This window comes from Pseudomonas sp. 57B-090624, from assembly GCF_003234055.1.
GTDB lineage: Bacteria > Pseudomonadota > Gammaproteobacteria > Pseudomonadales > Pseudomonadaceae > Metapseudomonas > Metapseudomonas tohonis.
Window position 1 is genome coordinate 1 of sequence record NZ_QKRU01000044.1, and the last position, 56,523, is coordinate 56,523.

Below are 56,523 nucleotides of genomic sequence, written 5' to 3' on the forward strand. Positions count from 1 at the left end.
TGGGGCGGCGCTGTGATATAACACTGGGCATTCTGTCCTACAACTGGAAGCCTGCCATGAACCACAAGGCCGAGGCGGTGTTCGTGCCGCTCGATATCGCCGTCCTCACCGTCAGCGACACCCGCAGCCTGGAGACCGACACCTCCGGCCAGCTCTTCGTCGACCGCCTCACCGCCGCCGGCCATCGCCTCGCCGCCCGTGTGCTGCTCAAGGACGACCTGTACAAGATCCGCGCCCAGGTGGCGACCTGGATCGCCGAGGATCAAGTCCAGGTGGTACTGATCACCGGCGGCACCGGTTTCACCGGTCGCGACAGCACCCCCGAGGCCATCGCCTGCCTGCTGGACAAGCAGGTGGATGGCTTCGGCGAGTACTTCCGGCAGATCTCGGTAGCCGACATCGGCACCTCCACCATGCAGTCCCGCGCCCTGGCCGGCCTCGCCAACCGCACCCTGGTGTGCAGCATCCCGGGGTCGACCAACGCCTGCCGCACCGCCTGGGACGGCATCCTCGCCGAGCAGCTGGACAACCGTCACCGCCCCTGCAACTTCGTGCCGCACCTGACCCGCGCCGACGCCTGCGAGAGCCGCGGATGAGTGGCTGCGACCACCCCGGCCTGATGCCGGTGGAGGAGGCCCAGGCGCGGCTGCTGAAGCTCGCCGGGGAGGCCACGATCCGCGAGCAGGAGGAAGTCGCCCTGGCCGATGCCGATGGGCGCGTGCTGGCCGAGCCCTTGGTGGCAGGGCTCGACCTGCCGCCGTGGGACAACAGCGCGATGGATGGCTACGCGCTGCGCCTGGCCGACTGGAACGGCGAGGCGCTGGTGGTCAGCCAGCGCATCCAGGCGGGCAGTGCCCCCGGCCCGCTGCAACCGGGTACCTGTGCGCGCATCTTCACCGGCGCGCCGTTGCCCGAAGGTGCCGACACGGTGGAGATGCAGGAGAACGCCGAGGTGCTCGACGATGGCCGCGTGCGCTTCCTCGAAGCCCTCAAGGCGGGGCAGAACGTACGCCCCAAGGGCCAGGAGACCCGCACCGGCGAAACCGTGCTGGACGCCGGCACCCTGATGGGTCCCATCGAGATGGGCCTGGCCGCCACCCTGGGCGTTGCGCGCCTGCAGGTGCGCAGGCGGCCCCGCGTGGCGGTGCTCTCCACCGGTGATGAACTGGTGGCGCCGGGCCAGCCGCTCGGCCCGGGGCAGATCTACAACAGCAACCGCACCCTGCTGATCGCCTGGCTGCGTCGCCTGGGCTGCGATGTGGTCGATGGCGGCATCCTCGCCGACGACCTGGAACTGACCCGCCAGGCCCTGGGCGAACTGACCGGTGTCGACCTGATCCTCTCCACCGGTGGCGTCTCCGTCGGCGAGGCGGATTTCCTCGGCGTGGCCCTGCGTGAGGCGGGCGAGCTGGCACTGTGGAAACTGGCGATCAAGCCGGGCAAGCCGCTGACCTTCGGCCATTTCCAGGGGGTGCCGGTGATCGGCCTGCCGGGCAACCCGGCGTCCACCCTGGTGACCTTCGGCCTCTTGACCCGGCCCTACCTGCTGCGCCGCCTCGGCGTGGACAAGGTCGCGCCCCTGGGCTTCCCGGTACCGGCCGGCTTCACCTGGAGCAAGCCGGGCAACCGCCGCGAATACCTGCGCGCCCGTCTCGAAAACGGCCGCGCGGTGATCTACCGCAACCAGAGCTCCGGCGTATTGCGCAGCGCCGCCTGGGCCGAAGGCCTGGTGGAGGTGCTCGAAGGCACCACCCTCGCCGAAGGCGACAGCCTGCGCTTCATTCCGCTGAGCGAACTGCACGCCTGACCTGCTGTGAACGGGGTCTCGCCAGGCATTGGGCCGTAGCTCGGGTGCAACCCGAAAGCGCCCTCGCAGGTTTCATCCGCCCGACATGCCGCAAGGCCACGGTGCCGCCTGATCACCCCTGCCGCTTGGCCTCGCGGTATTCACCGGGCGTCTGGCCGGTCCAGGTCTTGAAGCTGCGGTGGAAGGAGCGTGACTCGGTGAAGCCGAGGTAGCTGGCGATGTCCTGGATGGCCAGGTCGCTGCGCAGCAGGTAGTGCTCGGCCAGTTCCTGGCGCAGCTCGTCGAGGATCTGCTGGTAGCTGGTGCCGGCCTGCTGCAGGTGGCGCTGCAGGGTGCGCACCGTCATGTGGAATTTCTCCGCGACCCGCTCCTTGCGTGGCAGGCCGTCCTTGAGCAGCAGGCGCAGGGCGTTCTTCACCCGTTGCGGCAGCGGCTCGTCCTGGTCCAGCCCGGCCATCAGTGCCAGGGCGTGCTCCTCCAGGGTGCGCAGCAGGTTGGCGTCGGCCTGGCGCAGGGGCACGCCGAGGTATTCCAGCGGCACCAGCAGGGCGTTGCAGGGCTGGCCGAAGCGGACCGGGCAGCCGAAGACCGCCTCGTAATCCTCCAGGCGGGTGCCGGCGGGCTGGGCGTGCTCGAACCAGACCTCGCGGGGCGAGCGCTCCATGTCGGCGATCCAGCGGGCGTAGAGCAGCCAGGAGGCGAGCACGTTCTCCACCATGTGGCGGCGGATCTCCGGGGCTTCGTGGCGGCAGTTCCAGATCAGACGGATGTGGTCGCCTGCAGCCTCGATGCGGCTGGTGCCCATGTCGCCCACCAGTTTCTCGTAGGGGACGATGCGGCTCATCGCCTCGCCCAGGGTGGCGCAGTTCATGGTGATGTAGCCGAGCACGCTCCACGAGCCCGGCTGCACGAAGCGCGCGGAATGCAGGCCGAACAGCGGGTCGCCGGAGACCGCCATCAGGTGCTCCAGCAGGCGCTCGTGGGCCTCGCTGGGCATGCGCTTGCCGTTGTCGGCCAGCTCCTCGGCGCGGATGCCGGCGGCGTCGAGCGCAGCGGCCACGTCCAGGCCGAGGTGCTCGGCATGGCGCAGGTACTTGAGCAGGGCGGGGACGGATGTGTAGCCGAGGGAATCCATGGTTTCTTCTTGTTCTGAAATGTCTTGATTGGCGATAGCCACTGTCCCGATCCGACAGTGACGCCCTTGCGCGGCTGGCTAGTATAGGCACCCATTGAAAACCTCCGAAACAACTCGAACAAGGAGATGGGCATGCGACGCTGGAACGGCTGGGGCGACGAGTCGACCGTGGTGGAACTGCCGGCCAATGGCACGGATTTTCTCGCTCAGCGCGTCGGCGCCGGCCAGCGCCTGGACGATGCCACCCTCGCGCAGGTGCTGGCCCAGGTGCCGCCCTCGCGACTGCCACCCCACGTGCTGGTCAGCCAGGATGCCGAGGAGCGCGTGCGTCATGCCCGTGGCCAGAGCCTGCCGGACTGGCTGGCGATGCGCGAAGGCCGCTTCGAGGTGTTCCCCGACGGCGTCGCCTACCCGGAAACCGCCGAGGACATCCGCCAGCTGATGGCCTGGGCGAAGAAGCACGATGTGGTGCTCATCCCCTACGGTGGCGGCACCTCGGTGGCCGGCCACATCAACCCGCAGGCCGGCGAACGCCCGGTGCTGACGCTTTCCCTGGAGCGCATGAGCCGCCTGCTGGACCTGGACGAGCAAAGCCTGATCGCCACCTTCGGCCCTGGTGCCAACGGCCCGCAGGTGGAAAGCCAGCTGCGTGCCAGGGGCTACACCCTCGGCCACTTCCCGCAGTCCTGGGAGCTTTCGACCATCGGCGGCTGGGTCGCCAGCCGCTCCAGCGGGCAGCAGTCCCTGCGCTACGGGCGCATCGAGCAGCTGTTCGCCGGCGGCACCCTGGAAACCTTCGACGGCCCGCTGGAGCTGCCGACCTTCCCGGCCTCGGCTGCGGGGCCGGACCTGCGCGAGGTGGTGCTGGGCTCCGAAGGCCGCTTCGGGGTGATCTCCGAGGTGCGCGTGCGGGTCACCCGCCTGGCCGACCAGGAAAATTTCTACGCCGTGTTCCTGCCGAGCTGGGAGCAGGCCCTGGCAGGTATCCGCGCGCTGGCCCAGGCCCGCGTGCCGTTGTCGATGCTGCGCCTGTCCAATGCCATCGAGACCGAGACCCAGCTGGCCCTGGCCGGCCACCCCGAGCAGATCGCCCTGCTGGAGAAGTACCTGGCCTTGCGCGGTGCGCGCACCGGCAAGTGCATGCTCACCTTCGGCGTCACCGGCAACCGCCGGCAGAACGCCGTGTCGCTGCGCCAGGCGAAGAAGCTGCTCAAGGGCTTCGGCGGGGTGTTCACCGGCACCCTGCTGGGCAAGAAGTGGGCGGAGAACCGCTTCCGCTTCCCCTACCTGCGCCATGGCCTGTGGGATGCCGGCTACGTGGTCGACACCCTGGAGACCGCCACCGACTGGATCAACGTCGACACCCTGCTGAACAAGGTGGAGGCCAGCCTGCGCGAGGGGCTGGCGGAGGAGGGCGAGCGCGTCCACGTGTTCACCCACCTGTCCCACGTCTATGGCGAGGGCTCCAGCATCTACACCACCTATGTGTTCCGCCCCGGCGCCAGCTACGAGCAGGCGCTGCAGCGCTGGAGCCGGCTCAAGCGCGCGGCCAGCGAGGTGATCGCGCACAACCGCGGCACCATCAGCCACCAGCACGGCGTGGGTCGTGACCACGCGCCCTGGCTGCCGGTGGAGAAGGGCGAGCGCGGCATGGCGGTGCTCAAGGCGCTGGCCGGGCATTTCGACCCCGAGGGCCGCCTGGCCCCCGGCGTGCTGATCCAGGATTGACCATGCAGCCCTGGAACGCGGCCTGGCGTGAGCGCGCACTGCCGGAGCTGGTGGCGCGGGACTGGGACCTGATCGTCGTCGGCGGCGGCATCACCGGCGCCGGCATCCTCCGCGAGGCGGCCAGGCGGGGCTGGAAGTGCCTGCTGCTGGAACAGCGCGACTTCGCCTGGGGCACCTCCAGTCGCTCATCGAAGATGGTCCATGGCGGCCTGCGCTACATCGCCAAGGGCCAGTTCGGCCTGACCCGTGACTCGGTGCGCGAGCGCCAGCGCCTGCTGGCCGAGGCGCCGGGGCTGGTGGATCCGCTGAGCTTCGTCATGCCCCATCGCGGCGGCTTTCCCGGCCCGCGCGTGTTCGGCAGCCTGCTGGCGGTCTATGACGCCCTGGCCGGCAAGCGCAACCACCTCTATCACTCGCTGCAGCAACTGCGCTTCCTCACTCCCGGGCTGGACGAGGCGAAGCTGCAGGGTGGCACGCAGTTCTTCGACGCGGTCACCGACGACGCGCGCCTGGTGATGCGCGTGCTGGCCGAGGCCCGCCGCGACGGCGGCGAGGCGCTCAACGGTATGCGTGTGGTGGAGCTGACCCGCGAGCAAGGCCAGGTCACCGGCCTGGTGGCGGAAGACATCGAGAGCGGCCAGCGCTACGCCCTGCGGACCCGTGCCGTGGCCCAGGCCACCGGCGCCTGGGCGGATCGCCTGCGCCGTCGCGAGGGCAGCGAGCACATCCGCCCGTTGCGGGGCAGCCACCTGCTGCTGCCCGGCTGGCGCCTGCCGCTGGCCCACGCCATCAGCTTCATGCACCCGGACGATGGCCGGCCGGTGTTCGTCTTCCCCTGGGAAGGCGCGACCGTGCTCGGCACCACCGATCTGGACCACCGCGAAGAGCTGGACCTGGACGCGCGCATCAGCACCGGGGAAGTCGACTACCTGCTGGCCGCCTGCCGCGCGCAGTTCCCGGCCGCCGCCATCGGGCGCGCGGACGTGCTCTCCACCTGGGCCGGCGTGCGTCCGGTGGTGAGCGATGGCGAAGGCTCGCTGAAGCCTTCCGACGAGAAGCGTGAACACGCGCTGTGGGTCGAACCCGGCTGCGTGACCCTGGCCGGCGGCAAGCTGACGACCTTCCGCCTGCTGGCGCTGGAGGTGCTGCGTGCCTGTGCGGCCTTCACCGGCCGCGCGGTGGACGATCTCGGCGCGACGGTGTTCACCCCGGCGCCGGGAGCGGACCTGGCAGGCCTGGGGCCCCTGGCGCATCGGCGCCTGGCGGGACGGCACGGCCCCGAGCTAGCCATCATCGCGCGGTTGGTCGAGGAGCTGGGCAGCGATCGCGTCGGCGCCACCGATACGCTCTGGGCGGAACTCGCCTGGGCGGCCGAGGGCGAAATGGTGCTGCACCTGGACGACCTGCTGCTGCGTCGCACCCGCCTGGGCCTGCTGCTGCCTGGCGGCGGCGCGGCGCTGATGCCGCGCATCCGTGCGTTGTGCCAGGCCCGCCTGGGCTGGAGCGATGGGCGCTGGGAAGACGAGGAACGGGCCTATGCTGCGCTCTGGCAGCGCAGCTACAGCCTGCCCGCAGAATAAGAACAAGGAATCCACCGTGAGCGAGAAGAGCTACCTGCTGGCGATAGACAATGGCACCCAGAGCGTGCGCGCGCTGCTGTTCGACCTGGACGGCAACCTGGTGGGCAAGGGCAAGGTGCCGCTGGAGGCCTATTACTCCAGGCAGCCCGGCTGGGCCGAGCAGGATGCGGAGTACTACTGGTCGAGCCTTGCCGAAGCCTGCCACCTGCTGTGGGCGTCCGTGGACATCGACCGCAGCCTGATCCGTGGCGTCTCGGTCACCACCCAGCGCGGCACGGTGATCAACGTCGACGAGCAGGGCCAGCCACTGCGCCCGGCGATCATCTGGCTGGACCAGCGCCGCGCCGAGGTCGAAGGGCGCATCAGGGGGCCCTGGGGCTGGCTGTTCCGCCTGCTGCGCATCGAAGGCACGGTGGACTATTTCCGCGCCCAGGCCGAGGTGAACTGGGTGTCGCAGCACCAGCCGGACATCTGGCAGCGGACCCACAAGGTGCTGCTGCTGTCGGGCTTCCTCACCCATCGCCTGTGCGGCCGCTACGTCGACTCGGTGGCCTGCCAGGTGGCCTACCTGCCGTTCGACTACAAGCGCCTGGACTGGGCCTCGCCCAAGGACTGGAAGTGGCAGGCGATGCCGGTGCGCCGGGAGCAACTGCCGGACCTGTTCAAGCCCGGCGAGCGCCTGGGCAGCATCAGCGCCGAGGCCAGCCGCCTGACCGGCATTCCCGAGGGGCTGCCGCTGATCGCCGCTGGCGCCGACAAGGCCTGCGAAGTGATGGGCTCGGGCGGGGTGGAGCCGGATACGGCCTGCCTGTCCTACGGCACCACGGCGACCATCAATACCACCCGGCGCAGCTACCTGGAGACGATTCCGCTGATCCCGCCCTACCCGGCGGCGATCCCCGATCACTTCAACACCGAGGTGATGATCTACCGCGGTTTCTGGATGGTCAGCTGGTTCAAGCAGGAGTTCGGCCTGCGCGAGATGCAGCGGGCCAAGGAGCTGGGCGTCGAGCCCGAGGCGCTGTTCGACGAACTGGTCGACAGCGTGCCGCCGGGCTCCATGGGCCTGATGCTGCAGCCCTACTGGACGCCGGGCATCCGCGAACCGGGGCTGGAGGCCAAGGGCTCGATCATCGGCTTCGGTGACGTGCACACCCGCGCGCACATCTACCGCGCCATCCTCGAGGGCCTGGCCTATGCGCTGCGCCAGGGCAAGGAGCGCATCGAGAAGCGCTCGGGCAAGCCGATCAAGCGCCTGCGCGTCTCCGGTGGTGGCTCGCAAAGCGATGCGGCCATGCAGCTGACGGCCGATATCTTCGGCCTGCCGGCGGAGCGTCCGCATGTCTACGAAACCTCGGGGCTGGGGGCGGCCATCGATTGCGCGGTGGGGTTGGGGCTGCACCCGGACTTCCCTACGGCGATCCGCGCCATGACCCGTGTCGGCCAGGTGTTCCACCCGGACCCGCAGGCGCAGCGCACCTACGAGCGGCTCTACCAGGGCGTTTACCAGCGCATGTACCGGCAGTTGAAGCCGCTGTACCAGAAGATCCGCGAGATCACCGGGTATCCGGCCTGATGCGGTTGACGCCCTGGGTCGGGTTCGACCCGGCGTCGCGGTGATGGGTTGATCGCGAGTAAAAATCCATGTTCATAGAACATGGCTTTGCTTTTGGCCCTCTAGAAGGGGGCGCAATCAGACTTCGGAACATGCAGCCGCCGCTCACTTCGGGCGTAGGGTGTGCTGCGCGCACCTTGGACTTGCCGGAGGCACCGTGCGGCGGTGCGCACGGCACACCCTACGGCACGAGTCCATCCTCAGGGGTATCAATTCAAATCGTCACAGGCAGAGCCGATGACTCATGGCCGCGCCCTAAGGACGTGGTTTCCCAGGTTCAAATGAAAAACGCCCCCGGAGCGGAACCCCGGGGGCGTTTTCGTTGCGGGCCTGAATCAGGCGACGTCGACCAGCACGATCTCGGTGTCTTCGCTGGCGGTGAAGCTCAGAACCTCGACATCGCGTATCGCCACGCCATCGCGCGCCTCGGCGGCCACTCCGTTGACTTCATAACGGCCCTGGGCCGCCACCAGGTAGGCCTTGCGGCCGTTCTCCAGGCGGTATTCCGCCTGCTGGCCGGCCTTCAGGGTGGCGGCTACCAAGCGGGCATTGGCGCGGATGGGCAGGGCGTCGCTGCCCTCGTCGATACCGCTGGCCAGGGTTACGAAGCTGCCGGCACGCTCGCCTTTCGGGAAGGGCTTGGCACCCCAGGACGGCGCGGCGCCGAACTCGGTGGGCATGATCCAGATCTGGAAGATCTTGGTCGTCTCGCCTTCCAGGTTGTACTCGCTGTGGGCGATGCCGGTGCCCGCGCTCATCACCTGCACGTCGCCGGCCTCGGTGCGGCCCTTGTTGCCGAGGTTGTCCTGGTGGGTGATCGCGCCTTCACGGACATAGGTGATGATTTCCATGTCCCGGTGCGGGTGCGGCGGGAAGCCACTGTTGGCGGCGATCTCGTCATCGTTCCAGACGCGCAACTGGCCCCAGTTCATCCGCGCCGGATCGTGGTACTCGGCGAAGGAGAAGTGGTGACGGGCATTGAGCCAGCCGTGATGGGCACCGCCGAGCTGGTTGAAGGGGCGTACTTCGATCATGGGAATCTCCTCGTGGCTCGCAGGGGGTTGGGCTCTGCGGCGTGTTGGAGGCCATTTTTCATCAAGTTCGTATCGACAAAAAGCGTAAATACTTCAACAAACAGATCGACATATTAGATATTTGTGTAATCCGTCTCTGATGCTTGTCTGAAGTTGTTCCTACGGTACGAGGCATATACTCGACCGATTCCCCGGTGAATGGAGTGGTTCATGAGCGAGCGCAAGGCGTTGCTGATCCTGCATGGAAAACAGGCACTGAACGAGGAGGTGCGCGCAGCCGTGCAGGCGCGTCGCGATGCGGGATGGGAACTGGCGGTGCGCGTCACCTGGGAAGGCGGTGACGCCCGGCGCATCGTCGGGGAGGCGCTGGATGCCGGCTACCGCACCCTGATCGCCGGCGGCGGCGACGGCACCTTGCGCGATGTCGCCGAGGCCATGGCGCTTTCCGGGGAGGACGCGAGCCTGGCGTTGCTGCCCCTGGGCACCGCCAACGACTTCGCCCGTGCGGCCGGCGTGCCGTTGCTGCCTGGCGAGGCGCTGGCGCTGCTGGACGTGGCACCCCGGTCGATCGACCTGGGCGAGGCGGATGGGCGGCTGTTCCTCAACATGGCCACCGGCGGCTTCGGGTCGAAGATCACGGCCAACACTTCCGAGGACCTGAAGAAGGTGTTGGGCGGCGCGGCCTACTTTCTCACCGGGCTGACGCGCTTTTCCGAAGTGCACTCGGCCTTTGGGCGCTTCAAGGGGCCTGACTTCGAATGGGAGGGTGAATTCCTCGCCGTGGGCATCGGCAATGGCTGCCAGGCCGGCGGTGGCCACGTGCTGTGCCCCAATGCGCGGGTGGACGACGGGCTGCTGGAGTTGTGCATCGTGCCGGCCCCGCAGGACGTGGTGGGCACGCTCGGCACCCTGCTTTCAGGCGGCATCGGCGGGGTGGACGCGGTGTCGGTTAGCGCGCGCCTGCCCTGGGTCGAGGTGGAGGCGCCTGAGGGGCTGGACATGAATCTCGACGGAGAACCCATGGAATGCAGGCAGGTTCGCTTCAATGCGCGCCGCGACGCACTACGCTTACATCTGCCGGACGGTTCTCCGTTGTTGCAGGACGGACGGCAGTAAGCGGCTTCTGGTGCCGTCGACCCGCCTGGTGCATGATGGCGCCAGGCCATGATCGCTACAGTTATACGGCCCTTTGCCGATAACGCAGGTGCAGCCGCAGTCTGGCTCGAACATTCAACAGGAGCACGCAATGGCCGGTATCCTCGACACAGTCGATCAACGCACCCAGCTGGTTGGCGAGAACCGCCTGGAAATCCTCATGTTCCGCCTGGCCGGCCGCCAGCTGTTCGCCATCAACGTGTTCAAGGTGCAGGAAGTCCTGCAGTTGCCGAAGCTGACCCTGATCCCCCAGCGCCACCCCTTCGTCTGCGGTGTGGTCAACCTGCGCGGCCAGACCCTTCCGGTGATCGACCTGTCCCGCGCCATCGGCATGCGCGCGCTGGTGCCGGATGAGCGCAGCACCATCATCGTCACCGAGTACAACCGCTCGGTGCAGGCCTTCCTGGTGGGGGGCGTGGACCGCATCCTCAACCTCAACTGGGAGTCCATCCAGCCGCCGCCTGGTGGCGCTGGTCGCCAGCACTACCTGACGGCGATCACCAAGGTGGAGGACCAGATCGTCGAGATCATCGATGTGGAGAAGGTCCTCGCCGAGATCGTGCCCATGAGCACCCGGGTGTCCGAGGAGCGCCTGAGCAACCCGTTGCTGGACAAGGCCCGTGGCCGCGAAGTGCTGCTGGTGGACGACTCCAACGTCGCCCTGACCCAGCTGCGCGAGACCCTGTCGCAGCTGGGTATCCGCACTCATTCGGCCAGCGACGGCCTCAAGGCGCTGAACCTGCTGAAGAAGTGGGCCGACACCGGCGAGGTGATGACCGACAAGCTGCTGATGATCTTCACCGATGCCGAGATGCCGGAGATGGACGGCTACCGCCTGACCACCGAGATTCGCAACGACCCGCGCCTGCGCGACCTCTACGTGGTGATGCACACCTCGCTCTCCGGCAGCTTCAACGACGCCATGGTGAAGAAGGTCGGCTGCGACAACTTCCTCTCCAAGTTCCAGCCCGACAAGCTGGTGGACGTGGTGGCGGACCGCCTGAAGAAGGACGAGTGACCTTATTTGCGAGCCGGGGTTGAGGCCCCGGCCCGCGATTCCGTATAACGGGGCCTTCGCTGACCGCCCAAGGATGCCGGCCCCATGTTGCGTCTCTCCGCTCTCTATCGTTTTCCCATGAAATCCGCTATCGGCGAACGCCTGGAGCGTGCCGAGCTCGATGGCCTCGGGCTGGCCGGCGATCGGCGCTGGATGCTGGTGGACGCGAGCAATGGCCGCTTCCTCACCCAGCGCGCACTGCCGCAGATGTCGCAGCTGAGCGCATTGTGGAATGCCGAGGGCGGCCTGACCCTGGCAACCGCCGGTCGGCCGTCGCTCGATGTGAAGCTGCCCCATCCCGACAGCGACCTGCGCGGGACCTTCATCTGGAAGGATTCCATGCGGGTACCCGATGCCGGCGATGAGGCCGCCGATTGGCTCAGTGCCTTCATCGGCAAGCCCACTCGCCTGGTGCACGTGCCCGAGAAACGCGCCCGGGATATCCCCGGTAGCCTGCTGCCGGAGGAGAAGGTCGGTTTCGCCGACGGCTTCCCGCTGCTGCTGATCGGCCAGGCCTCGCTGGACGATCTTTCCAGCCGCGTTGGCCGCCCGCTGGAGATGCTGCGCTTCCGTCCCAACCTGGTGGTGGAGGGCGGCGCGCCCTTCGCCGAGGACGAGTGGAAGCGCATCCGCATCGGTGGCGTCGAGTTCAGCGTGGCCAAGGGCTGCACCCGTTGCATCCTCACCACCATCGACCCTGCCACCGGTGAGCGCAGCCCGGACCGCGAGCCCCTCACTACCCTCAAGACCTACCGTGAGCGCGAGGGCGAGATCTATTTCGGCCAGAACCTGATCAACCGTTCCAACGGCACGCTGGAAGTGGGGATGGAAGTCGAAGTGCTGGAGTAATCCCCGCAGCGGATTTCATCCAGGAAACGAAACGGGCGCCACGTGGGCGCCCGTTTGCATTCCGGCGAAGGCGTCACTGGTCGTCGAAGAAACGCTCGTGCCAGTCCACCAGGGGCTGCGGGGCGTTGAGCTTCTGGCCGTAGATCACCGAGTAGGACAGTACGTTCTGCACGTACTGGCGGGTCTCGTCGAAGGGGATGCTTTCCACCCAGACGTCGAAGGCCAGGTGGTTGGCTCCCTTGAGCCACTGGCGCACGCGACCGGGGCCGGCGTTGTAGGCGGCGGAGGCGAGCACGCGGTTGCCGTTGAACTGGCCGTGCACCTGGCTGAGGTAGGCGGCACCGAGCTGGATGTTGACGTCCGGATTCAGCGCCTGTTGCGGCGAGGCCAGGGGGATGCCGAACTTGCGTGCGGTCTCCTTGGCGGTGCCGGGCATCAGCTGCATCAGGCCCATGGCGCCGACGCCCGAGCGCGCATCGGCCATGAAGGCGCTTTCCTGGCGGGTGATGGCGAATACCCAGCTGGAGTGCAGCCCGCGCACCTTGGCCTGCTGGGTCAGGGCGCTGCGGTGGGCCATGGGGAAGCGGATGTCCAGGTCGTCCCAGTACTGGGCCTGGCTGATGGTGCGGATGGCCGGGAAATACCACTGCATGTCGTAGGCGAGCTTGGCCTGGGCGACCAGTTCGTCGCGGCTGAACAGGCGGCTTACGTAGTACCACTCGCGGCGCCCATCGACGATCTGGCCGCGATCGTGGAATTCCAGTGCGCGGCGGATGCCGGCGGTGTTGCGCACCTTCTGCACCAGGCGCGGATCGAGGGCCAGCGGCTTGTTGTTGAGCTGGTAGGGCGCCTGGATGCGGTCGGCTGCGAGGAAGCCGTAGAAGTCGCGCTCCTTGGCCAGGGGCTGGTAGAGGCGGGCGGCTTCGGCGCTCTGCGGCTGTGCCAGCTGCAGGCTGCGGGCCTGCCAGTAGCGCCAGCGGTTGGTGTTGGCCAGCTCGGCGGGCATCTGCTTGGTCAGCTTGTAGGCGTCGTCCCACTGGCCCAGGCGCAGCAGCAGGCGCGCGCGCCACTCGCTGACGGTGTTGTCGCGCAGCTTGGGGTCGTACTGGGTCATGACCTTGAGGGCGCGCGAGTCGTAGCTCTTGGCCAGGGTCAGCCCGATCTCGCGGGCGATGGCGACCTTCTCGCTGCTGGAGAATTTCATCCGTGCGGCGTAGCCATCGAGGAGGGACATGGCCTTTTCCGGGTCCTGGCGGGCCAGGCGGCGCAGGCCCAGGCCGACCACATCGGCCATGGCCTTGTCGGCCGGTGCGAAGCGGGCGGTCTGGCTCAGCATCTGCGGGTTCTGTGCGACATCCAGCAGCAACTTGCCCTGCGCCTGCAGGGTCGGCAGGCCCTTGACCAGGAAGCTGGCCAGGCCGTAGTTGCGCGCCTCGGCGGCGAGCTTGGCGCGGCGCCAGCGCATCTGTTCGGTCATCTGGCCTTCGGCGCGCCAGAGGTCGAAGAGCACGTCGCAGGCTTCCGGCTGGGACTTGCCCACCAGCCAGAGCTTCTCGGCGCTCTTGTAGCCCTCGGCCTTGAGGCCGCTCTTGATCTGGTACTGGCCATAGAGGCAGTCCAGTTCGGTGAAGTTCATCTTCGGGTCGTAGTAGTTGACGAAGGTCTTCCACTCGCCGCGTTCGGCCAGCCAGCGCAGCCAGCGCAGCTTCATCCAGTTGGCCTGGGGCAGGTCGCCATGCTCGGCGAGGAACTTCTCGATCTCGTCGTTGCTGGCCCATTTCAGGCGCGCGGTCAGCTCGTCGTAGGCGAGATAAGGCTCCAGCGGGTAGTCGGCCAGGGCAGTGGCATAGCGCTTGTAGGGGCCGCTGTCGCCCTTGGCGAGGGCACGCTTGGCCTCGTCGTACATCTGACGTTGCTGGGCAAGAGGGACCGCGTGGGCTGCATCGAGGGTGACGGTGGTGAGAAGCAGGCAGGAGAACAGGCTGAGCAGACGACCGCGCATGACACTTCCGGGTAGAGAAATCGTATGGGGCAACGGCCTGGCCGCCACCGGACCTGCGTAGCTTAGCCTGTTGCCCGGCCGGGGTGAAATCCGATCCGGCGGAGGAAACATGATGAAAAAATGGCGGATATGCCGGGGCGCAAACCGGGTAGAATGCGCCCCCTGTTTTCGGAGGCGCCCATGACCCTGCTCAAGTTCAGCGATGTATCCCTTGCCTACGGCGCCATGCCGCTGCTGGACAAGGTGTCATGGCAGATAGCCCGTGGCGAGCGGGTGTGCATCATCGGCCGCAACGGCACCGGCAAGTCGAGCATGCTGCGCCTGGTCAAGGGCGACCAGCATGGCGATGACGGCGAGATCTGGCGCGCCCCGGGCCTGAAGATCGGCGAGCTGCCGCAGGAGCTGCCGCGTGCCGACGATCGCACGGTGTTCGACGTGGTGGCCGAGGGGCTGGCCGGCGTCGGCGCGCTGCTGGCCGAGTACCACCACCTCAGCCAGAACATCCATAACGACGAAGACCTGAACAAGCTGATGCACGTGCAGCAGGAGCTCGAGGCGAAGGATGGCTGGCGCCTGCAGCAACTGGTGGACAGCACCCTGAGCCGCCTGCAACTGCCGGCCGACAAGACCCTGGCCGAGTTGTCCGGTGGCTGGCGTCGCCGCGTGCTGCTGGCCCAGGCGCTGGTTTCCGAGCCGGACCTGCTGCTGCTGGACGAACCCACCAACCACCTGGACATCGGGGCCATCGCCTGGCTGGAAGAGGCGCTGATGGGCTTTGGCGGCGCTGTGCTGTTCATCACCCACGACCGTTCCTTCCTGCAGAACCTGGCGACGCGCATCCTCGAACTGGACCGTGGCCACCTGATCGACTGGAACGGCGACTACGCCAGTTTCCTGGTGCACAAGGAACAGCAACTGGCGGCGGAAGAGACCGCCAATGCGCTGTTCGACAAGCGCCTGGCCCAGGAGGAGGTGTGGATCCGCCAGGGCATCAAGGCCCGCCGTACCCGTAACGAGGGGCGTGTGCGCGCGCTGAAGGCCATGCGTGCCGAGCGTGCCGATCGCCGTGAGCGCCAGGGCAAGGCCACCATCCAGCTGGAGTCCGCGGAGAAGTCGGGCAAGCAGGTGATGGTCGCCGAGGGCGTGAGCTTCGCCCATCCGGGCGGCGCGCCGCTGATCCGCGATTTCTCCCTGGTGCTGCAGCGCTCCGACCGCATCGGCCTGCTGGGCGCCAACGGCACCGGCAAGACCACGCTGCTCAAGTTGCTGCTGGGCGACCTGGAACCGACCAGTGGCAAGATCGAGGTCGGCACCAAGCTGGAGGTGGCCTATTTCGACCAGTTGCGTCACCAGCTCGAGCCCGAGAAGACGGTGATCGACAATATTTCCGAGGGCCGCGACTTCATTTCCATCGATGGCCAGAACCGCCATGTGCTGAGCTACCTTGGCGACTTCCTGTTCAGCCCGCAGCGCGCCCGCACGCCGGTCAAGGCGCTGTCGGGCGGTGAGCGCGCGCGCCTGCTGCTGGCCAAACTGTTCAGCAAGCCGGCCAACCTGCTGGTGCTGGACGAACCGACCAACGACCTGGACGTGGAAACCCTGGAGCTGCTGGAGGAAGTGCTGCTGAACTTCCCGGGCACCGTACTGATGGTCAGCCACGACCGGGCCTTCCTCGACAACGTGGTGACCAGCACCCTGGTGTTCGAGGGGGAAGGGCGCGTGCGCGAGTACGTCGGTGGCTACCAGGACTGGCTGCGCCAGGGCGGTTCGCCGCGCCTGCTGGGCGTGGGCGAGACCAAGTCCGGCAAGGCCGAGCCCACCGCTACGGTCGCGCCGGCCCCCGTCGAGCCCGCACCGGTGGCGACCGCCAGCGAGGCGCCGAAGAAGAAACTCAGCTACAAATTGCAGCGTGAGCTGGAAGCGCTTCCCGGCCAGATCGAGACCCTGGAAGCGGAGATGGCGGCGGTACAGCAGGAAATTTCCGACCCGGCGTTCTACCAGCGGCCTGCGGAGCAGACCCGCGCCGTACTGGAGCGTTTCGAGCGGCAACAGCAGGAGCTGGATCGCCTGCTGGAGCGCTGGGCCGAACTGGACGACTGAAGAATCACCGAGCTGGAGAGCCCATGGCTGTCGAGTACCGCATCACCCTGGATGACGAACACGAGTTCAGCTATCGCATCGAGCTGGATCGCCAATACGATCAGGAGCGCGCACTGGCCGCGCCGAAATGGACGCGCCTGGAGTTCCAGCAGTGCAGCAACTGCCCGCTCTCCAGGGACAAGTTCAGCCATTGCCCGGCGGCGGTCGACCTGCACCGGGTGATCGAGGACTTCCACGGGCTGCCGGCCTTCAAGAAGGCGGTGTTCCTGGTGCGCACCCCGGAGCGGGAGTACACCAAGCAGGTGGGGCTGGAAGAAGGGTTGCGGGCGTTGCTCGGCGTGATCATGGCGACCAGTGCCTGCCCGGTGCTGGGCCGCCTCAAGCCGATGGCCCAGCAGCACCTGCCGTTCGCCAGCAACCAGGAGTTCATCCTGCGCGCCGTATCGCTCTATCTCGCGCGGCAGTACTTCAATTTACGCGAAGGACGGCACGCGGACTGGGAGCTGAAGGGGCTGGTGCGTCTGTTCCAGCAATTGCAGCTGGTCAACCAGGCGTTCTGGCAGCGCATCCACGATGTGTGCGATGGCGATTCGAACCTGAAGGCCTTCCTGACCTTCTTCTCGATGGCATCGAGCATGACCTACTCGCTGGAAACCCAGCTGCAGAAGATCCGTCCGCTGGTCATGAGCGCCGACGAAGGCTTCTTCTGAGGCCTCCGCCGGCGGATGGGGTCAGTCGTTTTTCTTAAGGCGGACGGCGATCACGTCGCAGGGTGCCCCATGCAGGACGTCATTGGCGGTGGAGCCCAGCAACAGGGCGAGACCGTGGCGGCCGTGGCTGCCGACGACGATGAGGTCACAGCCCTGTTCCTCGGCGAGTCGGTGGATTTCCTGGCGCGGCTGGCCATAGGCCAGGTGGCGCTGTTCGGCGAGCAGTTCCGGGTAGAGGCCGGCGAAGCCATCCAGGCGTTCCCGGGCCTGTTCGAACTGCTGCTGCTGGAGCATCGAGAGGTCCATGGGGACGTCACCGCCAAAGGCCATGGCCATGGGTTCGACGATATGCACCAGCGACAGCTTGGCCTGGGTCGCCAGGGCGAGAGCCTGGGCGCGGCGCACCACCGGGTGGCACTCGTCGGTGAGGTCGACGGCGACCAGAATGTGCTTGTAGGGCATGGGTGACTCCTCCTTAAGGTTTGCGCTTGGACTCAGTATGGCCGCCATGGGTGCCTGGCGGCATGATTTTCATCATGGGATGACGTTATGACCCTCTGGTTGGTGGTATTTCTCCTGCTTGCCGTGCTCAGCCCGCTGGTATGGCTGGTGCCTTCCAAGGGGCAGCGAGGGCGCATGGAGTTGCGCATGCAGGCGAGGCGGATGGGGCTGGCCATGCAGCTGTCGCGCCAGGAGTGGCCCCATTGGTTGCCGGTGGAGCCACCTGCCTCCTGTGCTCAATATCACCGGCCGCGCCCTCGCGGGGCACCCGGCGCCTGGTGCTACTGGCAGGTTGCGCCCGGGCAGTGGCAGAACCAGTGGCGCGAACCGCTGGAGGACCCGGCGATGCTGGCGCGTTTTGCGGGGCTGCCGGCTGATGTCTACAAGATCGAGGCAAATTCGCAGATGATCGCTCTGTGCTGGGGGGAGCGGGGCACGCCCGAGGACCTGCAGCGCATCGCCGACGTGCTGCGCGCAGTGGTCTGATGCAGGCGTCGCCCGGGCCGCGCAATGGGCCCGGGTGGGCGTGGGGGCCTTCAGAGTTGCGTCGCGGCGTACTGGGCTGAAACGCCTTCGAGCCCCTCGATGATGCTGTCGGAATACTTGTTGATCAGGAACGGCACGCTGTTTTCGTTGTAGTTCTGCAGCGATTTCTCAATGTAGCGCCACTTCGTGCCGATGCTGGTGAGCGCCTGCTTGATCTGCGGGGTGTTCTTCGGCTGCTGCTCAAGGGCTGCCAGCTGGCCGGCGAAGTCGCGCGCCAGTTCGTCGATGGGCTTGCCTTCGCCACCACCGAAGAAGGACGCGCCGACCGAGGCGCTGCGAGACGCGTAGTCGACGGCAATGGTCTGCATCAGCAGGCTCTGCTCGCGGCTTTGCTGGGTCAGCGGGGGGACGTTGACGCCGCTTTCCTGCTGGATCTTCCCGTAGAGCTCCTTGGCCATGGCCAGCAGCTTCTGGTTGCGGGCGGTCATGTCGGCGATGGGTTGCAGGTCGGTGAAACCCTTGGTCTTGAGCGCGACGACCAGGTTGGTGAGCTCGCCGGAATAATCCTTCCATTGCTCGCCCAGTTGCGCGCGCAGGGCCTTGGAGCCGTCGCCCGGCATTTCGGTAAGTTCCTTCAGGCGTGCATCCGCTTCCTGGACGGACTCGTCGATCATTCGCGCGTAGCGCTGGTCGCCCTCCATGCCGTTGTACATATAGAAGTCGCCCAGGCTCTTCTGCGCGGCGAGGCGCATCTGGTGCAGCTTGAGCAGGCTGGTGGCGGGGTCTGCGGCTTGAGCGGGGGTGGATAGGATGGAAAGGGTGAGCAGGGTGCCCAGCAGAATGGCAAGCGTACGGCTCGTCATGTCGCTACTCCGTGTGCCTCTAAGGGCGTCATCTAGTTGTTTTTGTTATTCGGCCCGTCCCGGCCGTAACGCGCGACTCTACCCGCCGCGCTGGCGTTTGGCTAGCGTGCGGCACGTCACGTTATCGAGCCTTGCGTCGCCTGCCTGATGGCTTGTCATAACCATCCTGCATGTTGCTTTCCAGAGGGCTGCCGGGCCTGCGCAAAGGCTGGTGGCAGAGCGGATTGAGCGTGGCTGTACGGTCACGAAGCGCAATTGACAACAGCGGACTTTTCCGTGAATGTGTGCGCACCCAAATCAAACGGGCGTATGAATTGAGCGTTTGTCTTACAGAAACGTCCAATAACTACCCGATATCGCGTCGGCGGGTGTGCCGGACCGAATCGGACTAAGCTCGACGGCAATGCCTCGAGCCGGTTCGCCGGTTGGCTCCGATGTGTACTGTTCAGCTTCCATACCGTGGAGATCAGTTGATGATTTACGAAGGTAAAGCCATCACGGTTAAGGCTCTTGAGGGCGGCATCGTCGAACTGAAGTTCGACCTCAAGGGTGAGTCCGTCAACAAGTTCAACCGTCTTACCCTCAATGAGCTGCGTCAGGCGGTTGATGCCATCAAGGCCGATGCGTCGGTCAAGGGCGTTATCGTCAGCAGTGGCAAGGACGTGTTCATCGTCGGTGCGGACATCACCGAATTCGTCGACAACTTCAAGTTGCCCGACGAGGAGCTGGTGGCAGGCAACCTCGAAGCCAACAAGATCTTCAGCGATTTCGAAGACCTGCAGGTTCCGACCGTGGTTGCGATCAATGGCATCGCCCTCGGCGGCGGCCTGGAAATGTGCCTGGCCGGTGACTACCGCGTCATGAGCGAGACCGCCAAGATCGGCCTGCCTGAAGTCAAGCTGGGCATCTACCCGGGCTTCGGCGGCACCGTGCGCCTGCCGCGCGTGATCGGTACCGACAACGCCATCGAGTGGATCGCATCCGGCAAGGAAAACAAGGCTGCCGACGCCCTGAAAGTGGGTGCCGTCGACGCCGTCGTCGCCCCTGCGAAACTCCAGGAAGCCGCCCTGGACCTGGTCAAGCGCGCCATCTCCGGCGAGCTGGACTTCAAGGCCAAGCGTCAGCCCAAGCTGGAAAAGATCAAGCTCAATGCCATCGAGCAGATGATGGCCTTCGAAACCGCCAAGGGTTTCGTGGCTGGCCAGGCCGGTCCGAACTACCCGGCTCCGGTCGAAGCAATCAAGACCATCCAGAAGGCCGCCAACTTCGGTCGTGACAAGGCGCTGGAAGTCGAGGCCGCCGGCTTCGTCAAGCTGGCCAAGACCCCGGTCGCTGCCAGCCTGATCGGCCTGTTCCTGAATGACCAGGAGCTGAAGAAGAAAGCCAAGCAGCACGACGAGATCGCTCGCGACGTGAAACTGGCCGCCGTGCTCGGCGCCGGCATCATGGGCGGCGGCATCGCCTACCAGTCGGCTTCCAAAGGCACTCCGATCCTGATGAAGGATATCCGCGAAGAGGGTATCCAGATGGGGCTGTCCGAGGCGTCCAAGTTGCTCGGCAAGCGCGTCGAGAAAGGCCGCATGACCCCGGCCAAGATGGCCGAGGCCCTGACCGCCATCCGCCCGACCATGTCCTACGGCGACTTCGGTGCCGTCGACATCGTCGTCGAAGCCGTGGTCGAGAACCCGAAGGTCAAGCAGATCGTGCTGGCCGAAGTGGAAGGCGTGGTTCGCGAGGACGCCATCCTGGCTTCCAACACCTCCACCATCTCCATCAGCCTGCTGGCCAAGGCGCTGAAGCGTCCCGAGAACTTCGTCGGCATGCACTTCTTCAACCCGGTGCACATGATGCCCCTGGTCGAAGTCATCCGTGGCGAAAAGTCCAGCGAAGTGGCCGTTGCCACCACCGTTGCCTACGCCAAGAAGATGGGCAAGAACCCGATCGTGGTCAACGACTGCCCCGGCTTCCTGGTCAACCGCGTACTGTTCCCGTACTTCGGCGGCTTCTCCAAGCTGCTGGGCTTCGGCGTCGACTTCGTGCGCATCGACAAGGTCATGGAGAAGTTCGGCTGGCCCATGGGCCCGGCCTACCTCTCCGACGTGGTCGGCATCGATACCGGCCACCACGGCCGTGACGTGATGGCCGAGGGCTTCCCGGACCGCATGGCGGTGGAAGGCAAGACCGCCGTTGACGTGATGTACGAGGCCAACCGCCTGGGCCAGAAGAATGGCAAGGGCTTCTACGCCTATGAAACCGACAAGCGCGGCAAGCCGAAGAAGGTCTCCGATCCGGAAGCCTACGAGCTGCTGAAGTCCATCGTCGTTGAGCAGCGTGAGCTGACCGACGAAGACATCATCAACTTCATGATGATCCCGCTGTGCCTGGAAACCGTTCGTTGCCTGGAAGACGGCATCGTCGACACCGCAGCCGAGGCCGATATGGGCCTGATCTACGGTATCGGCTTCCCGCCCTTCCGTGGTGGTGCACTGCGTTACATCGACTCCATCGGTGTAGCCGAATTCGTTGCCCTGGCCGACAAGTACGCCGAACTGGGCGCGCTGTACCACCCGACCGCCAAGCTTCGTGAAATGGCCGCCAAGGGCCAGAAGTTTTTCGGTTAATCGCGGAACGAACAGAGCGAGAGTAGAAATATGAGCCTGAATCCTAGAGATGCAGTCATTGTCGACTTCGGCCGTACCCCGATGGGTCGTTCCAAAGGCGGCATGCACCGCAATACCCGTGCCGAGACCATGTCGGCACAACTGATCAGCGGCGTCCTGGCCCGCAACACCAAGCTGGACCCGGCTGAAGTCGAAGACGTGATCTGGGGCTGCGTGAACCAGACCCTGGAGCAAGGCTGGAACATCGCACGCATGGCGTCGCTGATGACCCAGATCCCGCACACCAGCGCCGGCCAGACCGTCAGCCGCCTGTGCGGTTCCTCCATGAGCGCCCTGCACACTGCCGTGCAGGCCATCCAGACCGGCAACGGCGACGTTTTCGTCGTCGGTGGTGTGGAGCACATGGGCCACGTCGGCATGATGCACGGCGTCGATCCGAACCCGCACCTGTCCCTGTACGCCGCCAAGGCCTCGGGCATGATGGGCCTGACCGCCGAGATGCTGGGCAAGATGCACGGTATCAGCCGCGAGCAGCAGGACGCCTTCGGTGAGCGTTCCCACCGCCTGGCACACAAGGCTACCGTCGAAGGCAAGTTCAAGGATGAAATCATCCCGATGCAAGGCTACGACGAGAACGGCTTCCTGAAGGTATTCGACTTCGACGAGACCATCCGTCCGGAGACCACCATCGAAAGCCTGGCCGCCCTGAAGCCTGCGTTCAACCCGAAAGGCGGCACCGTGACTGCAGGTACTTCCTCGCAGATCACCGACGGCGCCTCCTGCATGATCGTGATGAGCGCCCAGCGCGCCCAGGATCTCGGCATCCAGCCGATGGCTGTGGTGCGTGCCATGGCGGTCGCGGGTGTCGACCCGGCGATCATGGGCTACGGCCCGGTGCCGTCCACTCAGAAGGCGCTCAAGCGCGCCGGCCTGACCATGGACGATATCGACTTCGTCGAGCTCAACGAAGCCTTCGCCGCTCAGGCACTGCCCGTGCTGAAGGACCTGAAGCTCCTCGACAAGATGGAGCAGAAGGTCAACCTGCACGGCGGCGCCATCGCTCTGGGTCACCCCTTCGGCTGCTCCGGTGCACGTATCTCCGGCACCCTGCTGAACGTGATGAAGCAGAACGGCGGTACCCTGGGCGTGTCCACCATGTGCGTGGGTCTCGGCCAGGGCATCACCACCGTCTTCGAACGCGTCTAAGCGTCCGCTGATGGAAAAGACCGGGGCCTGGGTGCCCCGGTTTTTTGCTTTCATGGGGCTTATTTCGTCAACGGGGCTGGCCAGCGGGCGCGCGAGTGGGCACCATGCGCACCCTTCGCGAACCGGACCATAGATGGACACGAGGGGAACATGAGCCTGCAACCTGGACTCTATCGTCACTACAAAGGGCAGCAGTACCGCGTGATCGGTACGGCGCGCCATTCCGAGACCGAAGAAGAGCTGGTGGTCTATCAGGCTCTGTACGGCGAGCACGGCCTCTGGGTCCGCCCGCTGAGCATGTTCACCGAGACGGTCGAGGTGGATGGCGAGCAGATCGCCCGCTTCGCTTTGGTGACTGCCGAGTCAGATCTCTTTCCGCGTCGCTGAGGTGTCCCGGGGCGGCGGGCAAGCTTGACCTCGTCTCGTTCGCCACTATATATAGCGGTGCCGCGTCAGGCGGTCCCGCCTTTCATTTATCGAATTCAGGAAATTTCCGATCCATGGGCAAATCGCTGGTCATCGTGGAATCCCCGGCCAAGGCCAAGACCATCAACAAGTACCTGGGCAACCAGTACGTGGTGAAGTCGAGCATCGGCCATATCCGTGACCTGCCTACCAGCGGTTCGGCCAGTGCCAGCAAGGAACCGGTGAAGCGCGGCAAGGCGGCCGCGTCCGAGGCTCCGGCGCTATCGCCCAAGGAAAAGGCCAAGCGCCAGCTGTTCACCCGCATGGGCGTCGACCCCGAGCACGGCTGGAAGGCGAAGTACGAGATCCTTCCCGGCAAGGAGAAGGTGATCGAGGAACTGCGCCGACTGGCCAAGGATGCCGACACCATCTATCTCGCAACCGACTTGGACCGCGAAGGGGAGGCCATCGCCTGGCACCTGCGGGAATCCATCGGTGGTGATGACAGCCGCTACAAGCGCGTGGTGTTCAACGAAATCACCAAGAAGGCCATCCAGGAGGCCTTCTCCCAGCCCGGCGAGCTGGATATCAACCGCGTCAATGCCCAGCAGGCGCGCCGCTTCCTGGACCGTGTCGTGGGTTACATGGTCTCGCCGCTGTTGTGGCAGAAGATCGCCCGCGGCCTGTCCGCCGGTCGCGTGCAGTCGGTCGCTGTGAAGCTTGTGGTCGAGCGTGAGCGTGAGATCCGTGCCTTCGTGCCCGAGGAGTACTGGGAAGTCCACGCCGACCTGGGCACTGCCAAGGGTGCCAACGTGCGCTTCGAGGTGGCCAAGGAGAATGGCGCGGCCTTCAAGCCGCTGAACGAAGCCCAGGCCATGGCCGCGCTGGAGCAGCTCAAGTCCTCCAGCTACAGCGTGCAGAAGCGCGAAGACAAGCCGACCTCCAGCCGTCCTTCTGCGCCTTTCATCACCTCCACCCTGCAACAGGCGGCGAGCAACCGCCTGGGCTTCGGGGTGAAGAAGACCATGATGATGGCCCAGCGTCTCTACGAGGCGGGCTACATCACCTATATGCGTACCGACTCGACCAACCTCTCTGCCGATGCCATCACCATGGTGCGCGGCTTCATCGAAGGCGAGTTCGGTGAGAAGTACCTGCCGGCCAAGCCGAATTTCTATTCGAGCAAGGAAGGCGCCCAGGAGGCCCACGAGGCCATCCGCCCCTCGGACGTCAATCTCAAGCCGACCCAGCTGTCGGGCATGGAACGCGATGCCGAGCGCCTGTACGACTTGATCTGGCGCCAGTTCGTGGCCTGCCAGATGCCGCCGGCCGAGTACCTGTCCACCAGCGTCAGCGTGGCGGCCGGCAACTTCGAGCTGCGCGCCAAGGGCCGCATCCTCAAGTTCGACGGCTACACCCGTGTGCTGCCGCAACAGAGCAAGCCGGGTGAAGACGACGTACTGCCCGACATGAAGGAAGGCGAGGCGCTCAAGCTGATCAAGCTCGATCCCAGCCAGCACTTCACCAAGCCGCCGGCACGTTTCTCCGAGGCCAGCCTGGTCAAGGAGCTGGAAAAGCGGGGTATTGGCCGCCCATCCACCTATGCTGCGATCATTTCCACGATTCAGGAGCGGGGCTATGTGACGGTGCATAACCGTCGCTTCTACTCCGAGAAGATGGGTGACATCGTCACCGAGCGTCTGAACGAGAGCTTCTCGAACCTGATGGACTATGGCTTCACCGCCGGCATGGAAGAGAACCTGGACGATGTGGCCCAGGGAGAGCGCGACTGGAAGAACCTGCTTGACGAGTTCTACGGCGACTTCAAGAAGAAGCTGGAAGTGGCCGAAGTCGCTGACAGCGGCATGCGCGCCAACCAGCCGACCCTGACCGACATCGCCTGCCGCGAGTGCGGCCGGCCGATGATGATCCGTACCGCCTCCACCGGCGTGTTCCTGGGTTGCTCGGGCTACAGCCTCCCGCCCAAGGAGCGCTGCAAGGCCACGATCAACCTGGTGCCGGGTGACGAGATCGCTGCGGACGACGAGGGCGAGTCCGAGTCCCGCGTGCTGCGTGGCAAGCATCGCTGCCCGATCTGCAGTACCGCTATGGATGCCTACCTGCTGGACGAGACCCGCAAGCTGCATATCTGCGGCAACAACCCCGATTGCGCGGGCTACGAGATCGAGCAGGGCCAGTACCGCATCAAGGGCTATGAAGGCCCGAGCCTCGAGTGCGACAAGTGCGGCAGCGAGATGCAGCTGAAGACCGGTCGTTTCGGCAAGTTCTTCGGATGCACCAACCCCAGCTGCAAGAACACCCGCAAGCTGCTCAAGAATGGCGAGGCTGCGCCGCCAAAGATCGACCCGATCAAGATGCCCGAGCTCAAGTGCGAGAAGGTGGATGACACCTACGTGCTGCGCGATGGCGCTTCGGGCCTGTTCCTGGCAGCCAGCCAGTTCCCGAAGAACCGCGAGACGCGAGCGCCTCTGGTGTTGGAACTGATTCCGCACAAGGAAGAGCTCGATCCCAAGTACCACTTCCTGCTCAGTGCGCCGGCCAAGGATCCTGATGGCCGTCCGGCGGTCATTCGTTTCAGTCGCAAGACCAAGGAGCAGTACGTGCAGTCCGAAGTTGACGGCAAGCCGACCGGCTGGCGTGCCTTCTTCGACGGCGGCAAGTGGAAGGTCGAAGACAAGCGCTGATTGGCGGTTGCGCGCCTGCCCGGGTGGGCGCGCATACTACCGATCTGATCCAGCAGGAGTGGCCGTCATGGCGCATGAGCTCTATACCCGCACGAACCAGAAACTCTACTTCGCCGGCCTGGCCCTGGAATCCTTGCGCAAGGCTGAGGAAGGGCGGGCGATGAATGCCCAGGCGCTGGTTCAGGCAGAGCGCGAAGCGGCCCTGTTCCATCTGCATGGTGCTTTGCTCGGTCTCTGCCACGAGATCGCCGGGTTCTACCGGTTGCCCCAGGCCGCCGCGCCGCGCCCGGAATTGCTGTTGACCGCTGATGTGCTCGCCGCTGCGCCGAGCCCCGAGTTGTCCGAGCTGGTCGAACTGGCCCAACAGCCTGAAACCTGGCTGGCCGAACTGCTGGCTGCGCACGCTGCACTATTCCTGCCGCCCCAGGCGCCGAAAAAGGCGAAGGTCGACCCGACGATGCCGCTGATCCAGGCTGTAAGTGTGGATGACGAGCCGACGCCTCTGTCCGGGGTGACCCTGGAAGAGTGGCGGCAGAACTTGAAGGCACTGGCGTTGCGCTTCCGTGAGGGGCTGTCGGAGTGCTGAGTAGATCGATGGGCTAGGGCGGCCCGTCAGCCGGCTGGTACAATGCCCGCCTTTAGTGGAGAGATGACCCCATGCCAACGTCCTTTCTGGAAATAGTCGAGCTGCCCGACGGCCGCATCATCCTGCGCCGCGCGGAAGACGAGGAGGCGTTGGTTACGCTGGACTTCTCTTCCGACGCCAAGGCGTTCCTGCAAGGGCATCACCTGGAAGTCGCCAAGGCCATGCTCAACGTGGGCGTGCAGATGGCCGGTCGTCTGGCTGAAGGTGAAGTGGATCACGACGAAGGTCCGCGCGTCCTGCATTGATGGGTGCTTGGTCGGCTCCTTCGGAACCGATTATTCCCCTCGACTGTTACCAATCCATTGCGGCCGTATTCCGGTCGTGAGCGCGATTCCTATCCCAGTCGGATGTTTAGGCTTTGCGCTCCACCCTGGCGTGCCGCCTGGGCGAGTGCCTGTTTCTCCGTCCGGTTCAGACGCAGCCAGCTGACTACGGTGTGGCTACGGCCTAATCGAAGGGCTTCGCATGTCAACTCCAGCGCACTGCGCTCTCCCCGGGGCTCAAGGAGCAGGATGCGCTCGCGATTCAGCCCGGCGTCCCGCAACCAGCCCTGGGTAAGGCTGGCGGGCGCGCCGATCAATGTCAGCCAGCGGGCATCCTGCTCCTGGCTGAGTTGGCGAAGGATGGGGGCTAGCAGGTGGCGGCAATGCCCGGCAGCGCCGCTCAGCGACAGCTCGCTGAAGGCTTCGGGTTCCTCTTCCCAGTGCTCGTCGAGCTCCAGTGCAAGTGGCGCCGGGCTGGCGACTATGGCGTCATGGAAAAGCGGTAGTTGGGTTCGGCCAAACGATTGCGGAAACTGCATGACGCCTCCTGTTAGCGGCGGATGACGCCGACGCTCAAGCCTTCGATGACCAGATCCCGCTCCTGAAGGTCCACCTCGATCGGTGCGAAATCCGGGTTCTCGGCGATCAGCCAGACCTTGTTGCCCTCGCGTTTGAAACGCTTGACGGTGACCTCGTCATCCAGGCGGGCTACCACGATCTGGCCGTTGCGGGCCTCGCGGGTGGTATGGACGGCGAGCAGGTCCCCATCGTGGATGCCGACATCCTTCATGCTCATGCCGCTCACGCGCAGCAGGTAGTCGGCGCGGGGATGGAAGAACTCCGGGTTGATCCGGCAGGATTCTTCGATGTTCTGCTGGGCAAGTATGGGAGCGCCGGCAGCTACGCGACCGATGATCGGCAGGCCGTCTTCCTCGGTGCTGGGCTCGAAGCCGGGGATGCGGATGCCACGGGAGGCGCCGGGAGTCATCTCGATCGCACCCTTGCGGGCCAGCGCCTTGAGGTGCTCTTCGGCAGCATTGGGTGACTTGAAGCCCAGTTCCTGGGCGATCTCCGCACGGGTGGGCGGATAGCCGTTGTCTTCGATGCAGCGCTTGATGAACGCGAGGATCTCGGCTTGGCGGGGCGTGAGTTTCAGCATGTCGGCGCTCTGTTTTTTTATACAGTGACTGGGATTATATACAGTGATCATGGCTTGGCAACAAGTCTTCTCTGCATCCTCTCGCCGTGTGCCTTGTGGCTCTAGTGACTTGCCTGTCGTCTTGCGTGAATATGTCGCCTGCGAGCCGTGACCGGGGCGTCAGAAGATGGTGTGCGCGACTTGACAAGCCAGCGGCTTGAAACGTATGTTTCAAACAAGTGTTTGTCAGGCGGAGGAGCCATGGCCCAGTCGGAAACCGTCGAACGCATTCTTGATGCTGCGGAACAGCTGTTCGCGGAGAAGGGCTTCGCCGAGACTTCGTTGCGTTTGATCACCAGCAAGGCGGGTGTGAACCTGGCTGCTGTGAATTATCACTTCGGCTCGAAGAAGGCGCTGATCCAGGCGGTGTTCTCGCGCTTCCTCGGGCCTTTCTGTCAGAGCCTGGAGCGTGAGCTCGATCGCCGGCAGGCGAAGAGCGAGGCGCGCGCGACTCTCGAAGAGCTGCTGGAGATGCTGGTGGAACAGGCGCTGGCGGTGAAGCCACGCAGCGGCAATGACCTGTCCATCTTCATGCGCCTGCTGGGGCTGGCGTTCAGTCAGAGCCAGGGCCACCTGCGCAAATACCTGGAAGAGGTGTACGGCAAGGTCTTCCGCCGTTACATGCTGCTGGTCAACGAGTCGGCGCCCAAGGTGCCGCCGCTTGAGCTTTTCTGGCGTGTGCACTTCATGCTCGGTGCCGCCGCGTTCAGCATGTCCGGCATCAAGGCGCTGCGCGCGATGGCCGAGACCGATTTCGGCGTGAACACCTCCATCGAACAGGTCATGCGCCTGATGGTGCCCTTCCTGGCCGCCGGCATGCGCGCCGAAACCGGGCTGTCCGACGAGACCCTTTCAAAAGCGGTCCTGAAGCCGCGCAGCAAGTCCCCGAGTACGCCTGCCAAGGCCTGATCCCGGTGGGCGAGGGCAGGGGGATCGGCTAAGCTAGCGCCCCATGCCCGACCTCGATCTTCTCCACGTTTCCATCGCTGACCAGTGCCTCTACGGCTTTGCCGGAGAGCGCCTGGTGTTGCGTCTTCCCGTTTCCACCGCGCTGAACGGCGCCGGTGAGCTGAGTGGCTCCAATCGCACGCCTCGCGGCCTTCATCAGGTGCGCGCGAAGATCGGCGAGGGACTGCCTCAAGGCGCCGTGCTGCGAGGCCGTCGCTGGACCGGCGAGACCTGGACTCCCGAGTTGCACGCGCAGTTCCCCGGTCGCGACTGGATACTCAGCCGCATCCTCTGGCTGAGTGGTTGCGAGCCCGGGCGCAACCGCCTGGGCAAGGTCGACACCATGCGTCGCTACATCTACCTGCACGGCACGCCGGACACCGAACCCATGGGCGTACCGCTGTCCCATGGCTGCGTGCGCCTGCGCAATGCCGACCTGCTTGAACTCTTTCCCCGCGTTCCCGTCCATTGTGCGGTGCGGATCGATGAAGCGCCCCGGCCTGACTGGGCCGCGGCAGAACTCTCCTGAGGAATCCCATGCAAGGCTCCCTGATGCTGGACATCGGCGGCACCTGGCTGACCGCTGAGGATCGCCAGATCCTGCGGCAACCGGAAGTGGCCGGCCTGATCATCTTCGCGCGCAATATCGAGGACCCGCGCCAGGTGCGCGAACTCTGCGCTTCCATCCGCGCCCTGCGCCCGGACCTCATTCTCGCCGTCGACCAGGAAGGCGGGCGTGTGCAGCGTCTGCGCCAGGGGTTCGTGCGCCTGCCGGCCATGCGTGCGCTGGCCGACAACGCCAATGCCGAAGCGCTGGCCCGGCAGTGCGGCTGGCTCATGGCGACCGAAGTCCTGGCCGTTGGGCTGGACATCAGCTTCGCCCCGGTGCTCGATCTCGATCACCAGCGCAGCGCCGTGGTCGGCAGCCGTGCCTTCGAGGGCGATCCGCAGCGCGCCACCGACCTGGCCGGTGCCTTCATCAAGGGGCTGCGTGCTGCCGGCATGGCGGCCACCGGCAAGCACTTCCCCGGCCATGGCTGGGCGGAAGCCGACTCCCACGTCGCCATTCCCACGGATGAGCGCAGCCTGGAGCAGATCCGCGCCGCGGACCTGGTGCCCTTCACCCGCCTGGCCCCCGAGCTGGACGGCATGATGCCCGCCCACGTCATCTACCCCCAGGTCGATGCCCAGCCCGCCGGTTTCTCGCGCCGTTGGCTGCAGGACATCCTGCGTGGCGAGCTGAAGTACACCGGGGTGATCTTCAGCGACGACCTGTCGATGGCCGGCGCCCACGTGGTGGGTGACGCCGCCGAGCGCATCGAGGCCGCGCTGAGCGCAGGCTGCGACATGGGCCTGGTGTGCAACGACCGTGCTGCCGCCGAGCTGGCCCTGTCGCGCTTGCAGCGTCTCGGGGTGACGCCGCCTGCGCAGCTCGCGCGCATGCGCCGCCGTGCTTTCCCGGGCACCGAATACCGTCAAGACCCGCGTTGGCAAACGGCGATCGCCGCCCTGCGCGAAGCCCAGCTGATCGACTGAAGGAAGCGAAATGACCGTTTACGCGATTATCGGTGGTACCGGCCTTACCCAGCTCGAGGGCCTGACCATGAAGGCGCTGCTCAACCCCGAGACGCCCTACGGTGCGCCTTCGGCGGGGATCGTCCAGGGCGATTACGCCGGCCGCGACCTGCTGTTCCTCGCCCGCCATGGCCACCCGCACCGCATTCCTCCGCACCAGGTCAACTACCGCGCCAATCTCTGGGCGCTCAAGCAGGCTGGCGCCCAGGCGGTGGTCGCGGTCAATGCGGTGGGCGGTATCAATGCCGCCATGGGCACCGGGCACCTCGTGGTGCCGCACCAGTTGATCGACTACACCCACGGTCGCACCGACACCTTCTTCGAAGGCGAGCTGGACCATGTGACCCACATCGATTTCAGTCATCCCTACGACGAGGCGCTGCGGCAGAAGCTGCTCACCGCACTTGCCGCCACCGGGCACGCGCACAGCGATCACGGCGTGTATGGCTGCACCCAGGGCCCGCGCCTGGAGACAGTCGCCGAGATCGCCCGCATGGAGCGCGACGGCTGTGATCTGGTCGGGATGACCGGCATGCCCGAAGCCGTGCTCGCCCGTGAGCTGGACCTGCCCTACGCCTGCATCTCGCTGGTGGTCAATCCGGCTGCCGGCAAGTCCAGCGGCATCATCACCATGGCCGAGATCGAGGCCGCCCTGGCCGACGGCATCGGCAAGGTGCGCGAAGTCCTCGTCCGCCTGTTCAAGGCCTGAGCGGCCTTCAGGCCGTCGGCAGGGGCGCGAAGAGGGCGTCGAGGTCCTCTTCGCGCAATTGCCAGTCCGCGCCCTCGCTCTGCCCGAGGATGCCCTCGGCGAGCAGCGCCTTGCGCTGCTGCAGTTGCTGGATCTTCTCTTCCACCGTGCCCCGGGCGATCAGCTTGTAGACGAACACCGGCTTGTCCTGGCCGATGCGGTAGGCGCGGTCGGTGGCCTGGCGCTCGGCGGCCGGGTTCCACCAGGGGTCATAGTGGATCACCGTGTCGGCGGCGGTTAGATTCAGGCCCGTGCCACCCGCCTTCAGGCTGATCAGGAACAGCGGCACTTCCCCGGCCTGGAAGCGCTTCACGGGGGTGCGCCGATCACGGGTGTCGCCCGTGAGGATCAGGTACTCGATGCCGCGCTGCTGCAGTTCGGCCTCGATCAGCTCCAGCATGCTGGTGAACTGCGAGAAGAGCAGCACCTTGCGCCCCTCCGCGAACAGCTCCACCAGCATCTCCATCAGACTGTCCAGCTTGCCCGAGGTACTGCCGCGCAGAGGCCGGGTGCGCTCGTGCTCCACCAGGCGCAGGTCGCAGCAGGTCTGGCGCAGCTTCAGCAGTGCCTCGAGGATCACCATCTGGCTGCGCGCCATGCCCTTGTCCTGGATTTCCGCGCGGACCTTCCGGTCCATCGCCAGGCGCACCGTCTCGTAGAGATCACGCTGCCCTTCGCTGAGCTCCACGCGCTGGACGATCTCGGTCTTGGCGGGCAGTTCGGTGGCCACCGATTCCTTGGTCCGGCGCAGCAGGAAGGGGCGGATGCGGCCATTGAGGTGGGCCAGGCGCTCGTTGTCGCCGCGCTTCTCGATCGGGGTGCGGTAGTCGCGCGCGAACTGCTTGGCGTCTCCCAGCCAGCCGGGCATGAGGAAATGGAACAGCGACCAGAGCTCGCCCAGGTGATTCTCCAGCGGCGTGCCGGAGAGGCACAGGCGTTGTCGCGCCTCCAGCTGGCGTACGGCCTGGGCGGCCTTGCTGGTGGGCGTCTTGATGTTCTGCGCCTCGTCCAGCACCACCAGGTGCAGGGGCTGCGCCTTCCAGGTCGCGAGGTCGCGTGGTAGCAGGGCATAGGTGGTGAGCAGCAGGTCGAACTCGCCCAGGCGTGCGAAATCCTTCTTGCGGTTCGGGCCATGCAGCGCCAGCACCCGCAGGCCGGGGGCGAAGCGCGCGGCCTCGTCCTGCCAATTGGGGATCAGGCTGGTGGGCACCACCACCAGCGCCGGACGGTCGAGACGGCCGGCGTTCTTCTCGGTGAGCAGGTGGGCCAGGGTCTGCAGGGTCTTGCCCAGGCCCATGTCGTCACCCAGCACGCCGCCCGCGCCCAGTTCGCGCAGGCTCTGCAGCCAGGCGAGGCCTTGCAGCTGATAGGTGCGCAGGTCCGCCTGCAGGCCGGCAGGGGCCTCGTGGCGGGTCTGCCGGCTGTCACGCAGGCGTTCGGCGAAGCGGCGCAGGCGCTCGCCGCCCTGCCATTCCAGTTGCAGTTCGTCCAGTTGTCCCAGGCGTGCGGCATCGGGCAGGGCGAGGCGCAGGCTGCGGCCTTCCGGCCGATCTCGCAGGTAAAGCTCGCCCAGGGTGGCCAGCAGCGGCTTCAGGCGTCCGAAGGGCAGGGCGACCTGCAGGGGGCGGCCGGTGCTGGCGCCCAGGGTGTCCAGCTGCAGGCGCAATTGCTCGTCGTCGCGCCGCTTTTCCAGGTTCTTCGGGCTGAGCAGCTTGGGGTTCTGCTGGATCAGGCGCAGGAGGATGGGCAGCAGGCTGATGCGCTGGCCTTCGACGACGATGCCCAGCTCCAGGTCGAACCAATGCTGGCCCGGGACTTCGTCCACCTCGGCATACCAGCGCTCGACACTGGACAGGTCGAAGTGGAAGCCGGAGCGGATGTCCACCTCCCAGCCCTCGGCGCGCAGCTCCGCCAGGCCCTTGTTCATGAAACGCTGCCAGGCGCTGTCGCTGGGCAGCTCGAAGAGTTCGTAGACGTCACTGGGCAGGGCGAGGCTCTGGCGCAGTGATTCCTTGAAGCCGAGCTGGCGCAGGCGCTCGCGCAGGGCCTCTTCGGTGGCGATCTGGCGTTGGACTTCCAACAGTTCGCCCTGGCGCTTGCTCACCGCGTTGTGGCGGGCGTTCTTGCCGTGGGCGCTGATACCGGCGTAGTCGAATGCCAGGCCGGCACGATGCTGCTGGCTGCCGACCATGCGTCCGCTGCGCAGGTCGTAGAGGCTCTGCGCCAGGCTGCCGAGGGCCAGCAGCGGGCGCGGCTGGATGTCCTTGAGCACGCGCCTGACCGTTGGCGTCTCGGCGGCCGACAGGGGCCGTTCCGGACGCTGGCTGGGCGCGCCTTCCTCGAGTACTTGCAGGATGGCCGCGACGCAGTGCTTGCAGTTGATGCCCACCGGGCAGCTGCAGCGCCCGATGATGCCGAGGCCGTGGGGGGCCAGGCGGATGTTCTGATGGTAGAAGTTGTCGCCAGAACCGGCGCAGCTGGACTGCAGCAGGGTCTCGTCCATGGCCCGCAGGCGCGCCAGGCGCTGGCGGGCATAGCCCGTGCCACGCTGCAGCGCGCCGCTGTCGAAGTCCTGCCGCCAGTCGTGCTGGCGCAGGTGTTCGAGCAGGGTGAGCACGTCGGTCAGAGCGGGCTGACGCGGATCAGGACGCCGAGGCTGGAGTGATCGAGGTAGGTCAGCTCGCCGGTCTTGAGGCGGGTGCCCTGCTTGATGCGTTCGCTGCCGCTGAGCAGGCCGCTCCCGTCGAACTGGTTGACCCAGAAGTCGACGGCGACATCGGTGTAGCGCACCTGGGACAGGGTCACGGTGCCTTCCACCGGGAAGTGGCCGAGCTGCTGGTCACCGGCGCTGACGGCCACGCGGCTGGGGTTGGCGCCGACGCTCTGCGTCCAGGCCTTGTGCAGCAGCACCTGGTAGCCATTGCCGGGGTTGAGCTTGGCGGCCTCGCCATTCAGCGCGGTGGCGCGCTCACCGACGCTGGCCAGGCTCTGTGCGCCGTTGGCCCAATCGTCCGGGGCCGGCTGGCTGGCGGGGGTGGCGTCGCCCGACTGGCGGAACAGGATCAGCTCGACCTGGTAGAGCCCATCGGCAAAAGCGCTGGGGGCCAGCAGGGCAAGCATCAGGGCGAGGTAACGGAACGCACGCATGGATCGGTCCTTTAAGCGGATTGCGGAGTCAGGCGCTCGAACAGCGCCTCGAGTGTATTGAAACGTTCTTCCGGGCGCTCCATCGGCACCTGGAAGCGGAACAGCGTGGCGCCTTCGAACTTGTAGCGCTTGGGCTGGCCCTGGATCAGCTTGATCAGCACCAGCGGATCGACGCAGGTGTCGGCGGCGAATTCTATCCGACCGCCTTGCGGGCCGGCGTCGACTTTCTTGATGCCGAGCTTCTCCGCCTGCAACTTCAGCAGGGTCAGACGCACCAGGTTCTTGGTCGGTTCCGGCAGCAGGCCGAAGCGGTCGATCATCTCCACCTGCAGTTCCTTCAGGCCGTCCTCGTCGGCGGCCGAGGCGATGCGCTTGTAGAGGATCAGGCGTGCGTGCACGTCGGGGAGGTAGTCCTCGGGAATCAGCGCCGGCAGGCGCAGGTTGATCTCCGGTCCGCCGCCCAGCGGTTGCTCCAGGTTGGGCTGCTCGCCCTTCTGGATGGCCTTGACCGCGCGCTCGAGCATTTCCATGTAGAGGGTGAAACCCACCGCCTGGATCTGCCCGCTCTGCCCGTCGCCGAGCAGCTCGCCGGCGCCCCGTATCTCCAGGTCATGGGTGGCCAGGACGAAGCCGGCCCCCAGGTCCTGGGCGTTGGCGATGGCTTCCAGGCGCTTCTCGGCGTCCGGGGTCATCTGCTTGCGTGGCGGGGTGAGCAGGTAGGCGTAGGCCTGGTGGTGGCTGCGACCGACGCGGCCGCGCAGCTGGTGCAGCTGGGCCAGGCCGAACTTGTCGGCGCGCTCGATGATGATGGTGTTGGCGCTGGGCACGTCGATGCCGGTCTCGATGATGGTCGAGGCGATCAGCACGTTGAAGCGCTTGTGGTAGAAGTCGCTCATCACCTGTTCGAGCTCGCGCTCGTGCATCTGCCCGTGGCCGATACCGATGCGCGCCTCGGGCACCAGTTCGGCCAGGTCGGCGGCGCACTTCTCGATGCTCTTCACTTCGTTGTGCAGGTAGTACACCTGGCCGCCGCGCAGCAGCTCGCGCAGCAGCGCCTCCTTGATCACCGTGTTCTGCTGTTCCATGACGAAGGTACGCACCGACAGGCGGCGCGCGGGCGGGGTGGCGATGATCGACAGGTCGCGCATGCCGGCCACGGCCATGTTCAGGGTGCGCGGGATCGGCGTGGCGGTGAGGGTCAGGATGTCCACCTCGCTGCGCAGGGCCTTGAGCTGCTCCTTCTGGCGCACGCCGAAGCGGTGTTCCTCGTCGATGATCACCAGGCCCAGGTTCTTGAAGGTGATGTCGTCCTGCAGCAGCTTGTGGGTACCGATGACGATGTCCACCTTGCCGTCGGCCAACTGTTGCGCAGCGCCTTCCACTTCCTTGGCGGTCTTGAAGCGGCTCATCACCTCGACCTTTACCGGCCAGTCGGCGAAGCGGTCGCGGAAGCTGTTGTAGTGCTGCTGGGCGAGCAGGGTGGTAGGCACCAGCACCGCCACCTGCTTGCCGCTGTGCACGGCGACGAAGGCGGCGCGCATGGCCACCTCGGTCTTGCCGAAGCCGACGTCGCCGCAGACCAGGCGATCCATCGGCTTGGGCGCCAGCATATCGGCCAGTACGGCGTCGATGGCGGTCTGCTGGTCCGGCGTCTCCTCGAAGGGGAAGCCGGCGGAGAAGGTGGCGTAGTCCGCCATCGGGTCCTTGAAGGCGTAGCCTTCGCGGGCGGCACGACGGGCATAGATGTCCAGCAGTTCGGCGGCGACGTCGCGCACCTGTTCGGCGGCCTTGCGCTTGGCCTTCTGCCAGGCCTCCGAGCCCAGGCGGTGCAGTGGCGCGAGGGCATCGTCGCTGCCGGTATAGCGGGCGATCAGGTGCAGGCTGGCCACGGGTACGTAGAGCTTGGCTTCCTCGGCGTACTGCAGGGCGAGGAATTCGGCGGACTGGCCTTCGATCTCCAGGGTGATCAGGCCCAGGTAGCGGCCGACGCCGTGGTCGATGTGCACCACAGGCGCGCCTTCGCGCAGTTCGGCGAGGTTCTTGATGACGTTGTCGCCACCGTCGCCCCGACGGTCGCGGCGGCGGCGTTGCATCACGCGCTGGCCGAACAGCGGGCTCTCGGCGATCAGCGCCAGGCCCGGGTCATCCAGCAGCAGGCCTTCGTCCAGGGGCGCGATGGTGATGGCGAGGAGTTCCTTGCTGGCGACGAATTCCGGCCAGCCGGTCACTTCCTGCGGGCGCAGCTTGAGACGGGCGAGCAGCTCCAGCAGCACTTCGCGGCGGCCGGCCGATTCGGCGCTGAACAGCACGCGGCCGGGGAACTCTTCCAGGAAGCGGCGCAAGGCGGCCAGGGGTTCGCTGGCCTTGGCCTGGATCGCCAGGTCCGGCAGCGGGCGGGCCGGGAAGCGTTCGCGACCGACGCCGGTGCCCGAGTCCTCCTGGCTGACCACGACCCGTGGCGAGCCCTTGAGCCGGGCGAAGCAGTCCTCCACCGGCAGGAACAGCTCGGCGGGCGGCACCAGTGGTCGCTCGGGGTCGACGCGGCGCTCTTCATAGCGGTTGCGCACGTCGTTCCAGAACTGCTCGGCGGCCTGCTCGATGCCGGGCAGGGAGAACACCTGGGTGTCGGCCGGCAGGTAGTCGAAGAGGGTGGCGCTGTCCTCGAAGAACAGCGGCAGGTAGTACTCGATACCGGCGGGGGTGATGCCGCTGGCCAGGTCCTGGTAGATGGGGCACCGGCGGAAGTCCACGTCGAAGCGCTCGCGGAAGCGACCGCGGAAGTCGGTCACCGCCTTCTTGTCCAGCGGGAACTCGCGGGCCGGCAGCAGGCGGATCGACTCCACCTTGTCCACCGAGCGCTGGGTCTCGGGGTCGAAGGTGCGCAGGGTCTCGATCTCGTCATCGAACAGGTCGATGCGGAAGGGCACGTCGCTGCCCATCGGGAACAGGTCGATCAGCGCACCGCGCACGGCGAACTCGCCGTGTTCGTAGACGGTGTCCACGCAGCGATAGCCGGCCGCCTCCAGGCGGCTGCGCATCTGCTCGACGTCGAGCTTCTGGCCGACGTCCAGTACCAGGCTGGAGCCCAGCAGGAAGCGCGTTGGCGCCAGGCGGTGCAGGGCGGTGGTGATGGGCACCACCAGCACGCCGTGGGTCAGCTGCGGCAGGCGATAGAGGCTGGCGATACGCTGGGAGATGATGTCCTGGTGCGGCGAGAACAGGTCGTAGGGCAGCGTTTCCCAGTCCGGGAAGTGCAGCACCGGCAGGTCCGGGGCGAAGAAGCTCAGTTCCTGCTCCAGGCGTTCGGCGCTCTGGCTGTCGGCGGTCAGCAGCAGGGTGAAGCGCCGGGCGGCGCTGGCGGCTTCGGCGATCGCCAGGCTGAGGGCGGCACCGGGGAGGTTGCCCCATTGTTGCTTGCCGGCGGCGGCGGGCAGGGTCGGGAGACGCAGGACGGACTCGGGCAAAGGTGGCTCCGGTCGGAAAATTGGACCCGGGCGATTGTAACTATCCCGACTGACGGATGTCAGTCTTACGTCCGCTGCAGATTGCCGCCGCTTGCGCGCGCCGTCATAATGTAGCCCCTTTTTTCAGCCCCTACATGTGGAAGGTACTGCCCGTGACTCAGAAGCCCGACCAGTGTCTCGGTGAGTGGATTGATCGTGAAGCCCTCGCGGAAGCGATGATTCCGCTGATTGGCCAGCTCTACCGCAACAACAGCGTGGTGACCTCGATCTATGGCCGTGGTCTGATCAACCGTTCGGTGATCGACATTCTCAAGGCCCATCGTTTCGCCCGTCACCGCCTGGCTGACGACAGCGAGCTGTCGGTCCACGATACCTTCCCGATCCTCAAGGCCATGAGCGAGCTGAAGCTGGGCGCGGCTTCCGTGGACCTGGGCAAGATGGCCAGCAAGTTCAAGGCCGAAGGCAAGGGCCGTGCCGTCGAGCAGTTCGTCAAGGACGAGCTGGCCGACGTGGTCGGCAAGCAGAACGGCGCCGCCCGTGAAGGCACCGACGTCGTCCTCTACGGCTTCGGCCGCATCGGCCGCCTGCTGGCACGCATCCTGATCGAGAAGACCGGTGGCGGCGACGGCCTGCGCCTGCGCGCCATCGTCGTGCGCAAGGGCGCCAGCAACGACCTGGTCAAGCGCGCCAGCCTGCTGCGCCGCGACTCGGTACACGGCAAGTTCGATGGCACCATCACCATCGACGAGGAAAACAACACCCTCACCGCCAACGGCAACCTGATCCAGGTGATCTACGCCAAGTCGCCGACCGAAGTCGACTACACCCAGTACGGCATCAAGAATGCCCTGCTGGTCGACAACACCGGCGTGTGGCGTGATGCCGAGGGCCTGGGCCAGCACCTGAGCTGCCCGGGTGTCGATCGCGTCGTCCTGACCGCCCCGGGCAAGGGCGCGCTGAAGAACATCGTGCACGGCATCAACCACTCCGAGATCACCGCCGAAGACAAGATCATCTCGGCCGCCTCCTGCACCACCAACGCCATCGTGCCGGTGCTCAAGGCCGTCAACGATCAGTACGGCATCGTCAACGGCCACGTCGAGACCGTTCACTCGTACACCAACGACCAGAACCTGATCGACAACTTCCACAAGGGCGATCGTCGTGGCCGCAGCGCGCCGCTGAACATGGTGATCACCGAGACCGGTGCCGCCACCGCCGCCGCCAAGGCCCTGCCGGTGCTGAAGGGCAAGCTGACCGGCAACGCCATCCGCGTGCCGACGCCGAACGTGTCGATGGCCATCCTCAACCTGAACCTGGAAAAGGCCACCACCCGCGAAGAGATCAACGAGTACCTGCGCCAGATGGCCATGCATTCGGACCTGCAGAAGCAGATCGACTTCGTCAGCTCGCAGGAAGTGGTCTCCACCGACTTCGTCGGCTCCCGCCATGCCGGTGTGGTCGATGCCGAGGCCACCATCTGCAACGACAACCGTGTCGTGCTCTACGTGTGGTACGACAACGAGTTCGGCTACAGCTGCCAGGTGGTCCGCGTGATGGAAGAGATGGCCGGGGTCAACCCGCCTGCGTTCCCGCGCTGATACCGCGTTGAACAGAACGGGAGCTTTCGGGCTCCCGTTTTTCATTTTTAGGTCTGTAATCGCTATACCCACCTCCTGCTTGGAAACCCCTTGATGGACGGACAACAGCTGCACGCCGGCTCGCTCAAGCGCGGCCTGGAAAATCGCCATATCCAGCTGATCGCCCTGGGCGGCGCCATCGGCACCGGTCTGTTCCTCGGCTCGGCCGGGGTACTCAAATCCGCCGGCCCCTCGATGATCCTCGGCTACGCCATCGCCGGCTTCATCGCCTTCCTGATCATGCGCCAGCTGGGCGAGATGATCGTCGAGGAGCCCGTGGCCGGTTCCTTCAGCCACTTCGCCCACAAGTACTGGGGCGGCTACGCGGGGTTCCTCTCCGGCTGGAACTACTGGGTGCTCTATGTGCTGGTGGGCATGGCCGAGCTGACCGCCGTGGGCAAGTACGTGCAGTTCTGGTGGCCGGAAGTGCCCACCTGGGCGACGGCGGCAGCCTTCTTCGTGCTGATCAACCTGATCAACCTGGCCAACGTCCGCGCCTTCGGCGAGACCGAGTTCTGGTTCGCCCTGATCAAGGTGGTGGCGATCATCGGCATGATCATCCTCGGCCTCTACCTGCTGATCTCCGGCACCGGCGGCGAGCAGGCGGCGGTGAGCAACCTGTGGAGCCACGGCGGGTTCTTCCCCAATGGCCTGGAAGGGCTGGTGATGGTGCTGGCGATCATCATGTTCTCCTTCGGTGGCCTGGAGCTGGTGGGCATCACCGCCGCCGAGGCCAGCGAGCCGAAGAAGGTGATCCCCAAGGCGATCAACCAGGTGATCTGGCGCATCCTGATCTTCTACATCGGTGCCCTCACCGTGTTGCTGATGCTCTACCCCTGGGACAAGCTGCTGGAAACCCTGGGCGCCGCCGGCGACCCCTACAGCGGCAGCCCCTTCGTGCAGATCTTCTCGCTGATCGGCAGCGACACCGCCGCCCACCTGTTGAACTTCGTGGTGCTGACCGCCGCACTGTCGGTCTACAACAGCGGCGTGTACTGCAACAGCCGCATGCTCTACGGCCTGGCCGAGCAGGGTGATGCGCCGAAGGCGCTGCTCAAGGTCAACCGCCGTGGCGTTCCGGTGCTGGCCATCGGCGTCTCCGCGCTGGTGACTCTGCTCTGCGTGCTGGTGAACTACCTGGCGCCCAAGCAGGCCCTGGAACTGCTGATGGCGCTGGTGGTGGCGGCCCTGGTGATCAACTGGGCGATGATCAGCCTGTCGCACCTGATGTTCCGCAAGTCGCTGCAGCGCCAGGGCATCGAGCCGTTCTTCAAGTCGCTCTGGTACCCCTTCAGCAACTACCTGTGCCTGGCCTTCGTGGTGCTGATCCTCGGCGTGATGCTGATGATCCCCGGCATCAACGTGTCGGTGTACGCCATTCCCTTCTGGCTCGGCTTCATCGCCATCTGCTACGCCATCCGACGCTCCGCGGGGCCTCGCTCGTAATGACGGAAACGGGGGCTGCGGCCCCCGTTTTTCATGGTGCGGCGGGCTGTGACCGTTCGTCCGCTGGCTGACTTCCGGTTGCCCAAATAGCGCTAACAGTCGGAAATTTCAGGACTTTCAGTGGCCGCTTGGGAAGTCGCCTCTTTATAATGCGCGGTTCTCGTCCCGGGGCCCTGCCGCGTGCTGGAGTTCGATCCGGCGCCTGCCTGGCGTTTGGCGGCTACTGTTCCACACCGGGACGAAACCCTTCTCAAGGTTCAGGCGAGAGACATGACAAGAATCAGACGGGGGTTGGACCTGCCCATCGCAGGCCAGCCTGAGCAGCGCATCGAGGCTGCACGGGCCGTGCGTAGCGTGGCCGTGATCGGCTTCGACTACCACGGCATGAAGCCCACCATGCAGGTGCAGGTCGGCGACCGGGTGAAGCTGGGCCAGGCCCTGTTCGCCGACAAGAAGAGCCCCGGCGTGATCTTCACCGCCCCGGCGGCGGGCGTGGTCTCGGCCATCCACCGCGGCGAGCAGCGCGTGTTGCAGTCGGTGGTGATCGACGTGGACGGCGAGGACGAAGTCCTCTTCGACACCTGCCCGGACAACGCCCTGGATGCCCTCGAGCCCCAGGCCGTGCGGGACAACCTGCAGCGTTCGGGTCTCTGGGCTGCGCTGCGCACGCGCCCGTTCAGCCGGGTGCCGGCCGTCGATGCCGTACCCAGCTCGATCTTCGTGACCGCCCTCGATACCCACCCGCTGGCCGCCGATCCGCAGCCGATCATCGCTGCTCATGCCGCCGACTTCGAACGCGGCCTCAAGGTGCTGGCGCGTCTGGGCCGGGTGTTCCTGTGCAAGGCCGAGGGGGCCAGCCTGCCGGGTGAGCAGGTGACCGGCGTGCACGCCGAGGCCTTCTCCGGCCCGCATCCGGCGGGCCTTCCGGGCACCCACATCCACTTCCTCGACCCGGTCAGCGCCACCAGGAGCGTCTGGCACATCGGCTACCAGGACGTGATCGCCGTCGGCAAGCTGTTCGCCACCGGCCGCCTGTGGGTCGAGCGCGTCGTAGCCCTGGGCGGCCCGGTGGTGGAGAAGCCGCGTCTGCTGGCCACCCGCCTGGGCGCCAGCCTCGACGAGCTGACGGCCGGCGAACTCAAGCCCGGCGTCAACCGCGTGGTGTCCGGCTCCCTGCTGGGCGGGCGCACCTCCCGTGGCGCCTGCGCCTACCTGGGGCGCTACCACCTGCAGGTGTCCTGCCTCGCCGAAGGCCATGACCGCGAGCTGCTGCACTACCTGCGCGCCGGGGTGAACAAGCATTCGGTGCTGAACATCTTCGTCTCCAAGCTGATGGCGGCCCGCCGGTTCGCCTTCAGCACCAGCACCAACGGCAGCCCGCGCGCCATGGTGCCGGTGGGCAACTACGAGGCGGTGATGCCGCTGGACATCCTGCCCACCCAGTTGCTGCGCTACCTCATCGTTGGCGACACCGAGATGGCCCAGAAGCTGGGCTGCCTGGAGCTGGACGAGGAAGACTTGGCGCTGTGCAGCTACGTCTGCGCCGGCAAGTACGAATACGGCCCCATCCTGCGGGACAACCTCAACCGCATCGAGAAGGAGGGCTGACATGGGCCTGCGTAAATTCCTCGACCGGATCGAGCACAACTTCGAACAGGGGGGCCGCTTCGAGAAGTGGTACGCCCTGTACGAAGCGATCGACACCTTCTTCTACCGGCCGGCCAATGTCACCCGGACCACGGCCCACGTGCGCGATGGCATCGACCTCAAGCGCATGATGATCACCGTGTGGCTCTGCACCTTCCCGGCGATGTTCTTCGGCATGTGGAACGTCGGCTACCAGGCCAACCTGGTGTTCGCCCAGAGCCCGGACCTGCTGGCCGCCCAGGACGGCTGGCGCTTCGCGCTGATCGGCAGCCTGGCGGGCTTCGACCCCAACAGCCTGTGGGACAACGTCATCCAGGGCGCCGCCTGGTTCCTGCCCATCTACGCCGTGACCTTCATCGTCGGCGGCTTCTGGGAAGTGCTGTTCGCCGCCATCCGCCGCCATGAAGTGAACGAAGGCTTCTTCGTCACCTCCGTGCTCTTCGCCCTCACCCTGCCGCCGAGCATCCCGCTGTGGCAGGTGGCCCTGGGCATCAGCTTCGGCGTGGTGCTGGGCAAGGAAGTGTTCGGCGGCACCGGCAAGAACTTCCTCAACCCCGCCCTGGTGGGTCGTGCCTTCCTGTTCTTCGCCTACCCGGCACAGATTTCCGGTGACGCCGTGTGGACGGCGGTGGACGGCTTCGCCGGCGCCACCTCCCTGAGCCTGGGCGCTGCCGGTGGTGTAGAGAACATCATCGGTCACGGCATCACCTGGATGGACGCCTTCCTCGGCACCATTCACGGCTCCATCGGCGAGACCAGCACCCTGGCCATCTTCATCGGCGGCGGTGTGCTGCTGCTGACCCGCATCGCCGCCTGGCGCATCGTCGCCGGCGTGATGCTGGGCATGATCGCCACCAGCACGCTGTTCAACGCCATCGGTTCCGACACCAACCCGATGTTCGCCATGCCCTGGTACTGGCACCTGGTCCTCGGCGGCTTCGCCTTCGGCATGATGTTCATGGCCACCGACCCGGTGTCCGCCTCCATGACCAACACCGGCAAGTGGCTGTTCGGTGCGCTGATCGGCCTGATGGTGGTGCTGATCCGCGTGGTCAACCCCGCCTTCCCGGAAGGCATGATGCTGGCGATCCTCTTCGCCAACCTCTGTGCACCGCTGATCGACCACTTCGTCGTCCAGGCCAACATCAAGCGGAGGCTGGCACGCCATGGCTAACCAGAAGGAATCCACGATCCGCACCCTGCTGGTGGCCCTGGTGGTCTGCCTGGTGTGCTCCATCTTCGTCGCCGGCGGGGCAGTAGCCCTCAAGCCGGTGCAGGTGGAGAACCGCGAGCTGGACAAGCAGCGCAGCATCCTCTCCATCGCCGGCCTCGGCCAGCCGGGCATGTCCGCCAGCGAAGTGAAGGCGCTCTATGCCGAGCGCATCACCGCCAAGGTGGTGGACCTCTCCAGCGGCGAATACAGCGACGCCATCCAGGCCGCCGGTTTCGACCCGCTGAAGGCCGCCAAGGACCCGAAGCTCTCCGACGCCCTGCCGGGTGATCAGGACATCGCCTCCATCAAGCGCCGCGAGCGCTTCACCACCGTCTACCTGGTGGAGAAGGACGGCCAACTGGACACCCTGATCCTGCCGGTGCGCGGCTACGGCCTGTGGTCCACCCTGTACGGCTTCCTCGCCCTCAAGGGCGACCTCAATACCGTGGTTGGCCTCGGCTTCTACCAGCACGGTGAGACCCCCGGCCTCGGCGGCGAGGTGGACAACCCGAAATGGAAGGCGCTGTGGAACGGCAAGAGCCTGTTCGATGAGCAGGGCCAACTGGCCATCCAGATCATCAAGGGCAGCGTCGAGCCCGGCTCGCCCAACGCCAGCCACCAGGTCGACGGTCTGGCCGGCGCCACGCTGACCAGCAAGGGCGTCAACAACCTGCTGCATTTCTGGCTTGGCAAGAACGGCTTCGGCCCCTTCCTGGCCAAGCTCAACGACGGGGAGGCATGAACATGGCGCAACCCACGATCCGCTCGGTCCTGCTGGACCCGATCCTGCACAACAACCCCATCGGCCTGCAGATCCTCGGCATCTGCTCGGCCCTGGCGGTCACCTCCAACCTGAAGACCGCGCTGGTGATGTCCATCGCCCTGACGCTGGTGACCGGCTTCTCCAACCTGTTCATCTCGATGATCCGCAGCCAGATCCCCAGCTCGATCCGCATGATCGTGCAGATGGTGATCATCGCCTCGCTGGTGATCGTGGTCGACCAGGTGCTCAAGGCCTATGCCTTCAGCCTGTCCAAGCAGCTCTCGGTGTTCGTCGGGCTGATCATCACCAACTGCATCGTGATGGGCCGCGCGGAGGCCTTCGCCATGGCCAACCCGCCGCTGCTGTCGTTCTTCGACGGCATCGGCAACGGCCTGGGCTACAGCGCCATGCTCATCGTCCTCGGCGTGATTCGCGAGCTGTTCGGCTCCGGCAAGCTGCTGGGCTACGAGATCCTCCCGGTGATCAACGACGGCGGCTGGTACCAGCCCAACGGCATGCTGCTGCTGCCGCCCTCGGCCTTCTTCCTCATCGGCCTGATCATCTGGGCCCTGCGCAGCTGGAAGACCGAGCAGAAGGAAGCCCCGGCCTACAAGATCGCGCCCCAGGTATCCAACAAGGAGGCCTACTGATGGAGCACTACATCAGCCTGTTCGTGAAGGCAGTGTTCGTCGAGAACATGGCGCTGGCCTTCTTCCTCGGCATGTGCACCTTCATCGCCATTTCCAAGAAGGTGGAAACCGCCATCGGCCTCGGCATCGCCGTGATCGTGGTGCAGGCCATCACCGTGCCGGCCAACAACCTGCTCTACACCCTCCTGCTCAAGGACGGCGCGCTGGCCTGGGCCGGCCTGCCGGACGTGGACCTGTCGTTCCTCGGCCTGCTCAGCTACATCGGGGTGATCGCCGCCATCGTGCAGATCCTCGAGATGCTGCTCGACAAGTACGTGCCATCGCTCTACAACGCCCTCGGCGTGTTCCTGCCGCTGATCACGGTGAACTGCGCCATCATGGCCGGCTCGCTGTTCATGGTGGAGCGCGACTACAACCTGGGTGAGAGCGTGGTCTACGGCGTCGGTTCCGGCTTCTCCTGGGCCCTGGCCATCGCGCTGCTCGCCGGCATCCGCGAGAAGCTCAAGTACAGCGATGTACCCGAGGGCCTGCAGGGCCTGGGCATCACCTTCATCACCATCGGCCTGATGTCGCTGGGTTTCATGTCCTTCTCGGGCGTCCAGTTGTAAGGAGGCGACATGCCGAGTTTCGAAATCTTCCTCGCCATTGGCATGTTCACCGCCATCGTCCTCGCGCTGGTGGTGGTCATCCTCGCCGCCCGCGCCAAGCTGGTGTCCAGCGGCGACGTGAACATCGTGATCAACCGCGAGCGCACCATCACCGTCCCGGCCGGCGGCAAGCTGCTGCAGACTCTGGCGGCGCAGAACGTCTTCCTCTCCTCGGCCTGCGGCGGCGGCGGTACCTGCGCCCAGTGCAAGTGCGTGGTGGAGAGCGGCGGCGGCGAGATGCTGCCCACCGAGGAGTCCCACTTCACCCGCCGCCAGGCGAAGGAAGGCTGGCGCCTGTCCTGCCAGACCCCGGTGAAGCAGGACATGCACATCGAAGTACCCGAAGAGGTCTTCGGCGTTAAGAAGTGGGAGTGCACGGTGGAGTCCAACCCCAACGTCGCCACTTTCATCAAGGAGCTGACCCTGCGCCTGCCGGAAGGGGAGAGCGTGGACTTCCGCGCCGGTGGCTACGTGCAGCTCGAGTGCCCGCCCCACGAGGTGCACTACAAGGACTTCGACATCCAGCCCGAGTACCGGGCCGACTGGGACAGGTTCAATTTCTGGAAGTACGTCTCCAGGGTCGACGAGACCGTCATCCGTGCCTACTCCATGGCCAACTACCCGGACGAGAAGGGCATCGTGAAGTTCAACATCCGCGTGGCCTCGCCGCCGCCGGGCAAGGACGAGATCCCTCCGGGCAAGATGTCCTCCTGGGTGTTCAACCTCAAGCCGGGCGACAAGGTCACCGTGTACGGCCCCTTCGGCGAGTTCTTCGCCAAGGACACCGACGCCGAGATGGTCTTCATCGGTGGCGGCGCGGGCATGGCGCCCATGCGCTCGCACATCTTCGACCAGCTCAAGCGCCTGGGCTCCCAGCGCAAGATCAGCTTCTGGTACGGCGCGCGCTCCCTGCGCGAGGCCTTCTACACCGAGGAGTACGACCAGCTGGCCGCCGAGAACCCCAACTTCCAGTGGCACCTGGCGCTGTCCGACCCGCAGCCCGAGGACAACTGGACCGGCTACACCGGCTTCATCCACAACGTGCTGTTCGAGAACTACCTCAAGGACCACCCGGCCCCCGAGGACTGCGAGTTCTACATGTGCGGCCCGCCGATGATGAACGCGGCAGTGATCAAGATGCTGCTGGACCTGGGCGTCGAGCGCGAGAACATCCTGCTGGACGACTTCGGTGGTTAGATCCGTTGCCCTGCTGCTTTCGGCCAGCTTCCTGCTGGCCGGTTGCGGCGATTCCCTGGAACAGTTCGGCGGCCCGACCATGGGCAGCAGCTACTCGGTGAGGTACGTGCGCAGCGCGTCCGGGCCCGCCGTGGAGCAGGTGCGGGGGGAGGTGGAGGGCATCCTCGCCGAGATCGACCGGCAGATGTCCACCTACCGCGCCGATTCCGACGTGGAGCGCTTCAACGCCCTGCCGGCGGGCCGCTGCATGGCCCTGCCGGCGCCCATGCTGGAGCTGGTGGCCTTCGGCGACAGCCTGTCCGCACAGAGCGACGGCGCCTTCGACATGACCCTGGAGCCGCTGCTCAACCTCTGGGGCTTCGGCCCGCAATCGCGAGGCGACCAGGTGCCCAGCGCCGAGGCCATTGCCACGGCCCGTGCCGATGTCGGCCACCAGCACCTCAAGCGCCAGGGCGACCAACTGTGCAAGGACGCCGCCGTGCAGCTGGACTTCAACGCCATCGCCGCCGGCTACGCCGTGGACCGTGTCAGCGCGCGACTGGGCGAGCTGGGCGTGACCAGCTCGCTGGTGGAGATCACCGGGGAAATGAAGGCCGTCGGCCACAAGCCCGATGGCAGCCCCTGGCGCGTGGCCATCGAGGCGCCGCGCGATGACCGCCAGGTGGCGCAGAAGATTGTTGCACTGCAGGACATGGGCATTTCCACCTCAGGCGACTATCGCAACTACTTCGAACGGGGTGGACAGCGGTATTCTCACACCCTCGATCCCACCAGCGGCGCCCCCATCACCCATCACCTGGCAGCGGTCACGGTCATCGACCCGTCGGCCCTGCGTGCCGATGGACTGTCTACGCTGTTGATGGTGCTCGGTCCCGAGGCCGGCCTGGCGTTCGCCGACCGCCACGACATCGCGGCGTTCTTCATCACCCGTGAAGGCACGGGCTTCGCCACCCGCGGCAGCCGCCGCTTCGAGCAACTGTTCCCCACGGAGGCGCACTGAACATGACCTGGCTACTGGTCTTTTTGATCATGCTGCTGGTGGTGCTGGGCATGGCCATCGGCGTGATCATGGGGCGCAAGCCCATCGCCGGCTCCTGCGGCGGCATCGCCAACCTGGGGATCGAGAAGGAATGCTCGATCTGTGGCGGCAATCGCGAAAAGTGCGAGGAGGCCAATCGCGACGGCGATGTAGTGGATACAAAACTCGCCTACGACGCGACCAAGCGCTAATGTGCAGCGCCATGCAGTGTGACTAAGCTGCGCGCCGAGTTCGAAACGCTGCGGTGACCTGTTCCGCGGCCCTGCCGGAGGCCACAGAGAGCCCTTCGGCCCGTTATGAGGAGTAAGCATGGCTGTCTACAACTACGACGTAGTGGTGCTGGGTTCCGGCCCGGCGGGTGAGGGCGCGGCGATGAACGCCGCCAAGGCCGGGCGCAAGGTGGCGGTGGTCGACAACCGCCCGCTGGTCGGCGGCAATTGCACCCACCTGGGCACCATCCCGTCCAAGGCCCTGCGTCACTCGGTGCGGCAGATCATGCAGTACAACACCAACCCGCTGTTCCGCCAGATCGGCGAGCCGCGCTGGTTCTCCTTCCCCGACGTGCTCAAGAGCGCCGAGCGGGTGATCTCCAAGCAGGTCGCCTCGCGCACCGGCTACTACGCCCGCAACCGCGTCGATGTGTTCTTCGGCACCGCCAGCTTCTCCGACGAGCAGACCGTCGAAGTGGTATGCGCCAGCGGCGTGGTGGAAAAGCTGGTGGCCAAGCAGGTCATCATCGCCACCGGCTCGCGCCCCTATCGCCCGGCGGACGTGGACTTCCATCACCCGCGCATCTACGACAGCGACACCATCCTCAGCCTCACCCATACCCCGCGCCGCATCATCATCTACGGCGCCGGTGTGATCGGCTCGGAATACGCCTCCATCTTCAGCGGCCTGGGCGTGCTGGTGGACCTGATCGACAACCGCGACCAACTGCTCAGCTTCCTCGACGACGAGATCTCCGACGCCCTCAGCTACCACTTGCGCAACAACAACGTGCTCATCCGCCACAACGAGGAGTACGAGCGCATCGAGGGGCTGGAGAACGGCGTGATCCTGCACCTGAAGTCCGGCAAGAAGATCAAGGCCGACTGCCTGCTGTGGTGCAATGGCCGTACCGGCAACACCGACCGCCTGGGGCTGGAGAACATCGGCATCAAGGTCAATAGCCGTGGCCAGATCGCCGTGGACCAGTACTACCGCACCGAGGTGGGCAACATCTTCGCAGCGGGTGACGTGATCGGCTGGCCGAGCCTGGCCAGCGCCGCCGCCGACCAGGGCCGCTCGGCCGCCGGCAGCGCGGTGGAGAACGACAGCTGGCGTTTCGTCGATGACGTGCCGACCGGCATCTACACCATTCCGGAGATCAGTTCCATCGGCAAGAACGAGCGCGAGCTGACCCAGGCGAAGATCCCCTACGAGGTGGGCAAGGCCTTCTTCAAGGGCATGGCCCGGGCGCAGATCTCCCACGAACCGGTGGGCATGCTGAAGATCCTGTTCCACCGCGAAACCCTGGAGGTGCTCGGTGTGCACTGCTTCGGCTACCAGGCCTCGGAGATCGTCCACATCGGCCAGGCGATCATGAACCAGAAGGGCGAAGCCAACAGCATCAAGTACTTCATCAACACCACCTTCAACTACCCGACCATGGCGGAAGCCTATCGGGTGGCGGCGTTCGACGGCCTCAACCGGCTTTTTTGAGCGGCACCGGCCGGGCGCCTGAACCGGCCGGGGAGGACCCTCTCGGCGATCCGCGCACCTGGCGCTGGCCGAATCGGGAGAGCTTCTGATCAGGCGACGCCCATGAAAAGACCGGCCCTTGCGGCCGGTTTTTTCGTTCTGGGGGGAGTGACACTCGGATGGGCGTAGGGTGGGCTTCAGCCCACCGCTTGCTCAGTAAGCCGTGCTGAACCTCGCACCCTTGGGCCTCCCTGCGCTCGGCGCCAACCCAGGGTGCCGAGAGGGCGGGAACAACGAGGCTTCAGCGTGCCAACGTGCTCACCGCCACGCCAGGGAAGTCGGTGATGATGCTGTCCACGCCGAAGTCGGCGAGGCGGCGCATCAGGGCCGGCTCGTTCACCGTCCACACCGACACGTGCAGGCCCTGCTTCTGCGCCTTCTGCAGGCGCTCGGGGGTGCACAGGGTCCAGTTCAGCGCCAGCAGGCTGCAACCATGGTTGGCGGCGACCTTCAGCGGGTCGAGCCAGGCATACTCGGCTACCAGGCCACGGGCGAGGTCGGGCGTCAGGCGGTTCAGCGCGCGCAGTACCTCGCGGGAGCTGGAGGTGACGGTGACCTTCTCCAGCAGCCCGTGGCGCTCGGCCAGTTCGCGGATGGCCAGCACGGTGCGCGCGGCGCGCACGCGGGAAGCGCTCTTCACTTCCAGCTGCCAGTGGTCGAAGTCGCACTGCTCGAAGAGCTCTTCCAGGCGCGGGATGGGGCAGGGCTTCACCCAGCCGGGCCCGCCCTGGCGGGCGTCGTAGGTCACCAGTTCTTCGGCATCGTGCTCCACCACCTTGCCGCGGCGACCGGTGGTGCGCTTGAGCGTCGGGTCGTGGATCACCATCAGTTCGCCGTCACGGGACAGGTGCAGGTCGAGTTCGCAGCGTTTCACGCCGTGGGAGAGGCACTGCTGGAAGCTGGCCAGGGTGTTTTCCGGGCATTCGCCCTTGGCGCCGCGATGGCCGTAGATCAGGGTCACTGTGAAACCTCGGGGTGTCTTGGTTGGTGGTGGCGGACGCTGTCGACGACATGCCCGCTCTCGAAATAGACGGAGAACTCCCGGTAGTCCCAGCGCGTGATCGGCGGTTTGCCGACGGCGGGATGTTCCTCGTCCGGCAGGCCGAAACGCTCGAGTACGGCGCGCTGCGATTCGCCGCGCGCGGGCAGCGAAAGGCCGCTGTCGCCTTGCTGGCCGACAGGGATCTCGATGGTTTCGGCCAGGGCCGGGAGGGGGAGGGACAGGCAGAGCAGGAGCAGAAGGCGCGACATGGAGTCATCCTGGAGGCGGAACCGGGCGAGCGCGGGCCTGGCGGCGAGCCTGGGCCTGCTTCTGCAGGATATGTCGGGCGAGCAACTGGCGCTGTGCGTCAGTCAGCGCTTCGAATTCGGTGCCGATCTCGAACTGGCCGTCATCGCGTGGCTGGCTGTGGATCACCACTGCACGCAGCAGCAGGCCGAGCGCCTGGGGCATCAGTACCATCTTGATGGCCAGGTGGCTGCCGAGCTCGAAGGGCTGCGGGCAGAGGAAGCCGACACCGCCCTCGGAGAGCGTCACCCGGCGCGGTGGGCCGATGTCGCGCATCAGGCTCTGGGCCACGGCCTGGCCGAGCAGGTCGATGCGCTTGTTCATCACCTTCAGGTAATTGGCCAGGGTCCGGTCGCGCTCGGAAATGTGCCGCAGCAGGTGCTGGGACTCGAAGTCCATCAGGTGCAGGTCACTGAGCAGATTGAACAGCGGCGACGGGTCGTGGAGCTCCTCGCTGGCCTGCGCCTGGGCGTGGGTCAGGGGGGTAAATTCCAGTGCGATCGTATCGTCGATACGGTAGTATTCGCGGCGGTCATCTGCGTCTTGTGTCGACATGGCGAACCCATGGCTGCAGGGGTGGTCTGAGTGTAAAGCTGCTCGCCGGGCCCCGCCACAAGGACGTTCCTTTCTTCGCAAGCGAACCTTTTTTCTATGTTCAGACCGCTGCCCCTGTTCATCGGCGCCCGCTACACGCGCGCCAAGCGTCGCAGTTACTTCGTCTCGTTCATCTCCCTGACTTCCATGATCGGCCTCGCCCTCGGCGTGCTGGTGATGATCCTCGTGCTGTCGGTGATGAACGGCTTCGACCGCGAGATGCGCGAGCGCGTGCTGGGCATGGTGCCCCACGCCACCATCGAGTCCGCCGTGCCGATCAACGACTGGCAGGCGCTGGCCGACAAGGTCCGCGCACACCCGGGCATCGTCGCGGTGGCACCTTTCACCCAGATGCAGGGCCTGCTGACCAACGACGGCAAGGTACAGAAGGTGCTGGTCAATGCGGTCGACCCGGCGCTGGAAAGCCAGGTCTCGATCATCGACGACTACTTCAAGCAGGGCGACCTGGCTTCGCTGCGCGCCGGCGAGTTCGGCATCGTCATCGGCGACAAGGCGGCTACCAAGCTCGGCGTCGGCCTCGGCGACAAGGTCACCTTCGTGCTGCCGGAAGTGGCGGTCACCCCGGCCGGCGTGTTCCCGCGCATGAAGCGCTTCACCGTGGTCGGCATCTTCCATGTCGGCGCGGGCGAACTGGACGGCGCCCTGGCCGTGGCCAACATCAAGGACACCGCGCGCCTGCACCGCTGGAAGCCGGACCAGGTGCAGGGCCTGCGCCTGAAGCTCGACGACCTGTTCCAGGCGCCGCGCGTCGCCTGGCAGATCGCCGGGCAGCTCAAGGGCGAGGACTTCTATGCCCGCGACTGGACCCGCACCCACGGCAACCTCTACCAGGCCATCCGCATGGAGAAGACCATGATCGGCCTGCTGCTGCTGCTGATCGTCGCCGTCGCCGCGTTCAACATCATTTCCACCCTGGTCATGGTGGTCACCGACAAGAAGGGCGACATCGCCATCCTGCGCACCCTCGGCGCCACGCCGGGGCAGATCATGGGCATCTTCATGGTCCAGGGCACGGTGATCGGCGTGGTCGGCACCGCCATCGGCTGCGTGCTGGGCATCCTTGCCGCCCTCAATGTCAGCGCCGCCATCTCCTGGCTGGAGGACGTGCTCGGCCACAAGTTCCTCAGCGCCGACGTCTACTTCATCGACTACCTGCCCTCTCAGCTGATGCTGGAGGATGTGGTGCTGGTCTGCGGCGCCGCGCTGGTCCTGAGTTTCTTCGCCACCCTTTACCCGGCCTGGCGTGCCGCGCGCACCCAGCCCGCAGAGGCGCTTCGTTATGAGTGACGTGAAAGATCGCGCGGTACTGAGCTGCCGCAACCTGGGCAAGAGCTACGAGGAAGGCCCGCAATCGGTACAGGTGCTGTCCGGCGTCGAGCTGGAGCTGCACCCGGGCGAGCGCATCGCCATCGTCGGCAGCTCGGGTTCGGGCAAGAGCACCCTGCTGAACATGCTCGGCGGGCTCGACACCCCCAGCACCGGCAGCGTCTGGCTGGCGGGCGAGGAGCTGTCCGCCCTCAACGAGAAGGCCCGTGGCCTGCTGCGCAACCGCGCGCTGGGCTTCGTCTACCAGTTCCATCACCTGCTGCCCGAGTTCACTGCGCTGGAGAACGTCTGCATGCCGCTGCTGATCGGCCGCACGCCGATCGCCGAGGCACGCCAGCGCGCCACGGCCCTGCTGGAGCGCGTCGGCCTCGCCCATCGCCTGTCGCACAAGCCGGCGGAGCTCTCCGGCGGCGAGCGCCAGCGCGTGGCCATCGCCCGCGCCCTGGTCAACAACCCCGAGCTGGTGCTGCTCGACGAGCCCACCGGCAACCTCGACAAGCACACCGCCCAGAGCATCCAGGAGCTGATGCTGGAGCTCAGCGGTTCGTTGCGTACCGCCTTCCTGGTGGTGACCCACGACCTGCAACTGGCCCAGCAGATGGACCGGGTGCTGCGCCTGGAAGAAGGCCGGCTGGTGGCTGCCTGACATGTTCAGACCCCTGGCGATATTCATCGGCGCGCGCTACACCCGCGCGAAGCGCCGCAACCACTTCATCTCCTTCATTTCGCTGACCTCGATGATCGGCCTCGCCCTGGGCGTGCTGGCGATGATCGTCGTGCTCTCGGTGATGAACGGCTTCCAGAAGGAGATGAGTTCGCGGATCCTCGGCATGGTGCCCCATGCCACCCTCGCCGCCGACCGGCCCCTGGATGACTGGCGCAGCGTCGCCAGCACGGCCATGAAACACCCCGAGGTGACCGGCGCGGTGCCCTTCGCCGAGCTGGAGGGGATGCTCTCCTACAAAGGCATGATGCAGCCGGTGCAGATCAACGGCATCGACCCGGCGGAGGAGCCCAAGGTCTCCATCATCGGCAAGCACATCGTCCAGGGCGCGCTGGAAGACCTGGTGCCTGGCGAGTTCGGCATCGTCGTGGGCGAGATCACCGCGCGGCGTTTCCACCTCAATGTCGGCGACAAGCTGACCCTGATCGTGCCGGAGGTCAGCAGCGCGCCGGGCGGCATCACCCCGCGCATGCAGCGCCTCAACGTGGTGGGGGTGTTCAAGGTGGGCGCCGAGCTCGACAGCTCCCTGGCGCTGATCAACGTCGCCGACGCCGCGGCCATCCAGCGCCTGCAGGAAGGCCAGGTGCAGAGCGTGCGCATCGCCCTGAAGGATCTCTACGAGGCGCCGCGCGTCTCCGCGCAGATCGTCAAGGCGCTGGGCGCGGGCTACCGCGCCGATGACTGGACCCACACCCAGGGCAGCCTGTTCAGCGCGATGAAGATGGAGAAGACCATGATCGGCCTGCTGCTGCTGCTGATCGTCGCCGTGGCCGCGTTCAACATCATCGCCACCTTGATCATGGTGGTCGCCGACAAGCGCGCCGACATCGCCATCCTCCGTACCCTGGGCGCCACGCCCCGGCAGATCATGGCCATCTTCATGGTCCAGGGCAGCGTCATCGGTGCGGTCGGCACTCTGATCGGCACGGTGCTGGGCATCGTCACTGCGCTCAATGTCAGCACCTGGATCGCCGCACTGGAGCGTGCCAGCGGGCAGCACATCTTCAGCTCCGACGTGTACTTCGTCAGCTACCTGCCTTCCGACCTGCAGGTGGCGGACGTGGTGTTGATCTGCGGTGCTGCGCTGCTGCTGAGCTTCCTCGCGACCCTCTATCCGGCCTGGCGCGCTGCCCAGACCCAGCCGGCGGAGGCGCTGCGCTACGAATAGGGCCCGACCCTGCACCATGAAAAACGCCGCTCGAAAGCGGCGTTTTTTCGTTTCAGGCCTGGAAACTGGCGCTACTGGTGCCCGGACTGCTGGCGGCGCTTCTGACGTTTGCGCCAGCTGTGGCCGACCCACCAGCGCCAGTAGAGCATGGTCAGCATGTAGCCCAGTGCGCCGACGAGGATGCCGCAGACGATGGAGCCGAGCAGGAAAGGCTGCCAGACGGTCGAGAGTTCCTGGGTGATCCAATGGAAGGTCAGCTCGTCGGGCAGGGTGCGCGGCGGCACACCCATCAGCCAGGCGCCCATCTTGTAGGTGCAATAGAAGACCGGCGGCATGGTGATAGGGTTCGTCAGCCAGACCAGGCCGACGGAGATCGGCAGGTTGGCGCGCACGGTGATGGCCAGGCCGGCGGCCAGCAGCATCTGCAGGGGCAAGGGTATGAACGCGGCGAACAGGCCCATCGCCATCGCCCGCGAGACCGAGTGGCGGTTGAGGTGCCAGAGGTTCGGATCATGGATCAGGGCGCCGAGGAAGCGCAGCGACTTGTGTTCCCTGATCAGGTCCGGGTTTGGCATGTAGCGTTTGAAGAGGCGACGCGGCATGAGGGTTCTCTGGCAGGCTGAAGCGCCGACATTATGCATTCATGGTTATGACATCGCCGGGTCAGTTTGTGTCGATAAATGAATGGAACCGCTCCGATCGACGGTCATTGGCCGTGTCGCGTGGCGGGGCTTCCCAGGGAGGGGAGTGCGATGGCGTGGGCGTTGGTGGCGCTGGGCAGTGGCCTGGCCGCGGTGCGGTTCATGCCGGCGTTGCCGCCGACCGCCTGGTTGCTCGTGGCGGCGGCACTGGGGCTGGCATTGTTGGCTGGACGCGGGCGGGCGCCCGGTCTGTTCCTGCTGGGGATCGCCTGGGGGTGCTGCTGTGCCCAATGGGCCCTGGATGATCGGCTGGACCCATCCCTCGATGGCGAGACCCGCTGGCTGGAGGGGCGGGTCGTCGGTCTGCCGCAACGGGGCAGCGGGGTGGTGCGCTTCGAGTTGGACGATCCGCAGATGCCGGGCACCGAATTGCCGTCGCGTATCCGCCTGTCCTGGTACGGCGGGCCACAGCTGCGCGGCGGGGAGCGCTGGCGCCTGGCCGTGACCCTCAAGCGCCCGCGTGGCCTGGTCAACCCGCATGCCTTCGATTACGAAGCCTGGCTCCTTGCCCGGCATACAGGCGCCAGCGGTTCGGTGAAGGCCGGCAAGCCGCTGGCGTCGGGCACCGGCCCCGCCGCCTGGCGTGACCGCTTGCGCCAGGGCATCGACCAGGCGCCGGCCCATGGGCGCAACGGCGGCATCTCGGCGCTGGTGCTCGGTGACGGCTCGGGACTGACCCCTGCCGACTGGCGGTTGCTGCAGGACACGGGGACGGTGCACCTGATGGTGATCTCCGGCCAGCACATCGCCCTGCTCGCCGCTGTGCTATACGGCGCCGTCGCGCTGCTGGCGCGGATCGGTCTCTGGCCCGGGCGCCTGCCCTGGTTGCCCTGCGCCTGTGCGTTGGCGCTCGTCGGATCGCTGGGCTATGGCTTCCTGGCCGGCTTCGATGTGCCGGTGCAGCGCGCATGCCTGATGACCGCCATCGCACTGCTCTGGCGCCTGCGTTTCCGCCACCTCGGGGTGGTGCGGCCGTTGCTGGTGGCCTTCTGCGTGGTGCTGGCGGCGGACCCGCTGGCTTCCCTGCAGGCAGGATTCTGGTTGTCCTTCGGCGCCGTGGCGTTGCTCATCCTGATCTTCGCCGGGCGGATGGGCGTGCCGCCCTGGTGGCTCAGTTGGTGGCGCGCGCAATGGACCATGGGGCTGGCGCTGTCACCCTTGCTGCTGG

General features: G+C 66.1%; 50 protein-coding genes (1 of these 50 only partly in view). 36 read left to right on the top strand and 14 right to left on the bottom strand.

Features of this window, described 5'->3' with window-relative positions:
* The first annotated feature begins 56 nt into the window (after positions 1-56).
* Positions 57-596, top strand: coding sequence for a molybdenum cofactor biosynthesis protein B (gene moaB / locus DMX10_RS20130; RefSeq protein ID WP_111262725.1), 540 nt, complete (start codon positions 57-59; stop codon positions 594-596).
* Positions 593-1,807, top strand: a complete 1,215-nt coding sequence (gene glp, locus DMX10_RS20135) for a gephyrin-like molybdotransferase Glp (protein WP_111262726.1) — start codon at positions 593-595, stop codon at positions 1,805-1,807. Before moaB ends, glp begins: the two co-directional genes overlap by 4 nt.
* A gap of 112 nt (positions 1,808-1,919) precedes the next feature.
* Here glp and DMX10_RS20140 read toward each other — a convergent pair whose 3' ends face one another.
* Positions 1,920-2,942: an AraC family transcriptional regulator gene (locus DMX10_RS20140; protein ID WP_111262727.1), complete on the bottom strand. Its 1,023-nt coding sequence runs from the start codon at positions 2,940-2,942 to the stop codon at positions 1,920-1,922.
* Between the two features lie 132 nt (positions 2,943-3,074).
* Here DMX10_RS20140 and DMX10_RS20145 point away from each other — a divergent pair, with 132 nt between their 5' ends.
* From DMX10_RS20145 to DMX10_RS20155, 3 genes are read left to right on the top strand one after another with little or no spacing between them, the layout of a single operon-like run.
* Positions 3,075-4,670, top strand: a complete 1,596-nt coding sequence (locus DMX10_RS20145) for an FAD-binding oxidoreductase (protein WP_111262728.1) — start codon at positions 3,075-3,077, stop codon at positions 4,668-4,670.
* Positions 4,671-4,672: 2 nt separating this feature from the next.
* On the top strand, positions 4,673-6,250 hold the full coding sequence (locus tag DMX10_RS20150; RefSeq protein ID WP_111262729.1) for a glycerol-3-phosphate dehydrogenase/oxidase: 1,578 nt from the start codon (positions 4,673-4,675) through the stop codon (positions 6,248-6,250).
* Positions 6,251-6,266: 16 nt separating this feature from the next.
* Positions 6,267-7,826, top strand: a complete 1,560-nt coding sequence (locus tag DMX10_RS20155; RefSeq protein ID WP_111262730.1) for an FGGY-family carbohydrate kinase — start codon at positions 6,267-6,269, stop codon at positions 7,824-7,826.
* Positions 7,827-8,200: 374 nt separating this feature from the next.
* On the opposite strand, the gene DMX10_RS20160 is transcribed toward DMX10_RS20155, so the two are convergent.
* Positions 8,201-8,899, bottom strand: coding sequence for a pirin family protein (locus DMX10_RS20160; RefSeq protein WP_111262731.1), 699 nt, complete (start codon positions 8,897-8,899; stop codon positions 8,201-8,203).
* A 210-nt stretch (positions 8,900-9,109) separates the two neighbouring features.
* Between DMX10_RS20160 and yegS the strand changes: the two genes are divergently transcribed.
* The 3 genes from yegS to DMX10_RS20175 all read left to right on the top strand — a co-directional run bounded on the left by yegS (position 9,110) and on the right by DMX10_RS20175 (position 11,960).
* Entirely contained in the window at positions 9,110-10,015 is a 906-nt protein-coding gene (gene yegS, locus DMX10_RS20165; RefSeq protein ID WP_111262732.1) for a lipid kinase YegS, read from the top strand.
* A gap of 130 nt (positions 10,016-10,145) precedes the next feature.
* Positions 10,146-11,072, top strand: coding sequence for a chemotaxis protein CheV (locus DMX10_RS20170; RefSeq protein WP_111262733.1), 927 nt, complete (start codon positions 10,146-10,148; stop codon positions 11,070-11,072).
* An 84-nt stretch (positions 11,073-11,156) separates the two neighbouring features.
* On the top strand, positions 11,157-11,960 hold the full coding sequence (locus DMX10_RS20175; RefSeq protein ID WP_111262734.1) for an MOSC domain-containing protein: 804 nt from the start codon (positions 11,157-11,159) through the stop codon (positions 11,958-11,960).
* A gap of 73 nt (positions 11,961-12,033) precedes the next feature.
* Here DMX10_RS20175 and DMX10_RS20180 read toward each other — a convergent pair whose 3' ends face one another.
* Positions 12,034-13,962 carry a transglycosylase SLT domain-containing protein gene (locus DMX10_RS20180; RefSeq protein WP_111262735.1) on the bottom strand — a complete coding sequence of 643 codons (1,929 nt, stop codon included), beginning with the start codon at positions 13,960-13,962 and terminating at the stop codon, positions 12,034-12,036.
* Positions 13,963-14,142: 180 nt separating this feature from the next.
* On the opposite strand from DMX10_RS20180, the gene DMX10_RS20185 reads away from it, so the two are divergent.
* The gene (locus tag DMX10_RS20185) at positions 14,143-16,062 is read left to right on the top strand and encodes an ATP-binding cassette domain-containing protein (RefSeq protein WP_111262736.1); all 1,920 of its coding nucleotides are present in this window, start codon (positions 14,143-14,145) and stop codon (positions 16,060-16,062) included.
* 23 nt (positions 16,063-16,085) lie between these two features.
* Positions 16,086-16,772 carry a hypothetical protein gene (locus DMX10_RS20190; protein WP_111262737.1) on the top strand — a complete coding sequence of 229 codons (687 nt, stop codon included), beginning with the start codon at positions 16,086-16,088 and terminating at the stop codon, positions 16,770-16,772.
* Positions 16,773-16,793: 21 nt separating this feature from the next.
* On the opposite strand, the gene DMX10_RS20195 is transcribed toward DMX10_RS20190, so the two are convergent.
* Positions 16,794-17,234 (bottom strand): universal stress protein, encoded by a 441-nt coding sequence (locus DMX10_RS20195; RefSeq protein ID WP_111262738.1) that lies wholly within the window; start codon positions 17,232-17,234, stop codon positions 16,794-16,796.
* 87 nt (positions 17,235-17,321) lie between these two features.
* Between DMX10_RS20195 and DMX10_RS20200 the strand changes: the two genes are divergently transcribed.
* Positions 17,322-17,759, top strand: coding sequence for a hypothetical protein (locus DMX10_RS20200; protein WP_111262739.1), 438 nt, complete (start codon positions 17,322-17,324; stop codon positions 17,757-17,759).
* 50 nt (positions 17,760-17,809) lie between these two features.
* Here the strand turns inward: DMX10_RS20200 and DMX10_RS20205 are convergent, their stop codons facing one another.
* Complete coding sequence (locus DMX10_RS20205; protein ID WP_111262740.1) at positions 17,810-18,622, bottom strand: hypothetical protein; 813 nt, start codon at positions 18,620-18,622, stop codon at positions 17,810-17,812.
* A 473-nt stretch (positions 18,623-19,095) separates the two neighbouring features.
* Here DMX10_RS20205 and fadB point away from each other — a divergent pair, with 473 nt between their 5' ends.
* The 6 genes from fadB (at position 19,096) to DMX10_RS20240 (ending at position 26,450) form a co-directional block, all read left to right on the top strand.
* Complete coding sequence (gene fadB, locus DMX10_RS20215) at positions 19,096-21,243, top strand: fatty acid oxidation complex subunit alpha FadB (protein WP_111262741.1); 2,148 nt, start codon at positions 19,096-19,098, stop codon at positions 21,241-21,243.
* A gap of 30 nt (positions 21,244-21,273) precedes the next feature.
* The gene (gene fadA / locus DMX10_RS20220; protein WP_111262742.1) at positions 21,274-22,449 is read left to right on the top strand and encodes an acetyl-CoA C-acyltransferase FadA; all 1,176 of its coding nucleotides are present in this window, start codon (positions 21,274-21,276) and stop codon (positions 22,447-22,449) included.
* Positions 22,450-22,599: 150 nt separating this feature from the next.
* Positions 22,600-22,836, top strand: a complete 237-nt coding sequence (locus DMX10_RS20225; protein WP_111262743.1) for a DUF1653 domain-containing protein — start codon at positions 22,600-22,602, stop codon at positions 22,834-22,836.
* 113 nt (positions 22,837-22,949) lie between these two features.
* Positions 22,950-25,559 (top strand): type I DNA topoisomerase, encoded by a 2,610-nt coding sequence (gene topA, locus DMX10_RS20230; RefSeq protein WP_111262744.1) that lies wholly within the window; start codon positions 22,950-22,952, stop codon positions 25,557-25,559.
* Between the two features lie 67 nt (positions 25,560-25,626).
* Positions 25,627-26,145, top strand: coding sequence for a DUF6586 family protein (locus DMX10_RS20235; RefSeq protein WP_111262745.1), 519 nt, complete (start codon positions 25,627-25,629; stop codon positions 26,143-26,145).
* A gap of 71 nt (positions 26,146-26,216) precedes the next feature.
* Positions 26,217-26,450 (top strand): hypothetical protein, encoded by a 234-nt coding sequence (locus DMX10_RS20240; protein WP_111262746.1) that lies wholly within the window; start codon positions 26,217-26,219, stop codon positions 26,448-26,450.
* An 89-nt stretch (positions 26,451-26,539) separates the two neighbouring features.
* Here DMX10_RS20240 and sulA read toward each other — a convergent pair whose 3' ends face one another.
* Positions 26,540-27,007: an SOS-induced cell division inhibitor SulA gene (gene sulA / locus DMX10_RS20245; RefSeq protein WP_111262747.1), complete on the bottom strand. Its 468-nt coding sequence runs from the start codon at positions 27,005-27,007 to the stop codon at positions 26,540-26,542.
* Between the two features lie 11 nt (positions 27,008-27,018).
* On the bottom strand, positions 27,019-27,627 hold the full coding sequence (gene lexA, locus DMX10_RS20250; protein WP_111262748.1) for a transcriptional repressor LexA: 609 nt from the start codon (positions 27,625-27,627) through the stop codon (positions 27,019-27,021).
* A gap of 240 nt (positions 27,628-27,867) precedes the next feature.
* Between lexA and DMX10_RS20255 the strand changes: the two genes are divergently transcribed.
* From DMX10_RS20255 to DMX10_RS20270, 4 genes are read left to right on the top strand one after another with little or no spacing between them, the layout of a single operon-like run.
* On the top strand, positions 27,868-28,575 hold the full coding sequence (locus DMX10_RS20255; protein ID WP_111262749.1) for a TetR/AcrR family transcriptional regulator: 708 nt from the start codon (positions 27,868-27,870) through the stop codon (positions 28,573-28,575).
* A 43-nt stretch (positions 28,576-28,618) separates the two neighbouring features.
* Positions 28,619-29,143, top strand: coding sequence for a L,D-transpeptidase (locus DMX10_RS20260; protein ID WP_111262750.1), 525 nt, complete (start codon positions 28,619-28,621; stop codon positions 29,141-29,143).
* Between the two features lie 8 nt (positions 29,144-29,151).
* On the top strand, positions 29,152-30,150 hold the full coding sequence (nagZ, locus tag DMX10_RS20265) for a beta-N-acetylhexosaminidase (protein ID WP_111262751.1): 999 nt from the start codon (positions 29,152-29,154) through the stop codon (positions 30,148-30,150).
* Between the two features lie 10 nt (positions 30,151-30,160).
* Positions 30,161-30,898: an S-methyl-5'-thioinosine phosphorylase gene (locus DMX10_RS20270; protein ID WP_111262752.1), complete on the top strand. Its 738-nt coding sequence runs from the start codon at positions 30,161-30,163 to the stop codon at positions 30,896-30,898.
* Positions 30,899-30,905: 7 nt separating this feature from the next.
* On the opposite strand, the gene DMX10_RS20275 is transcribed toward DMX10_RS20270, so the two are convergent.
* Genes DMX10_RS20275 through mfd form a run of 3 tightly spaced genes read right to left on the bottom strand, consistent with a single transcriptional unit; the run spans position 30,906 to position 37,548 of the window.
* Entirely contained in the window at positions 30,906-33,554 is a 2,649-nt protein-coding gene (locus DMX10_RS20275) for a DEAD/DEAH box helicase (RefSeq protein ID WP_371921712.1), read from the bottom strand.
* A gap of 5 nt (positions 33,555-33,559) precedes the next feature.
* Positions 33,560-34,084, bottom strand: a complete 525-nt coding sequence (locus DMX10_RS20280) for a CsiV family protein (protein ID WP_111262753.1) — start codon at positions 34,082-34,084, stop codon at positions 33,560-33,562.
* Between the two features lie 11 nt (positions 34,085-34,095).
* Positions 34,096-37,548 carry a transcription-repair coupling factor gene (mfd, locus tag DMX10_RS20285; RefSeq protein ID WP_111262754.1) on the bottom strand — a complete coding sequence of 1,151 codons (3,453 nt, stop codon included), beginning with the start codon at positions 37,546-37,548 and terminating at the stop codon, positions 34,096-34,098.
* A 134-nt stretch (positions 37,549-37,682) separates the two neighbouring features.
* On the opposite strand from mfd, the gene DMX10_RS20290 reads away from it, so the two are divergent.
* From DMX10_RS20290 to sthA, 11 genes are all read left to right on the top strand, one after another.
* Positions 37,683-39,149: a glyceraldehyde-3-phosphate dehydrogenase gene (locus tag DMX10_RS20290; RefSeq protein ID WP_111262755.1), complete on the top strand. Its 1,467-nt coding sequence runs from the start codon at positions 37,683-37,685 to the stop codon at positions 39,147-39,149.
* Positions 39,150-39,242: 93 nt separating this feature from the next.
* Entirely contained in the window at positions 39,243-40,634 is a 1,392-nt protein-coding gene (locus DMX10_RS20295) for an amino acid permease (RefSeq protein WP_111262756.1), read from the top strand.
* Positions 40,635-40,904: 270 nt separating this feature from the next.
* The gene (locus tag DMX10_RS20300; RefSeq protein ID WP_111262757.1) at positions 40,905-42,242 is read left to right on the top strand and encodes a Na(+)-translocating NADH-quinone reductase subunit A; all 1,338 of its coding nucleotides are present in this window, start codon (positions 40,905-40,907) and stop codon (positions 42,240-42,242) included.
* A gap of 1 nt (position 42,243) precedes the next feature.
* Positions 42,244-43,455, top strand: coding sequence for an NADH:ubiquinone reductase (Na(+)-transporting) subunit B (locus DMX10_RS20305; protein ID WP_111262758.1), 1,212 nt, complete (start codon positions 42,244-42,246; stop codon positions 43,453-43,455).
* Positions 43,448-44,236, top strand: a complete 789-nt coding sequence (locus tag DMX10_RS20310) for a Na(+)-translocating NADH-quinone reductase subunit C (protein ID WP_021219524.1) — start codon at positions 43,448-43,450, stop codon at positions 44,234-44,236. Before DMX10_RS20305 ends, DMX10_RS20310 begins: the two co-directional genes overlap by 8 nt.
* On the top strand, positions 44,233-44,907 hold the full coding sequence (locus DMX10_RS20315; RefSeq protein ID WP_178082988.1) for an NADH:ubiquinone reductase (Na(+)-transporting) subunit D: 675 nt from the start codon (positions 44,233-44,235) through the stop codon (positions 44,905-44,907). Before DMX10_RS20310 ends, DMX10_RS20315 begins: the two co-directional genes overlap by 4 nt.
* Complete coding sequence (nqrE, locus tag DMX10_RS20320; protein ID WP_021219522.1) at positions 44,907-45,515, top strand: NADH:ubiquinone reductase (Na(+)-transporting) subunit E; 609 nt, start codon at positions 44,907-44,909, stop codon at positions 45,513-45,515. Before DMX10_RS20315 ends, nqrE begins: the two co-directional genes overlap by 1 nt.
* Before the next feature lie 9 nt (positions 45,516-45,524).
* Positions 45,525-46,751, top strand: a complete 1,227-nt coding sequence (gene nqrF / locus DMX10_RS20325) for an NADH:ubiquinone reductase (Na(+)-transporting) subunit F (RefSeq protein ID WP_111262759.1) — start codon at positions 45,525-45,527, stop codon at positions 46,749-46,751.
* Complete coding sequence (locus tag DMX10_RS20330; protein WP_111262760.1) at positions 46,744-47,751, top strand: FAD:protein FMN transferase; 1,008 nt, start codon at positions 46,744-46,746, stop codon at positions 47,749-47,751. The genes nqrF and DMX10_RS20330 overlap by 8 nt, the downstream gene beginning before the upstream one ends.
* A gap of 2 nt (positions 47,752-47,753) precedes the next feature.
* Entirely contained in the window at positions 47,754-47,981 is a 228-nt protein-coding gene (gene nqrM / locus DMX10_RS20335) for a (Na+)-NQR maturation NqrM (RefSeq protein ID WP_111262761.1), read from the top strand.
* Between the two features lie 118 nt (positions 47,982-48,099).
* Complete coding sequence (gene sthA, locus DMX10_RS20340; RefSeq protein WP_111262762.1) at positions 48,100-49,494, top strand: Si-specific NAD(P)(+) transhydrogenase; 1,395 nt, start codon at positions 48,100-48,102, stop codon at positions 49,492-49,494.
* 280 nt (positions 49,495-49,774) lie between these two features.
* Here the strand turns inward: sthA and DMX10_RS20345 are convergent, their stop codons facing one another.
* The 3 genes from DMX10_RS20345 to DMX10_RS20355 are packed head-to-tail and all read right to left on the bottom strand — an operon-like array spanning position 49,775 to position 51,376.
* Positions 49,775-50,494: a glycerophosphodiester phosphodiesterase gene (locus tag DMX10_RS20345; RefSeq protein WP_111262763.1), complete on the bottom strand. Its 720-nt coding sequence runs from the start codon at positions 50,492-50,494 to the stop codon at positions 49,775-49,777.
* Complete coding sequence (locus tag DMX10_RS20350; protein WP_111262764.1) at positions 50,491-50,784, bottom strand: phosphodiesterase; 294 nt, start codon at positions 50,782-50,784, stop codon at positions 50,491-50,493. Before DMX10_RS20350 ends, DMX10_RS20345 begins: the two co-directional genes overlap by 4 nt.
* Before the next feature lie 4 nt (positions 50,785-50,788).
* Entirely contained in the window at positions 50,789-51,376 is a 588-nt protein-coding gene (locus DMX10_RS20355; protein ID WP_111262765.1) for a PilZ domain-containing protein, read from the bottom strand.
* 96 nt (positions 51,377-51,472) lie between these two features.
* On the opposite strand from DMX10_RS20355, the gene DMX10_RS20360 reads away from it, so the two are divergent.
* The 3 genes from DMX10_RS20360 to DMX10_RS20370 are packed head-to-tail and all read left to right on the top strand — an operon-like array spanning position 51,473 to position 54,654.
* Entirely contained in the window at positions 51,473-52,723 is a 1,251-nt protein-coding gene (locus DMX10_RS20360; RefSeq protein WP_111262766.1) for a lipoprotein-releasing ABC transporter permease subunit, read from the top strand.
* Between the two features lies 1 nt (position 52,724).
* A complete protein-coding gene (gene lolD / locus DMX10_RS20365) occupies positions 52,725-53,408 on the top strand; it encodes a lipoprotein-releasing ABC transporter ATP-binding protein LolD (RefSeq protein ID WP_178082989.1) in 684 nt (227 codons plus the stop codon).
* Between the two features lies 1 nt (position 53,409).
* Positions 53,410-54,654, top strand: a complete 1,245-nt coding sequence (locus DMX10_RS20370; RefSeq protein WP_111262768.1) for a lipoprotein-releasing ABC transporter permease subunit — start codon at positions 53,410-53,412, stop codon at positions 54,652-54,654.
* A 71-nt stretch (positions 54,655-54,725) separates the two neighbouring features.
* Here DMX10_RS20370 and DMX10_RS20375 read toward each other — a convergent pair whose 3' ends face one another.
* Positions 54,726-55,256 carry a DUF2062 domain-containing protein gene (locus DMX10_RS20375; RefSeq protein ID WP_111262769.1) on the bottom strand — a complete coding sequence of 177 codons (531 nt, stop codon included), beginning with the start codon at positions 55,254-55,256 and terminating at the stop codon, positions 54,726-54,728.
* A 150-nt stretch (positions 55,257-55,406) separates the two neighbouring features.
* Between DMX10_RS20375 and DMX10_RS20380 the strand changes: the two genes are divergently transcribed.
* Positions 55,407-56,523, top strand: partial view of a DNA internalization-related competence protein ComEC/Rec2 gene (locus tag DMX10_RS20380; RefSeq protein ID WP_236205744.1) — the 5' portion only. 1,106 nt of this gene lie beyond the right edge of the window; 1,117 of the gene's 2,223 nt are visible here — the first part of the coding sequence; it begins with the start codon at positions 55,407-55,409; its stop codon lies beyond the right edge, outside the window.

What these genes read in the sequence shown, in the direction of transcription:
- sulA (WP_111262747.1), bottom strand. Translation starts at nt 27,007, where the DNA reads ATGCAGTTTCCGCAATCGTTTGGCCGAACCCAACTACCGCTTTTCCAT.
- DMX10_RS20375 (WP_111262769.1), bottom strand. Translation starts at nt 55,256, where the DNA reads ATGCCGCGTCGCCTCTTCAAACGCTACATGCCAAACCCGGACCTGATC.
- topA (WP_111262744.1), top strand. Translation starts at nt 22,950, where the DNA reads ATGGGCAAATCGCTGGTCATCGTGGAATCCCCGGCCAAGGCCAAGACC.
- nqrF (WP_111262759.1), top strand. Translation starts at nt 45,525, where the DNA reads ATGCCGAGTTTCGAAATCTTCCTCGCCATTGGCATGTTCACCGCCATC.
- DMX10_RS20305 (WP_111262758.1), top strand. Translation starts at nt 42,244, where the DNA reads ATGGGCCTGCGTAAATTCCTCGACCGGATCGAGCACAACTTCGAACAG.
- DMX10_RS20295 (WP_111262756.1), top strand. Translation starts at nt 39,243, where the DNA reads ATGGACGGACAACAGCTGCACGCCGGCTCGCTCAAGCGCGGCCTGGAA.
- moaB (WP_111262725.1), top strand. Translation starts at nt 57, where the DNA reads ATGAACCACAAGGCCGAGGCGGTGTTCGTGCCGCTCGATATCGCCGTC.
- glp (WP_111262726.1), top strand. Translation starts at nt 593, where the DNA reads ATGAGTGGCTGCGACCACCCCGGCCTGATGCCGGTGGAGGAGGCCCAG.
- DMX10_RS20290 (WP_111262755.1), top strand. Translation starts at nt 37,683, where the DNA reads ATGTGGAAGGTACTGCCCGTGACTCAGAAGCCCGACCAGTGTCTCGGT.
- DMX10_RS20370 (WP_111262768.1), top strand. Translation starts at nt 53,410, where the DNA reads ATGTTCAGACCCCTGGCGATATTCATCGGCGCGCGCTACACCCGCGCG.
- DMX10_RS20195 (WP_111262738.1), bottom strand. Translation starts at nt 17,234, where the DNA reads ATGCCCTACAAGCACATTCTGGTCGCCGTCGACCTCACCGACGAGTGC.
- DMX10_RS20310 (WP_021219524.1), top strand. Translation starts at nt 43,448, where the DNA reads ATGGCTAACCAGAAGGAATCCACGATCCGCACCCTGCTGGTGGCCCTG.
- DMX10_RS20280 (WP_111262753.1), bottom strand. Translation starts at nt 34,084, where the DNA reads ATGCGTGCGTTCCGTTACCTCGCCCTGATGCTTGCCCTGCTGGCCCCC.
- nagZ (WP_111262751.1), top strand. Translation starts at nt 29,152, where the DNA reads ATGCAAGGCTCCCTGATGCTGGACATCGGCGGCACCTGGCTGACCGCT.
- DMX10_RS20205 (WP_111262740.1), bottom strand. Translation starts at nt 18,622, where the DNA reads ATGACGAGCCGTACGCTTGCCATTCTGCTGGGCACCCTGCTCACCCTT.
- DMX10_RS20185 (WP_111262736.1), top strand. Translation starts at nt 14,143, where the DNA reads ATGACCCTGCTCAAGTTCAGCGATGTATCCCTTGCCTACGGCGCCATG.
- DMX10_RS20200 (WP_111262739.1), top strand. Translation starts at nt 17,322, where the DNA reads ATGACCCTCTGGTTGGTGGTATTTCTCCTGCTTGCCGTGCTCAGCCCG.
- lexA (WP_111262748.1), bottom strand. Translation starts at nt 27,627, where the DNA reads ATGCTGAAACTCACGCCCCGCCAAGCCGAGATCCTCGCGTTCATCAAG.
- DMX10_RS20355 (WP_111262765.1), bottom strand. Translation starts at nt 51,376, where the DNA reads ATGTCGACACAAGACGCAGATGACCGCCGCGAATACTACCGTATCGAC.
- DMX10_RS20300 (WP_111262757.1), top strand. Translation starts at nt 40,905, where the DNA reads ATGACAAGAATCAGACGGGGGTTGGACCTGCCCATCGCAGGCCAGCCT.
- DMX10_RS20140 (WP_111262727.1), bottom strand. Translation starts at nt 2,942, where the DNA reads ATGGATTCCCTCGGCTACACATCCGTCCCCGCCCTGCTCAAGTACCTG.
- DMX10_RS20255 (WP_111262749.1), top strand. Translation starts at nt 27,868, where the DNA reads ATGGCCCAGTCGGAAACCGTCGAACGCATTCTTGATGCTGCGGAACAG.
- DMX10_RS20235 (WP_111262745.1), top strand. Translation starts at nt 25,627, where the DNA reads ATGGCGCATGAGCTCTATACCCGCACGAACCAGAAACTCTACTTCGCC.
- DMX10_RS20175 (WP_111262734.1), top strand. Translation starts at nt 11,157, where the DNA reads ATGTTGCGTCTCTCCGCTCTCTATCGTTTTCCCATGAAATCCGCTATC.
- sthA (WP_111262762.1), top strand. Translation starts at nt 48,100, where the DNA reads ATGGCTGTCTACAACTACGACGTAGTGGTGCTGGGTTCCGGCCCGGCG.
- DMX10_RS20170 (WP_111262733.1), top strand. Translation starts at nt 10,146, where the DNA reads ATGGCCGGTATCCTCGACACAGTCGATCAACGCACCCAGCTGGTTGGC.
- fadB (WP_111262741.1), top strand. Translation starts at nt 19,096, where the DNA reads ATGATTTACGAAGGTAAAGCCATCACGGTTAAGGCTCTTGAGGGCGGC.
- DMX10_RS20360 (WP_111262766.1), top strand. Translation starts at nt 51,473, where the DNA reads ATGTTCAGACCGCTGCCCCTGTTCATCGGCGCCCGCTACACGCGCGCC.
- DMX10_RS20315 (WP_178082988.1), top strand. Translation starts at nt 44,233, where the DNA reads ATGAACATGGCGCAACCCACGATCCGCTCGGTCCTGCTGGACCCGATC.
- DMX10_RS20145 (WP_111262728.1), top strand. Translation starts at nt 3,075, where the DNA reads ATGCGACGCTGGAACGGCTGGGGCGACGAGTCGACCGTGGTGGAACTG.
- nqrE (WP_021219522.1), top strand. Translation starts at nt 44,907, where the DNA reads ATGGAGCACTACATCAGCCTGTTCGTGAAGGCAGTGTTCGTCGAGAAC.
- DMX10_RS20180 (WP_111262735.1), bottom strand. Translation starts at nt 13,962, where the DNA reads ATGCGCGGTCGTCTGCTCAGCCTGTTCTCCTGCCTGCTTCTCACCACC.
- DMX10_RS20225 (WP_111262743.1), top strand. Translation starts at nt 22,600, where the DNA reads ATGAGCCTGCAACCTGGACTCTATCGTCACTACAAAGGGCAGCAGTAC.
- fadA (WP_111262742.1), top strand. Translation starts at nt 21,274, where the DNA reads ATGAGCCTGAATCCTAGAGATGCAGTCATTGTCGACTTCGGCCGTACC.
- DMX10_RS20350 (WP_111262764.1), bottom strand. Translation starts at nt 50,784, where the DNA reads ATGTCGCGCCTTCTGCTCCTGCTCTGCCTGTCCCTCCCCCTCCCGGCC.
- DMX10_RS20260 (WP_111262750.1), top strand. Translation starts at nt 28,619, where the DNA reads ATGCCCGACCTCGATCTTCTCCACGTTTCCATCGCTGACCAGTGCCTC.
- DMX10_RS20240 (WP_111262746.1), top strand. Translation starts at nt 26,217, where the DNA reads ATGCCAACGTCCTTTCTGGAAATAGTCGAGCTGCCCGACGGCCGCATC.
- DMX10_RS20160 (WP_111262731.1), bottom strand. Translation starts at nt 8,899, where the DNA reads ATGATCGAAGTACGCCCCTTCAACCAGCTCGGCGGTGCCCATCACGGC.
- DMX10_RS20190 (WP_111262737.1), top strand. Translation starts at nt 16,086, where the DNA reads ATGGCTGTCGAGTACCGCATCACCCTGGATGACGAACACGAGTTCAGC.
- DMX10_RS20270 (WP_111262752.1), top strand. Translation starts at nt 30,161, where the DNA reads ATGACCGTTTACGCGATTATCGGTGGTACCGGCCTTACCCAGCTCGAG.
- nqrM (WP_111262761.1), top strand. Translation starts at nt 47,754, where the DNA reads ATGACCTGGCTACTGGTCTTTTTGATCATGCTGCTGGTGGTGCTGGGC.
- DMX10_RS20150 (WP_111262729.1), top strand. Translation starts at nt 4,673, where the DNA reads ATGCAGCCCTGGAACGCGGCCTGGCGTGAGCGCGCACTGCCGGAGCTG.
- yegS (WP_111262732.1), top strand. Translation starts at nt 9,110, where the DNA reads ATGAGCGAGCGCAAGGCGTTGCTGATCCTGCATGGAAAACAGGCACTG.